The organism is Pantoea sp. NPDC088449 (assembly GCF_044753225.1).
Taxonomy (GTDB): domain Bacteria; phylum Pseudomonadota; class Gammaproteobacteria; order Enterobacterales; family Enterobacteriaceae; genus Pantoea; species Pantoea floridensis.
Genome location: NZ_JBIVMT010000001.1, coordinates 972,397 through 1,029,905 on the forward strand (window position 1 = coordinate 972,397; position 57,509 = coordinate 1,029,905).

Genomic DNA, 57,509 nt, shown 5'->3' on the forward strand with positions numbered 1-57,509 from the left:
GTTTACCCTGATGGCGCAGCTTAAAGCCAAAGGGATGAGCCTGATTTTTGTCACCCATTTTCTCGACCAGGTTTACCGCATAACCGATCGCATCACCGTGCTGCGCAACGGGCAGTTTATTGCCACCCGGGATACCGCCACGCTGCCGCAGATTGAACTGATCAAACTGATGCTGGGCCGCGAGCTGCTGGAAACCGCCTTACAGCGTCAGGGCAGTACGCTGCGCAGCAACCAGCCAATCGTTTCGTTTGAAGATTATGGCAAGAAGGGCACCATCGAACCGTTCAATTTACAGGTGCGGCCCGGCGAAGTGGTGGGTTTGGCCGGTTTGCTGGGTTCAGGTCGTACCGAAACGGCGGAAGTACTGTTTGGCATTCGCCGTGCCGATCGCGGCACCGCGACCATTAAAGGCAAGGTGCAAAACATTCGCACACCGGCGAAAGCATCACGCCTCGGCATGGGCTTCTGCCCGGAAGATCGTAAAACTGACGGCATTATCGGCGCTGCCTCGGTACGCGAAAACATCATTCTGGCGCTGCAGGCGCAGCGCGGCTGGCTACGGCCAATCAAACGCCGTGAGCAGCAGGAGATTGCTGAACGCTTTATTAAAAGTCTGGGTATTCGCACGCCGCATGCCGATCAGCCGGTTGAGCTGCTGTCCGGCGGCAATCAGCAGAAAGTGCTGCTGTCGCGCTGGCTGGTAACCAAACCCCAATTCCTGATCCTCGACGAGCCGACGCGCGGCATTGATGTGGGCGCGCACGCTGAGATCATTCGCTTAATTGAGACCTTATGCGCCGACGGACTGGCGCTACTGGTTATCTCCTCTGAACTCGAAGAGCTGGTGGGCTATGCCGATCGCGTATTGATCATGCGTGATTTGAAGCAGGTGGCTGAAATCCCGCTAGAGCAGCTGTCGGTGGCATCCATCGTCAATGCCATCGCCGATGGAGGAGCACAACATGCTTGAATCCCCTATGACACATGAAAAACCCGTACGGCGTAAGCCGAAGCTGCCGCCTGGGATGCCGCAGATTATTGCGTTAATTCTGGTGCTGCTGGTGGATAGCCTGGTGGCGAATAACTTTTTTGCCATCCATATACAGGACGGGCGCCTGTTCGGTAGTCCGATTGATATCCTCAATCGTGCTGCGCCGGTTGCGCTGTTGGCCATTGGCATGACGCTGGTGATTGCCACCGGCGGCATCGATTTGTCCGTGGGTGCGGTGATGGCGATAGCCGGGGCCACGGCGGCGACCTTAACCGTCGCGGGACACAGTCTGCCCTTTATTATTCTGGCCACGCTCGGCACGGGTCTGGCGTGTGGTTTGTGGAATGGCGTACTGGTGGCGCTCCTCAAAATTCAGCCGTTTGTTGCCACGCTGATTTTGATGGTGGCGGGGCGCGGTGTGGCGCAGCTGATTACCCAAGGTCAAATTGTCACCTTTAATAGCGATAGCCTGGCGTGGTTCGGCAGCGGTTCGCTGTGGCTACTGCCGGTGCCGGTGTGGATTACGCTGCTGGTGGCGTTGCTGGTATGGCTGCTGACGCGCAAAACCGCACTTGGGCTGTTTATCGAAGCGGTGGGCATCAATCTGCGCGCGGCACGTAATGCGGGCGTCAATGGCTGGCTGGTGGTGATGTCAACCTATGTTATCAGCGGCGTGTGTGCGGCAGTTGCGGGGATGATTGTCGCGGCGGATATTCGCGGTGCCGATGCTAATAACGCCGGTTTGTGGCTGGAGCTGGATGCGATTCTGGCGGTGGTAATTGGCGGCGCCTCGCTGATGGGTGGACGGTTTAATCTGGTGCTGTCGCTGATTGGTGCGCTGATTATTCAATCAATGAACACCGGCATTCTACTGTCCGGCTTCCAGCCTGAACTCAATCAGGTGGTGAAAGCGGTGGTGGTGATGTGCGTGCTGTTGCTGCAGTCGCCTCGCTTTATTGCCATGTTAAAACGGAGACGCCCGAAATGATTAAACGTCATCTGCCTTTAATGATCACGCTGCTGGTGTTTGTCGCGGGTTATCTATTCTGCCTCAGTCAATTCCCCGGTTTCGCCTCGACGCGCGTGATTTGCAACATCCTCACTGATAACGCCTTCCTCGGGATTATTGCCGTGGGGATGACCTTCGTGATTTTGTCCGGCGGCATTGATTTATCGGTGGGCGCGGTGATTGCCTTTAGCGGGGTGTTCCTGGCGCGGGTGATTGGCGATTACCATCTCGATCCGCTGCTGGCGTTTGCATTGGTATTGGCGATGGGCGCACTGTTTGGCGCGATGATGGGCTGGCTGATTGATGCGCTGAAAATCCCGGCCTTTATCATTACGCTGGCGGGGATGTTTTTCCTGCGCGGCTGTAGCTATCTGGTGTCGGAGAATTCGATTCCCATCGATCATCCGCTCTATACCACGCTGTCGAGTCTGGCATGGAAGATACCGGGCGGCGGCCGACTCAGTTTGCTGGCGGTGATTATGCTGATAGTGGTGATCGGCGGCATTATTCTGGCGCACCGCACGCGCTTTGGTAATCAGGTGTACGCAATTGGCGGCAGTCTGACCTCGGCGCAGCTGATGGGCGTTTCAACCCGCGCGACCACCATTAAGATTTATATGTTATCGACCACGCTGGCGACGCTGGCGGGCATTGTATTCTCTATCTATACCTCGGCGGGTTATGCGTTAGCGGGATTAGGCGTCGAGTTGGATGCCATTGCCTCGGTAGTGATTGGCGGCACCTTGCTGTCTGGCGGCGTGGGCACGGTGTTGGGCACGCTATTCGGCGTATTGATTCAGGGATTGATTCAGACCTGGATTAACTTCGACGGCACCCTGAGTTCGTGGTGGACCAAGATCGCCATCGGCATTCTACTGTTCGCTTTTATCGCGCTGCAACGTCTGCTGACCGTGATGTGGGATCGCCAGCAGAACGCGCCGGTTAAGCGTGTAATCTCTTAAGTACTAAACTCCATTGTTTCTGAAACATCGTAGGGTGGCTATTTATGGCCACCTGGTTTGCCTTGTGGCTGTGGGATTGGGTGCTCCGGCCAGGAAAGGCCAGCCCGATCGCAAAGAAACCCTGCATCCATGCAGATCGGCCTCGCCATCCCTGGCTCGGACGCTTTGCTCTTCGGGCTGGCCTTTGCCGGCCTTGTGGACTATTTCATTGCTGTTTACACCTGGTGCGCATAAATGCGCACCCTACAGAACTCCGGATCGACTTTTGTAGGGGCGCCATTCATGGCGACCAACACCGATAAAAAAGGCCGCGAATCATCGCGGCCTTGGTTAATCCATTTCACTTCAACGCGCTAAGCGGTAATACGCCTCGTTCCAGCGCAGCGCATCTTTAAAGGCCGGCAAACGCGTTTCTTCATCAATCACCACGACTTCAATGCCGTTCAGCTCGCCGTAAAGATACATATCATCCAAATCCAGCGCCTGGCTAAACACCGTGTGGTGCGCGCCGCCGGCCAGAATCCAGGCTTCGGAGGCGGTGGCCAGCGACGGCTGCGCACGCCACAGCGCACGCGCCACCGGCAGTTTTGGCAGCGGTTTTGGCTGTTCGATGGCATCCACCACATTCACCAGCAAACGGAAACGATCGCCGAGATCGATCACACTGGCATTCACCGCGCGTCCTGCCGGCGTAGAGAAAATCATGCGCGCCGGGTCGGCTTTAGCGCCAATACCGAGGAACTGCACATCAATCAGCGGCTTCTCCTCTGTGGCGATAGACGGGCACACTTCCAGCATGTGCGAGCCCAATACCAAATCGTTGCCCGGTGAGAAGTGATAGGTGTAATCCTCCATAAAGGAGGTCCCGCCCGCACGTGCGCCCGCTTGTACCTTGAGGATGCGCAGCAGCGCGGCAGTTTTCCAGTCGCCTTCACCGGCAAAACCATAGCCCTGGCCCATCAGGCGCTGCACCGCTAAACCCGGCAGCTGCGTCATGCCATGCAACGTCTGGAAGTTGGTGGTGAAGGCTTTGCAGCCTTCGGCTTCAAGGAAGCGCTTCAGTCCCAGTTCGATGCGCGCCGCATCCAGCACGTTTTGACGTTTATCCCCGTTGACCGCGGCCACCTCGCTAAAGCGATATTGGCTCTCATATTCGTCGATCAGCGTGTTGACGTCGCCATCGCTGACGCTGTTCACCACCTCGACCAAATCACCGACGCCCCAGCCGTTCACCGAGTAGCCGAACTGAATCTGCGCCGCCACTTTATCGCCTTCGGTCACCGCCACTTCACGCATGTTGTCACCGAAGCGGGCCACTTTCAGCTGCTGGCTGGCCTGTTTCGCCAGTGCAGCATTGATCCAGCGTCCAATGCGCTGCTGGCTGGTTTTATCCTGCCAGTGGCCGGTCACCACGCTGTGCTGCAAACCCATGCGCGCGCCGATAAAGCCGAATTCACGGCCGCCGTGTGCGGTTTGGTTGAGGTTCATAAAGTCCATATCCATGCTGTCCCACGGAATTTCTGCGTTGAACTGGGTATGGAATTGCAGCAGCGGCTTATTCAGGATGCTCAGGCCGCCAATCCACATTTTGGCCGGAGAAAAGGTGTGCAGCCAGGTAATGATGCCGACGCACTGATTGTCGTGATTAGCATCACGGCACAAGGCCAGCGCTTCGTCGGGTGATTTCACCAGCGGCTTCAGCACCAGCGGCACCGGTAAGGTTCCAGCCTGATTTAATCCTTCCATCACCTGGCGAGCGTGTTGCTCCACCTGACGCAAGGTTTCCGCGCCGTAAAGGTGCTGCGTGCCAATAACAAACCACACCTGTTGTGCGTTGTGCTGTTCCATTAAATCTCTCCTTTACTGAGCGGATGCGGTGCGTGCGGCATACTGCGGTTCAGCGGCCTGGCACCAGTGTTGATAACGTTGATAAAGGCGCTGATAAACCACAACGCGCTCGGCGTTGGGTTGTAGCGTCACGTCGATTGGACTTGCCATTACCTGTTGCGCAGCAGGTACATCGGCATATACGCCAGCAGCAACGGCGGCAAAAATGGCGGCACCCAGCGCGCAACATTCGTCAGAGGCGACGATATCCAGCGGCCGGTTCATTACGTCGCAGCAGGCCTGCATGATGGCGGGGGATTTGCGTGCAATGCCGCCGAGCGTCAGGATGCTCTGCACCGGAATCTGCTGCTGCTCGAAACACTCCATAATGGCGCGCGCGCCAAAAGCGGTGGCGGCGATAAGGCCACCAAACAGCGCAGGCGCATCGGTACCGAGATTGAGATCGGTGATCACACCTTTTAAGCGCTGATTGGCATCCGGCGTGCGACGACCGTTGAACCAGTCCAGCACCACTGGCAGGTGATTAAGCTGAGGATTAGCGGCCCAGGCTTCCGTGAGATTGTGGATCAGATCCTTTTGCAATGCGGCCAGCTGCGGCTGCATTTCCGGATGCTGCTGCGCGGCCTGTTGCAACGGCCAGCCCAGCAGGCGGTTGAACCAGGCATAAATATCACCAAATGCTGATTGACCGGCTTCACAGCCGATCGCGCCCGGCACCACGCTGCCATCTACCTGGCCGCAAATGCCTTTAATGGCGCGGTCGCCGACGGTGTCGCTGTCGGCAATCAAGATGTCGCAGGTTGAGGTACCAATCACCTTCACCAACGTATAAGGCTGTGCGCCAGCACCAACCGCACCCATATGGCAGTCAAAGGCGCCGCCCGACAACACCACCTGTTCGGATAAGCCGAGACGCTGCGCCCACTCGCGGCTCAGCGTGCCGACCGGGATATCGGCGGTCCAGGTTTCAGTGAAAAGCGGGGAGTCGAGCTTATTGTTCAGGATCGGATCGAGCGCGTTGAAGAAGTCAGCCGGCGGCAGGCCTTGCCATTCCGGATGCCATAGCGATTTGTGCCCGGCGGCGCAGCGTCCACGCCGCAGTTGTGCCGGTGCGGTGGTGCCGCTCAACAACGCGGGAACCCAATCACACAGTTCCACCCAAGACACTGCCGCATCTCGCACCGTAGCATCCGCGCGCGACACGTGCAGTATCTTGGCCCAGAACCACTCCGACGAATACACGCCGCCAATATAGCGGGTGTAATCGTTGAAACGACCGCTGCGACACAGCTGATTGATCTCTTCGGCTTCCTCAATCGCGGTGTGATCTTTCCACAGCACAAACATCGCATTTGGATTGCTGGCGAACTCAGGACGCAGCGCCAGCACGTTGCCATCGCGATCGATCGGTGCCGGTGTGGAGCCAGTGGAATCGACGCCGATGCCGACAACCGCAGCGCGCTGCTCCGGTGTTAACGCCTTCACCACCGCCACAATCGCCTGTTCCAGCGCATCAATGTAGTCCTGCGGATGATGGCGAAAGCGGTTGCTATGGGGATCGCAGAATTCCCCCCTGGCCCAGCGTGCGTAATTCACGACGGCTTTTTCCAGCTCTTTACCGCTGTGGCAATCCACGGCCAACGCGCGCACCGAGTCACTGCCAAAATCCAGCCCAATTGTTATGGTGCCAGCACCCATTGGGATTCTCCTGTGTGAGTTATCTGGCTCTATCCTGGAATGGGGGGCAATTAGCGGTTAGTCACCAGCGGCTGAGAATATGCACTTTTCTGTCATCGGTAAGGTTGTGTGATCCATAGCAAAAGTTAATGGCCGGTTAAATTCGCTGAATATATGGAGGATTTTGTCATCGTTTTGGGATGTGATACCGCTCTACATTTTTCCTTTCCATTCCCGCTACAACTAGCCCAGCGTTTGCGCAGCCTTTGCACAACCGTTGCGCTAACGCACTGATTTTCAGCCTTGCCCTACAAGTAAGTTTGATTGGTAGCGTTTACACCGATTGGTTAATAACAGCCAAAAACACCATTGTGCCGGAGAGCATCATGCATAAATTCACTAAAGCGCTGGCGGCGGTTGGTCTTGCCGCGGTTATGTCACAATCCGCTATTGCCGAGACCATGAAGCTCGGTTTTCTCGTTAAGCAACCGGAGGAACCCTGGTTCCAGACCGAATGGAAATTCGCTGATAAAGCGGGCAAGGATCTTGGCTTTGAAGTGATCAAAATTGCGGTGCCTGACGGCGAGAAAACCCTCAACGCCATCGATAGCCTCGCCGCCAGCGGCGCGAAAGGCTTCGTTATCTGTACGCCTGATCCTAAGCTGGGTTCGGCGATTGTCGCCAAAGCGCGCGGTTATGGTCTGAAAGTGATTGCCGTTGACGACCAGTTCGTCACCGCCAAAGGCAAACCAATGGATACCGTTCCGTTAGTGATGATGGCGGCGACCAAAATTGGTGAGCGCCAGGGACAAGAACTCTACAAAGAGATGCAGAAACGCGGTTGGGATGTGAAAGAGACCGGCGTGATGGCGATCACGGCTAATGAGCTCGACACCGCGCGTCGTCGTACCAGCGGTTCAATGGACGCCCTGAAGGCCGCCGGTTTCCCGGAAAAGCAGATCTATCAGGTGCCGACCAAATCCAACGATATCCCAGGCGCGTTTGACGCCGGTAACTCGCTGCTGGTGCAGCATCCGGAAGTGAAACACTGGCTGATTCTCGGCATGAACGACAACACCGTGCTGGGTGGCGTGCGTGCGACTGAAGGTCAGGGCTTTAAAGCGCCGGACGTCATCGGTATCGGCATCAACGGCGTGGATGCGGTGAGTGAGCTGTCAAAAGGGTCCGCCACCGGTTTCTACGGCTCGCTGCTGCCAAGCCCGGACGTGCACGGTTATAAGAGCAGCGAAATGCTCTACAACTGGGTCACCAAAGACCAGGAACCGCCGAAGTTCACCGAAGTCACCGATGTGGTGCTGATTACCCGCGATAACTTCAAAGCCGAACTGGATAAGAAAGGGCTGAAGTAAGCATCAGCGGTCGCCATTAATGGCGACCCTACGATGCGGTTTTGTAGGGTGCGCATTTATGCGCACCTCGGCCAATGACTGAGGAGTAACCATGAACTTAGATTCTGAATTTCTTTCGTTTCATGGCATTAGCAAGACCTTCCCGGGCGTGAAAGCGCTGCAGGACATCTCATTCAGCTGCCGCGCCGGTGAAGTGCACGCGCTGATGGGGGAAAACGGTGCCGGTAAATCGACACTGTTAAAGATCCTCAGCGGCAGCTATCAGCCGAGCGGCGGTGAAATTCGCATCAAAGGCCAGCCGAAGAGCTTCAACAATACGGTGGATGCGCTGGATGCCGGCGTTGCCATCATTTACCAGGAGCTGCATCTGGTGCCGGAAATGAGCGTGGCCGAGAACATCTATCTTGGCCAGCTGCCACACAAGCGTGGGCTGGTGAATCGTAAACTGCTGCGCTATGAAGCCGGGTTACAGCTGCAAAATCTGGGGATGAATATTGACCCGGATATGCCGCTGAAATACCTGTCGCTGGGTCAGTGGCAGATGGTGGAAATCGCTAAAGCACTGGCGCGTAATGCACGCATCATCGCTTTTGATGAACCCACCAGTTCGCTGTCAGCGCGCGAAATCGACCATCTGTTTCGCGTGATCCGCCAGCTGCGCGAGCAGGGCCGCACCGTGCTGTATGTCTCGCACCGCATGGAGGAGATTTTTGCCCTTAGCGATGCCATAACCGTGTTCAAAGATGGCCGCTACGTGCGCACATTCACCGACATGAAAAACACCCATCACGATGATCTGGTACAGGCGATGGTGGGACGCAATCTCGGGGATATTTATGGTTACGCGCCGCGTGAATTGGGGCCGGTGCGGCTGCAGCTGGACAATGTTGAGGCGAAAGGCGTGCGTATGCCGATTTCGCTGACGGTGCGTGCGGGTGAAATTGTCGGTCTGTTTGGTCTGGTCGGCGCGGGACGCAGCGAGCTAATGAAAGGGCTATTTGGTGCCACCAAACTGCGTGGCGGCACGGTGACGCTGGATGGCAAAAAGCTCAATATTCGCCAGCCGATAGATGCGATCCGCGCCGGCATTATGCTGTGCCCGGAAGACCGCAAATCGGAAGGCATCATTCCGGTGCATTCGGTGCGCGATAACATCAACATCAGCGCGCGTCGCCACAATCTCACCGCCGGCTGCCTGATTAAACCGGGCTGGGAAGCGAAAAACGCGGATATCCATATTCGTTCGCTCAACATCAAAACGCCCGGTCCGCAGCAGCTGATCATGAACCTCTCCGGCGGCAACCAGCAGAAGGCGATTCTGGGGCGTTGGCTGTCGGAAGAGATGAACGTGATTCTGCTGGATGAGCCGACGCGCGGCATTGATGTCGGTGCCAAACACGAAATCTACAACTTGATTTATCAGCTGGCGAAGAAGGGGATTGCGGTGCTGTTTGCCTCCAGCGATCTGCCCGAGGTGATGGGCCTGGCCGACCGCATTCTGGTGATGCGCGAAGGCGAAATTGCCGGTGAATTGCCACACGATACCGCCACAGAGCAGCTGACGCTGAGCCTGGCGATGCCGAAAACCCCTCAAGCGGCCGCCGTGGCCTGATGTAAAGGAGAGCAATAATGGCTTCATCTACCACTTCCAACACGCCACCGGTACAGCGCAATGGCTTGCAGCTGGGGCGAATTTGGGACAACTTCGGCATGCTGGTGGTGTTCGCGCTGCTGTTTATCGTCTGTGCCATTTTTGTGCCGAACTTTGGTTCAATCATCAACATGAAAGGGCTCGGCCTGGCGATGTCGATGTCCGGCATGGTGGCATGCGGCATGCTGTTTTGCCTGGCATCTGGTGACTTTGATCTGTCTGTGGCTTCAGTGATCGCCTGCGCCGGTGTGGTCACCGCCGTGGTGATCAACATGACCGAAAGCCTGTGGATTGGCGTGGCAGCCGGTTTATTGCTGGGCATGGCCACCGGTTTTATCAACGGTTTTGTTATCGCCCGACTGAAAATCAACGCCTTAATCACCACGTTGGCGACCATGCAGATTGTGCGCGGCCTGGCCTACATTTTCTCCGACGGTAAAGCGGTGGGAATCGAAGATGAGCGCTTCTTTACGCTGGGCTACGCCAACTGGCTCGGCGTGCCCGCGCCCATCTGGCTTACAATTGCGACCATGGTGCTGTTTGGCTTCCTGCTGAATAAAACAACGTTTGGTCGTAATACGCTGGCGATAGGTGGCAACGAGGAGGCTGCCCGTCTGGCGGGCGTGCCGGTGGTGCGTACGCGCATCATTATCTTTATCCTGTCCGGCCTGGTGTCGGCGGCGGCGGGGATCATTCTGGCTTCACGCATGACCAGCGGCCAGCCGATGACCTCACTCGGTTATGAGTTGATCGTCATCTCGGCCTGCGTGCTGGGCGGCGTCTCGCTGAAAGGCGGCATCGGCAAAATTTCTTACGTGGTGGCGGGGGTGCTGATTCTCGGTACGGTTGAGAATGCGATGAATTTATTGAATATCTCGCCATTCTCACAGTATGTGGTGCGCGGTTTGATACTGTTAGCGGCGGTGATTTTTGACCGTTACAAACAGAAAAACAAAACCGCCTGATAATCCCCGGCTGAGCGCCTCATCTAGGGCGCGCTCAGCGCATTTCACGCGAAAAGTGAGGGCACTATGTACCATCGTGAACCCCCGAGTGAGCAGCAGAATCCCTTATTGCCGGGTTATCCCTTTAACGCCTGGCTGGTGGCGGGATTGACGCCGATTAACGCCAACGACGCGCTGGATTTCTTTATTGACCGTCCGCACGGCATGAAAGGCTACATTCTGAACCTGACGATCAAGGGCCAGGGCCGCGTGTTCGATGGTGAATCGGCTTTCGATTGTGAACCCGGTGATTTGCTGCTGTTTCAACCGAAAACACCGCACTATTATGGCCGCGCGCCGGATAGCCCATGCTGGTTCCATCGCTGGGTCTATTTCCGTCCACGCGCTTACTGGACGGATTGGCTGCAGTGGCAGGATGAAAGTCAGGGCGTCGGGCGGTTACGTTTGTCGGAAGCTCAGCGCGCCGAGTTTGATCGCCTGTTTGCCAGTATCGAACAGACGCACAACTCCGGACGTCGTTTCGCCGAAGAGTTGGCGATGAATCTGCTGGAGCGTTTGCTGCTGCGTGCAGTGGAAGAGGATCCGCGCAGCCATCAGCAAATTCGCGATCCGCGCGTGATTGAAGCCTGTCAGTACGTCACCAATCATCTGGCGGGCGAGGTGAAGATTGAAGAGGTGGCGCGCCACGTCTGTTTATCGCCGTCACGTCTGGCACACCTGTTCCGTGAGCAGATGGGGATTAATCTGCTGCGCTGGCGTGAGGACCAGCGCGTGATCCGCGCCAAGCTGCTGCTGCAAACCACCCAGGAACCGATTGCCTCGGTGGGGCGTGAAGTGGGGTACGATGACCAACTCTATTTCTCGCGCGTGTTCCGCAAACGCGTGGGTGTTAGCCCCAGTGATTTCCGCCGCCGCAGTCAGGATGCGCAGGATGCTTTAGTGGCGCATGAGAGCTGGCAATCCGCACGGAGTGCTATTTCCTGAGTTTTCAGGTGATTCCGCCTTGTTCTTATAGACTGATTCGTCTTAAATCAGTCTGGTAACGAACAAGAGGAATGAGAATGAGCGATAAATTACGTGTCGGCCTGATTGGCTACGGTTTTGCCAGCAAAACCTTTCATGCACCCTTGATCGCCGGTACGCCGGATGTTGAGCTGGCGGCGATCTCAAGCAGCGATGCCAGCAAAGTGCATGCAGACTGGCCTTCAGTGCAGGTGGTATCCGATCCACAAGCGCTGCTGGATGACCCGACACTGCACCTGATTGTTATTCCCACCCCGAATGACACCCATTTCCCGTTAGCCAAAGCGGCGCTGAACGCCGGTAAACATGTGGTGGTCGATAAACCCTTTACCGTGACGTTGTCACAAGCTCGCGAACTGGATGCGCTGGCAAAGGCCAAAGGTCTGCTGCTATCAGTATTCCATAACCGCCGCTGGGACAGTGATTTCCTGACGCTGAAAAATCTGCTTAACGAGGGAACGCTGGGCGAAGTACGCTACTTTGAATCCCACTTTGACCGCTTCCGTCCGGAAGTGCGTCAGCGCTGGCGCGAAATGAAAGGTGCGGGCAGCGGTATCTGGTTCGATCTTGGACCGCACGTGCTGGATCAGGCTTTGCAGCTGTTCGGAACGCCGGTGGCTATCAATGTGGATATGGCGGAGCTGCGTCCAGGCGCACAAACCACCGATTACTTCCATGCAGTGCTGACCTATCCCTCCCGCCGCGTGGTGCTGCATGCCAGCATGCTGGTGGCGGCAGAATCTGCGCGCTTCGTGGTACACGGCACGCGCGGCAGCTACGTTAAATATGGTCTTGACCCGCAGGAAGATCGTCTGAAAGCAGGTGAACGGCCGCCGCAGGAAGATTGGGGCTATGACATGCGCAACGGCACGCTGACGCTGGCGGAAGGCGATGTGATGGTCGAAAAAGAGTTGCTAACGCTGCCAGGCAACTATCCGGCGTACTATGCAGGCATTCGCGATGCGATTGCGGGTATCGGTGCCAATCCGGTGCAGGCGGAAGAGGCGATTCAGGTGATGGAGTTGATCGAGCTGGGCTTGCAGTCTGCCGAGAAGCGCCAGACGATGTCGTTGCGGTAATCGCTTACTACCTTTCCGTTGGGAGCGCTGATACTCGCTTTACTCCCTCTCCCTTTGGGAGAGGGCCGGGGTGAGGGAAAGAAGACTCCGTGCGCTTTATCCCTCACCCTAACCCTCTCCCGCATGCGGGAGAGGGAATGTTTTAGCCCGCCACGCGCGCACGCAGCGCTGCTTTCTCTGCATCGTTCAGGAACGCGATGGTCACGCCATTGTCCTGCGCCTGACGTATCTCTTCAGCGGTTAATCCTGCCTGCGGCGCCGCCACTTCATATTCATGTGCCAACTCAACGCCCTGAACGGCCGGATCGTCAGTGTTAATGGTGGCGAGAATGCCGTGTTTCAGGAAGGTTTTCAGCGGATGGTTGTTCAACGACGACACCGTGCTGGTTTGAATATTCGACGTCAGGCAAGATTCAATCCCAATACGTTGCTCGGCGAGAAAATCCATCAACGCGCGATCTTCAATCGCTTTAACGCCGTGACCAATACGTTCTGCACCCAGTTCACGAATCGCCTGCCAGATACTCTCCGGGCCCGCCGCTTCACCGGCATGCACGGTAATGCGGAAACCGGCATCGCGTGCACGATTAAAGTGGCTTAAGAATTCGCTGCCCGGGAAGCCAAGCTCGTCGCCTGCCAAATCGACCGCAGTGATGCCATCGCGATGCGCCAGTAAACCTTCCAGCTCACGCAGGCAGGCTTCTTCGCCAAACGTACGGCTCATGATGCCCGTCAGGCGCACATCGACACCGTATTGCTCAATACCGGCACGCACGCCGTCAATTACCGCTTCAACCACGCCGGCAATCGGCAGGTTGTGCGTCATCGCCATATAGCCTGGAGAGAAGCGCAGTTCCGCATAATGAATACCGGCACGCGCCGCATCCTCGACGTTTTCCAGCGCAATGCGACGGCAGGCATCAAGATCGCCCAGCACTTTCACGCCCCAATCCAGTTTCTGCAGGAAGCTCACCAGGTCCGGCTCATTGGCGGTAACCTGCACGTGCGGACGCAATGCATCGAGTGAATCGGCGGGCAGCGCGAGATTATACTGGCGACCTAAATCGAGAATGGTTTGTGCGCGGATATTGCCATCAAGGTGGCGGTGAATGTCGGTGAGGGGGAGTTTAAGATCAATCATGGCGCACTCGCTTAAGTTTCATAAAGTGCAGAGGATTATAAAAACATCTTGCGCAACAGCGCCAGTGATTTGCGCAAACAGTAAAACGGATGCTGAATTAATCAGCATCCGTGGCATTTTAGAACGATGTTAACCCGGCGATCAGCCGATCCAACCCATCATCGAGTTTGCTGCGCGGGCAACCGGCGTTGAGACGCAGGTAACCGCGACTCGCCGTACCGTAAGTCGAACCAGGCATGATCGCTACTTTGTGTTGCTGTATCAGGCGCTGTTGCAGCGCCTGTTCATCAACGTCCAGCGGATTAAGATCGATCCACGCCAGGTAAGTGGCAGCGGGCGGCTGCCAGTTGAGCTGCGGAAACTCAGCATTCAGGCGCAGGGCGATATGTTGCATATTGCCGCGCAGGTAAGCGCGCAACGCATCCAGCCACGGTGCGCCATCACGATAGGCGGCGATGGTTGCCGCGATCGCCATCACCGCCGGCGAGGAGAGGCCGTCTTGTTGCTTCAACGCGCGAAACCATACCTGACGATCGTGCTCGTTGGGAATGATGCCCCACGCGCCGGTCAGCGCCGGAATATTGAAGCTCTTGGAAGCCGAGGTAAACAGCGCCCAATCGGAAGTTGCCACCTGGCTCCATGGCGTATGCGGCATATCACTTAGCACCATATCCATATGGATTTCATCGCTGATAACCTTGACGCCATGCCGTTCGCACAGCGCCGCCATCTGCTGCAACTCCTGCAATTGCCACACTTTTCCTGTTGGATTATGTGGACTGCAAAGCAGCATCACTTTGCAGCGCGGGCGTGCCAGCAGCGTTTCCAGCTGTGCCATGTCACAAACCCATTGGTTACCGTGATGCTGCAGCGGCAGTTCCAGCACGTGACGCTGATTGCCGTTGATGGTGTTGTAAAACGCATCGTAGGCGGGCGTGTGGATCAGCACTTCATCGTCGGTCTGCGTCCAGTGGCGCAGCAGCTGCGCCACCATATAAATCACTGACGGACCATAAACGAATGATTCTGCCGGGACTTCAGTATGAAAACGGCTGCGCATCCAGTGCTGAAGTGCGGAGAGAAAATCAGCGTGCTGCCAGCGGCTGTACCCGAACACGCCATGCTCGAGTCGCTGCTGGAGCGCCGCAACAATGCACGGGGCGGTGGCGAAATCCATATCGGAGATAGTGAAGGGCAGTAAGTCCGCCACGCCGAAGCGGTCGGCGACGAAATCCCACTGCGTACACCAGCTGCCGTGGCGATCGACCACGTGATTAAAATCGAAATCCTGCATCATTACACCGTTGCGCTCATCAGGTGCGCCATCTCGTCTTTCACCGACTGCACCTGCGGCCCCATCACCACTTGCAGGTTAGTTTGATTAACGTGCACCACGCCAATCGCGCCGTTAGCTTTCAACGCTGCGTCATCCACTTTGCTCATATCGACGACGGTCAAACGCAGGCGCGTCAGGCAGTTATCCAGCGAGGCGATGTTCTCCACGCCGCCCAACGCTGACAGAATCGCCGGCGTATTAAAGCCAGATTTACCTACGCTCGCACGGCTAACCTGCTGTGCAACGCTGTTAGTTTCAACTTCGCGGCCCGGCGTTTTGATGTTGAAGTGACTGATTGCAAAACGGAAGATGGCGTAATAACCCACAAACCACACCGCAGCAATCACTGGCACCCAATACCATTTAGTCGAGAGACCATGCAGCACACCAAAGACGAAGAAGTCGATCACGTTACCGTCGGTATTACCGATGGTGACGCCGAGTATCGCCATGACGGTAAAGCCTAAGCCAGTCAGCAGCGCGTGGATGAGATACAGCACTGGCGCGACAAACAGGAACAGGAATTCGAGGGGTTCCGTGGTACCGCCTACTACGCAAGCCACCACGCCGGAAATCAGCAGGCCTTTAATCTTGTGGCGATTTTCAGGGCGTGCGCAGTGATACATCGCCAAGGCTGCGCCCGGCAAGCCACCGAGGAAGGCCGGCATTTTACCCTGCGACAGGAAGCGTGTGGCGCTCTCGGCAAAGCCGTGCGTGTCCGCACAAGCAAGCTGCGCCTGGAAAATAGTTAATGCGCCGCTGACGCTTTTGCCGCACACATCCAGCGTGCCGCCAGCATCGGTAAAGCGAATGATCGCCACCAGAATATGTTGTAAGCCAAACGGCAGCAGCAGACGTTCACCGGTACCGAAGATCATCGGGCCAAATTCACCGGCGCTGTTGATCACCCAGCCAAGGCCGGTAATGGCGCGCGCAAAGAAAGGCCAAATCAGCGGCACCACTAAGCCCAGCACGCCCATGGCCATCGCCGTGACGATCGGGACAAAGCGCGTCCCGCCAAAGAACGCCAGCGCATCCGGCAGGCGAATGTTATGGAAACGTTCGTGCAGCCAGAACACCACGATGCCAACAATCACCGCACCGAGAATACCGGTATCTATCGATTGGATGCCAAGGATGTTTTGGACGTTATTGGCTTTCAGCACGGCCGCATCGGTGGTGGGCAGAATGCCATTGATGTTGAGCCAGAAATTGATGCTCAGGTTCAGCACCGCATATCCGACAAAGCCGGCAAATGCCGCGACGCCTTTGTTCTCACGCGCCATGCCCAGAGGAATCGCGATAGCAAACATCACTGGCAGGTAGCTGAAGGCAAAAGAACCGATCTTCGCCAGCCAGATAAACAGGTACTGCAGCAGCGGCTGATCGAGCAGTGGGATCAGCGTGAGTACGTCGTGGCTGCTGAGTGAACTGCCGATCCCTAACAGAATGCCGCAGAACGACAGCAGGGCGACGGGCAACATAAAGGTTTTACCCAGACTTTGGAAAAACTCCCAAAGCGACATTTTAGGACGGCTAGCGGGCATATTCTCTCCTGGCAATAAAAAGGAAGGTGTTCAATGTGGTCAAGGATGATAAAACGTTTTATCACTTATTTTTGTGGCTATAATCACAAAGAGTGACTAATTGCAGACTTTATTTTTGATGAAATCAGTGTAACGTTTTAGCCCTTTGTATCTGGACGTTGGTAACGGAACGCTATGTCCCAGCAGAAAACCACTATTCATGACGTGGCATTGGTCGCCGGGGTTTCGGTCTCAACCGTGTCATTGGTGCTCTCCGGAAAAGGGCGCATCTCACCCGCCACAGCCACACGCGTCAACCAGGCGATTGAACAGCTCGGCTACGTCCGCAATCGCTCGGCATCCATTTTGCGCGGTGGTGAAAGCGGCGTGATCGGCTTGATTGTGCGCGATCTCAGCCAACCGTTTTATGCGGCGATGACCGCTGGACTCAGCGAAGTGCTAGAGCAACAGGGCAAAGTGCTGGTGCTAACGCAAAGCGGTCAGCATGGGCAGCACCTTAAACGGTGCTTTGATACGCTGGTGGCGCAGGGTGCGGAGGGTATTGTGCTCGGCGGTGCGGTAGCACAGGCGGAAACGCTGGTACCGTTAGCGCAGGAGCAGAGCATTGCTTTAGTCTGCGCCGCGCGCGCCAGCAGTCTGGACAATGTCGATTCATTACGTCCCGACAACAGCCAGGCCGCGCGCATGGCCACCGAATATCTGATTCGACAGGGACATCAACGCATCGCCTGGATGGGCGGATTAGGTTCGTCATTGACGCGCGCTGAACGCATTGGTGGCTATTGTGCCACCTTGCTGCAGTACGGCTTACCTTTTCGATCTGACTGGATTATTGAGTGCGACGATCGTCAGCAAAGCGTCTCGGCGTTGACGCTTGAGTTATTACGGCAACATCCGGGCATCACGGCGATTCTGGCGCACAACGGCAGCACCGCGCTCGGCTGCTATTTTGGTGCACTGCGCTGTGGGCGAACGTTTGGCGAAGGGGCGGTAGACAGTTATTACACACAGCAGCTGGCGTTGGTTGGATTCAACGACGATCCGCAGCGCGAGCTGCACGATCCCACCATGACCTTTGTCAGCAGCGAAGCGCGGGACGTGGGAAGGCGAGCGGCCGAACGAATGATGCAGCGACTGGCACAGCCGGAAGCGGAAATACAAAGTTTGATCGTGCCGCCCCAGCTGGTGCGCGGGGAAGCGTAAGGGCGGCCGGTCGACCGCCCACGAATGATTACTCCGGCATACCTTCGCTGGTTGGCGCACCCAGCATATAGCGTGACAGGAACTGCTCAAGCGTCATCTTATCGCCATTCATCGTCACCTGACCGTTGCCGTACTGCAGGCTGGTAACGATGTTGTCATCCTGCTGCTGCGTCAGGCGGAACATCTGGCCCATCGCCGCTAAACCTTTCACCTGCTGGTCCGCCAATTTCTGCGCATCGTCGCCCTGATAGCCTTCCGCCAAACCAACGTGACGCATGGTTTCGGTCGCCATTGGCATATTAACCGTCAGCTTGCCGTCGAGGGTTTTCAGCACGCGATCCACTGCGGCCCCCAAACTTTGCGCTTCACCGGTCACGGTAGCCGGATCGTTAAAGCCCAGGTTCAGAGTGAAGCTGCTTTCGCCCTTGTCATTTTTCCAGCTCAGCGGCGCAATGCTTAACGTTGGCGAGCCTTTTAACAGCGTGGGCAGGTTGTTACGCAGGATAGTTTGCACGCTGGCCTGATAGCGAATCGGATCTTCCGCTACGCCCGGCTGGCTCAGCAGATCCTGCATCTGGGCATTGTAGGTGTCGGAGAAGGCTTTCACGGCCTGCGCATCGAATTGCGCGAACGTCATCGCCAGTTTGGCTTCACCAAACGGCTGCTTCTGCAGGGTGATTTTGTCAACGTTGACGTCCAGCTTGCCGCCAATCTTGCCGTCTTTATTATCAAAGGAAGAGGTGGTTTTCAGCTTCTCCAGCGAGAGACCTTCCTGGCCGTTGATGCTGGCATTCAGTTTATCGAGGGAAACCGATTGATCGCCTACGCGCACGCCTTCCGGGCTGAGATGGGTATCACCGCTCAGTTTCAGGCCATTCAGTGTGAATAGCACCGGCATGTCGACCTGATTTTTACTGGTTACCGCAATGCTGGAGAAATCGCCGTCAAGGCTGACTTTATCGCCTTTGCTGTCGGCGCTGATGTTGAGCGTGCCGCCGTTGGTCGCCAGACGATCGCCGGTTTGCGCATTATTGTAATCCACGGCTAACAGGTTGAGATCGGTGTCGGTGGCTCCGCTGTAACCCACGCGGGTATCCGCGTTAACCAGTGATTTACCGTTCGTCAGTTCAAATAACTTCTTCACCGCATCGGTGTTTTCCAGCTCGGTATGCACTGACGCCATGCTTGGGATCAGGCTGCCGCGCTTCAGCTGTGCGAACGGGAAAGGGCCGTGATCGATAGTCTCGTTTAGCACGATGCTTTGACCTGGCTTCAACAGCGGATTGTCATTGGTTTGTGAACTGGCCTGCACCACCAGTTTCGTTTTGCTGCTGAACACGCCGCGCTGATAATCCTGATAGCTCAGCGTTAAGCGGCTGTTAGGCGCATAGGCATTCAGCTGCGCGTTGGCATTCTGCAACATTTCATCCATGTGGCTTTCAAGCTGTTTACCGGTAAACCATGAAGCGCCAGTCCAAATCACGCCGAGCGCCACAATCACACCTACGGCAACCTGGGTCTTTTTCATCGCTGTGTCGTCCTTATCCTTGCGTCCGCACGCCGCTGGTCGGTGCGCGACGGGTGAAGAAAAACGCCCGCAGGCGTTTTAAATTAATAGTTTGAAAGAATAGCAGTTAATGCTGGAAGCGTCAGCCGGATCAGTTCAGCGTATTAAACACGCGCGCCAGACGTCCGGTGCCCGCGGCGCTCACCGGCGACTCTTCAGCGGTGATAAAGCAGGATTCACCGGGTTTTAGCACCAGCTGTTGACCGGACTTCTCAATCACCGCCTGGCCTTCAATGCAGAACAGCACCGCCGCGCTGTTTTGCGCCAGCGATTGGGGGGTGGCAGAAAGTGCATGAATGGCAAAGGCAAAATCGTCAACCGGGATCGGGAAGTTCAGCGTGTCGCCGTCACGCTGGGGTTGGGTCAGCAGCGTGGCGGCCGGTTTTGCCTGGAATTTCAGATTGGCCAGCAGCTCCGGGATATCGATGAACTTCGGCGTTAAACCGGCACGTAATACGTTATCAGAGTTCGCCATCACTTCCAGCGCCACGCCTTTCAGATAGGCGTGCGGCGTTTCAGCGAACAGGAACATCGCTTCGCCTGGTTGCAGCGTGATGACATTGAGCAACAGCGGGGAAAACAGCCCGCTATCGTCCGGATAATCGACGGCAATCGCTTTAATGGTTTGCCATGGTTCGCCTTCACGGGCATTCAGCGCGGATTTCAATACGCCAATCGCGCGCGATTTCGCCTCATCCTGCAAGGACAACAGCGTGGCGAACAGTTTGGCCAGATTGGCTTCGTTGGCATTTTCCAGGAAGTGCGCGATTTGCGGATGCGCGCCGGCTACCGGTTCAAGCAGCGAGACAATCTCATGCAGCTCGCGGAAGCCGTTCATCGCCTGGAAGGAGGTCAGCGCATACACCAGCTCCGGCTTATGATTGGCATCTTTATAATTGCGTTCGGCGGCGCTGAGCGGAATACCTGCCGCATTTTCACGCGCAAAACCTTCTTCAGCGGCGGCTTTGCTGGGATGGACCTGAATTGACAGCGGCTGATCGGCGCACAGCACTTTAAACAGGAAGGGCAGCTCGCCAAATCGTTCAGCGACCGCTTTGCCCAGCGTCGCTGGCTTATCGGCATCAATCACCTCACGCAGCGAACGCGCTTCACCATTGATCTCCACGGTTGACGGACTTTTCGGGTGCGCACCCATCCACAGTTCCGCCATCGGCAATCCCTGCGGATTCTCAATGCCGTAAAGTTCAGTCAGCGCAGTTTTGCTGCCCCAAGCGTAATTTTGCAGCGAATTGTTCAATTTTTGCATCGTTTACCCTTAATAACCGTAAGTAAATAGGCTTATTAAAGCAGAAAGTGCCATAGAAAATACACGAACATGTGCAATAAACGCGATAGGCTCGCATAATGTTAAATTCTTGTATGTGACAATCTTGCTCGTTCTGCAGCGCCGCGGGAAGGCGTTGGGAGCGGAAACCTCAAAATCTGAGCTAAGGAGACGTAGTCATGGCAGCCAATCGCATTGAAAAAGACTCAATGGGACCGATCGAAGTACCGGCAGATAAGTTGTGGGGCGCACAAACCCAGCGTTCGCTGGAACATTTCAAAATCTCAACCGAGAAAATGCCGGTGGCATTGGTGCACGCGCTGGCGCTGACCAAGCGTGCCGCCGCGCAGGTTAACCAAGATCTCGGCTTGCTACCGGCCGATCGTGCTCAGGCGATTCTCAAAGCCGCCGACGAAGTGCTGGCTGATAAGCACAGCGACGAATTCCCGCTGGCGATTTGGCAAACCGGCTCCGGCACGCAAACCAACATGAACATGAACGAAGTGCTGGCCAACCGCGCCAGTGAAATTCTCGGCGGCGAGCGTGGCATGTCGCGTCTGGTGCATCCGAATGATGACGTGAATAAAAGCCAAAGCTCCAATGATGTGTTCCCCACCGCCATGCACGTGGCCGCGGTCATTGCCGTGCGGGAGCAGCTGATTCCGCAGATTCACGTGTTGAAAAAGACGCTGAGTGAGAAATCAGACGCGTTCAAAGATATCGTTAAGATTGGTCGTACCCACCTGCAGGATGCGACACCGCTAACGCTCGGTCAGGAGATCTCCGGCTGGGTGGCGATGCTGGAGCACAATCTTAAGCACATCGAAAACAGCATTCCGCACGTGGCGGAGCTGGCGCTGGGCGGTACCGCCGTCGGCACTGGCCTGAACACCCATCCGGAGTACGCGGTGCGCGTGGCAAAAGCGCTGGCCGATCTGACCAAACAGCCGTTTGTGACCGCGCCAAACAAGTTTGAAGCGCTGGCAACCTGCGATGCGCTGGTGCATGCGCACGGCGCGCTGAAAGGCTTAGCGGCCTCACTGATGAAAATTGCCAATGACGTGCGCTGGCTGGCCTCTGGTCCACGTTGCGGCATCGGTGAACTGGCGATCCCGGAAAACGAGCCAGGCAGCTCGATCATGCCCGGAAAAGTGAACCCGACGCAGTGCGAAGCGCTCACCATGCTGTGTTGCCAGGTGATGGGTAACGATGTGGCGGTGAACATTGGCGGCGCATCCGGCAACTTTGAGTTGAATGTCTTCCGCCCGATGGTGATCCACAACTTCCTGCAATCAGTACGCCTGCTGGCCGACGGCATGGACAGCTTTAACCACCACTGCGCGGTGGGTATTGAGCCGGTACGTGAGCGCATCGATCAGCTGCTAAACGAATCGCTGATGCTGGTTACCGCGCTGAATACGCATATCGGCTACGATAAAGCGGCGGAAATCGCGAAGAAAGCCCACAAAGAAGGTCTGACGCTGAAAGGCTCGGCGCTGAAATTGGGTTATCTGACCGAAGAGCAGTTTGATGAGTGGGTGCGTCCGGAAGAGATGGTTGGCAGCATGAAGCAGTAATCTGCCGCTAACCGTAATGAAGGCCGTTCATCTGAACGGCCTTTTTTTATGCTACAGCTGCCCGCTGTACAACACCGGTCCGGTTGGCTGACCGGTAGGCGATCCGCCCTGCGGCTCCAGGCTGATGGCAATGATGCCCGTGCCCGTAAGTTCGCGATCGTTTAGCGCAATGGCGGTGGCAGTATTGCTGTTGAGCAAGCCCAGCGAAATCGGCGCTTTGCCGGTCGGAATCAGCCACAGTTCAAGGCTATTGCTGGAGGCGACCGCGATCGGATGCAGCGGCGTCAAACTCAGTTGCTTAAGTTTGTTATCAGCACTTACCACCCATTGTTCACGATGCTGTGTGTCGCTCAACACGGTTAATGGCGAGAGCGTTGCGGGCTGCAAAACAAGCTGAACGATCAATGCAATCGCCGCAATACTGGCGGCCACCATCCAACCAGCGTAGGAGCGTTTAGCCGGCACCACAGGTTTCTCAGGCAAGCTGAGCGTAATCTTTTTCCACACTTTTTCTGGCGGAGTGATGGGCGCGAGCTGACTATCGAGCCCTGCCAGCAAGGTCTGCCAGCGCGCCACGCTAGCCGCGAGTTCCGGCTCAGTGTGCAGCCTTCTCGCGAAGCGCAAACGCGCAAGGCCGCTTAATGTCCCCAGCGCATATTCCGCGGCTAACGCATCATCACGTTGTTGTCTATCGTTCATAGGCCCACACACTCCCGCAGATGCTCCAGCGCGCGGCGGATCCAGCTTTTTACCGAGCCAACCGGCTGCTGCAGCCAGGCGGCAATATCACTGTGTGACATCCCCTGATAATAGGCGAGCGTGATGCTTTGCTGCTGTTCGCTGCTCAGGTGGCTAATGCAGTGTCGCAGGCGATCGGCTTGCGCCGGATCGTGCCAGTTATTGCGATCCTGTTCTTCGGCGATCTGTAGCTCATCATTAAATACCTCGGTGGCCAGTGCCGCGCGCGCTTGTCCACTTCGCAAACCGTCAATACAACGATTGCGTACAATGTGCGTCATCCACGTCATTGGGGCGCTAAGGGCACTATCATAAGATGCTGCGCGGTTCCAAATGGTGAGATAACAGTCATGCAGCACCTCTTCAGCCCAACCTTGCTGGCGCAACATCCGTAAGGCGAGGGCGTAAAGGTGCGGTGAAGTGAGTCGATAAAGCTGCTCAAAAGCGCGGCGATCGCCCTTAGCGATCGCCGGCAATAATGTCTCTAGCCGTTCAGTCAGCTTTGCGTCCATATTTATCCCGGTTGGCTAAAACGCCCAATCCGAGTATAGGCAATTACTTAGGCATCAATACGGTATCAATCACATCGATTACGCCATTTTTCTGATTGACGTCATAAGTGCTGATATTTGCCACATTGCCCTGACCATCTTTCAGCTGAATGTTGTGCGGGCCATTGTTCATGATCCACAGCGGCTGGCCGTTTACGGTTTTCAGCTCAGCATGTCCGCCACCTTGCTTAATTTTCTTCTCCAGCGCTTGCATGTCGTATTTACCGGCCACCACATGATAAGTGAGGATCGCGGTCAGTTTGGCTTTGTTCTCCGGCTTGACCAAATTATCAACGGTGCCGGCAGGCAGTTTAGCGAAAGCCGCATTGGTTGGCGCAAAGACGGTAAACGGCCCTTTGCCTTCGAGGGTTTCTACCAGGCCAGCAGCTTTGACTGCCGCCACCAGGGTGGTGTGATCTTTGGAATTAAGCGCATTTTCGACGATGTTTTTTTGCGGGTACATCGCGGCTCCGCCCACCATCACCGAGCCATTGTCCATGGCGGCAAATGCGCCCGCGGTGAACAGTAATGTGCCGGATACGACTGCAATGCTCATTAGCTTTTTCATCATAAATCCTCTTAGAAGGGAGCGAAGAAGTTGCTCACATCTGGATATACGAGAGAATGTGGTGAATTGGATGCACGCATTTTGATCTTTTTTTAAGCCAACCTGTCGCTCCATAAATGCAGGCGCGGAATGATCAGGTGTAGCGGCTGAGCCAACGGTTTGTGGCGATACGCGACATTTTCCGCATCATAGTTCAGCAGTTCCCCCAAAATGGGCACCTGGGTTTTATCGCGACACAGCACCAGCAGGGGAGAGGGGCAGGCAAGCTGGACCTGCTTTTTAACGCTGCCGCGCCATACGCGAGCAATCGGCTGTACTTTTACCGGGCGTTTGATTTTCAGTTTGGCACCAACCGGTAACGCGAGAAGCGCCTCCAGTTCTTGCTGAACTTTCTCCGCCCATTGTTCCCGCGTCCACGGTGCCTGGGCACGATTGGCCCTCAGGCTGCGTTCCAGCTGTTCGACCACCGCATCCCGCGTGACATTTTTGATAATGTTTTTATTCGCCCAGCCGAAACGCAGGCTATCCGGCGAATTGAGTAGCGTCACGCTGCGGTAAGCGTTGAGAGTAATCAGGCCGCGCAGATGCTGGTGGACAAACTCAAAGCGCGCCTCGCTTGGTAAGCCGGATTCGACGGTAATTAACTGTTCCAGCCGCAGTTTGAGGGCATTGATTTCTGCCACCTGTTGGGTGATGCGATCGTGGATATCACCGTCGGCCTGAATACAGATCGCACCCGGCAAGCGCACGGCGGCTTTCGTACTGAGTTTTTCCGATTGATGCTGCATAAACAGGCGGCAGTAGTGGGCCAGCGCCATGTCGCGCGCGGTTTTACCTAAATGTTGCGTCACTGCAATGCGTTCAATTTCATCATTTTCGCGGCCTTTTTCAATTTCCGGCAGGCTAAACACGCGGGCGATCAGCAACGGTTGCTGCTCAACTTGCTGGCGTAAAGCATTTAAACCCCGTTCCAATGCGTTCACACATTCATGTAAATCGCTCACCAAATCATAGCGCGCCATAAAAACCTCGTTATAGTTACAACATACTATTAAGCATACTCGCTCTGGTGCCAATCTGCCAGAAGGGCGCACAATTTTGCTGAACAGGAAAGGTCGGGATTTTTCCGCCAGGATTAGCGTGTTATAACAATGCTTTGCCTGCTAACGGAAAACTGTCGTGACCTCTCAGCCAAAGCCCCCTGTTCCCGCTATCATTACGCTGGGATTAGTTCAAATTCTTTCCTGGGGCGGTTCTTTCTATTTAATGGCGGTAATGGCCAATCCTATCGTGGCGGAGACCGGCTGGTCGCAACAATGGGTTTATGGTGCGTTATCACTCGGCATGTTGGTTTCCGGTTTGCTGGCACCCTTAAGTGGCCGTCTGATTTCCCGTTCCTATGGACGTCTATTGCTCGCCGGGAGTGGGGCGGTGATGGCGCTGGGGCTGATCATTATGGGCCTAAGCCATAACCTGTTGCTGTTCCTTTTTGCCTGGCTGGTCATCGGTATCGGTATGGCGATGGGCCTTTATGATGCGCTGTTTGCCACTCTTGGAACGCTGTATGGCGGCCAGGCGCGCGGTGCTATCACGGGCATCACGCTGATTTCCGGTTTCTGCACCACCCTTGTGTGGCCAGGCATTGCACTGCTAATTCACTGGCTGGATTGGCGCGGCGCCTGTTTTACCCTTGCGGGAATGTTGTGCCTGCTGGTGTTGCCTGCGTATTTTTATGCGCTGCCCGCGCCAGAACCTAAAATTTCTACGGCAAAGCCCAAAACCTCAGCTGATGGCACCGAATTATCTTCAACGCTGTTCTGGCTGCTGTGCAGCATATTCACCCTCGCTTCAGTGATCATGACAGCCATCTCCGTGCAGCTGATCGCGTTGCTGCAAGCCAGCGGACACACGTTGACGTCGGCTTTAGCCATCAGCGCCATTCTGGGGCCGTGTCAGGTTGGCTCGCGTATTGTCGATATCGCGTTTAAGCGTGGTCATCCCATCTGGACCACTTTTTTCTCGGTAGGCTTAGTGGCGCTCGGCTTATTGCTGCTAGCGTGTTATCCGCAGTTTGCCGTGCTGAGTATGGTGTTATACGGCGCCGGCAACGGTTTACGTGCCATCGTGCGTGGAACCTTGCCGCTGGTAATGGTGAAACCCGAAGCTTACGCGATAGTGGTAGGGCGGATGGCCCGCCCGGCGTTGATCGGCCAGGCTTTAACCCCGCTGGTGGGTGGCTACGTCTTCCAGCATCTTGGTGCCAATGCCACGCTGTGGTTACTGTGCCTGCTGGCGCTGTGTAACGTGTTGTTGGTGGTGCTATTAAAGCAAAAACTCCCGCGCGCCAGCCTGGCAGTGCAGGAGAAAATATAAATCAAAATTTCGATCTGGCCGCTGCCAATGCTGTCGCACGGCGGCTCAGACGGAACGGGGTCAGCAGAGCCCCCCAAACCACCAGATTGCCGATAGTTATGAAGACCAGCTTTGCGATACCGGTGACGGTAAAAAAAGACAATCCGGTGATATTTTCGCCATATGCCATAAAACAAAGGCCAATAATCATCATTACAATGAAAAATGTCGCGCAGGAATAGAGCGTCCAGCAATTGCTCGCCGTCGCGAATTTCCACATGAGAAAGGCATTCACCAGCGCAACCAGCAGTGCGGCGTTGAACAGATCGCTGCCATGCGGCAGATGGCGTAAATATGTCATCTGCACGATCCCCAGCAAAATGAGCAGCGCAAGGACAACAACCGCAGCGGCTTTGGCAACAGATATTTTTGCTGTCATAGCGCATTCCTTTCTGACGTATCCTCTTCTTCCTGAATTTGAATAGAGACGATGTTCCAATAGCGATATTTCCAGCGCTGCCCTTCGACTATCACTGAAATAACCTGATTTTTGTCGTCCCACTCCAGTCCATCAATCAGATGAGTGAAACCTTCATGCGCAATGAGTCGTTGTCCACGCTGCAGGTGTTCGGCCTTAATGCTTTTTTCAATGGTTCTAAATTTACGCTTCATATCAGGAGTGATGGCCTCACCAATGACCGACGTTCTGGCTACCTGATTGTGCAGCGCCGCCGCCAATGTGGTTTGCCCCACCCATGCCGTGTGCGCTGTTAGTGTTCGCTGCGTTGCTTTCACCATTGCCCTGGCCACCATTGTGCGTATGTCCATGGTCGTGGCTTTGTTGTCCACCTTTCAATGACGGGCTGTTGATGATGGCATCAACATGTGGAACAGAAACCTGTACCGCGGGAGAGAGAGTCGAAGCCGCAACAGTGGTTATTTTCCCATCATTCGTTTGCACGTTAACCGGTGTGTTCGCTGGCAGGCTGCCCGCACTGACGTTGATAGAACCCGCTGCTAAAGGTGTGCCAGTAGGATCGTTTTTTACATACGCCTGGCTAATAGATTTACTTGCGGCATCTGATACAGCATTGCCCATGCGCTCTAAATGGCCCATCTGTTCAGCATATTGCTCAATATTTGACGCGCGATGATCGCCTGCGACAACATTAATTTGTTCATCGGCAAAAGTGCTAAATGAAGTGGCAACAGCGATAACGATAACAGCGAATTTCAATGAGTTTTTCATTCTGTATTTCCATGATTTTTATGCTGAAAGAACGGTGTGTTTAACGTTCGCCTAGCGGGGAAATTTATTTTTTCATCAGAACTTAATTTTCGCTGAAAAATGTCGCTAACGGCCTTCGTCTGACAGCATTAAATCGATTGGCGATTTGCTCGATATTGATCGTGATCAACATCACAAATAGCACTTTTGGTCAAAGAGCATAGGTGCTTAATTTACAAAGAAAAATAATTGGATTGTTTCTTCTATAGAAACACCTTGTCTTGAATGAAGTTTGGTAGAGGAGTTGAGAACGGATAACGCTGGACAGGATGAACTGATAGTGCGGTAAGTGAGATCAAGTTTGCATTTTATGCCTTTATCATCATCTGATAATTGAGGCGGAATAAGCGTCTGATATTGATTTATTTTATTGATAATAAAGGTTATTTAATGACGCTCCGGCATGCGTTATAACCACATGCCGTACTATTTGGCCCTTCTAAAAAGCAACAGTGTTTGTTATATTTATTGCTCATTGATTACTCACTGTCGCGGCATAAAAACAACAAGATAACCGCAACTCAGGATATAGAAATGCTTGATTACCGCTTCCCGACAGCTTTGCAGATGGTTTTGAGCGTAGCGATGGCGGAGCAATTGGGTAAACGCTCGACCAGTGCCATTTTGGCGTATGGTCTTGAAGCGAATCCCAGTTTCATTCGGAAACTGATGGTTCCGCTCACGCGAGATGGCATCATCGTCTCAACGCTTGGCCGCACCGGCTCCATTCATTTGGGCCGTCCGGCTGCTGAAATCACGCTGCGTGACATCTACACCTCTGTGATAGAGGACAAAAAGCTCTGGGCCTCACGTCCGGACGTCGCTCCACGTTGCCTGGTGAGCGCCAACTTGTGTTGGTACTTCAAATCGATTGCTGAAGAGGCTGAAGAAGCCTCGTTGAAAGTGCTGGAAACCCGCACCGTGGCGGATGCGCTGGCCGAGCTGAAGCATAACGACACCAGCAATTGTGAAGAGCTGCCCAACCTCGAACTCGCCGACCTGTGTAAGAAAGGTCGCTAAAACCGCACCAATCCCGTAGGGTCGCTATTCATGGCGACCTTTTTTTTCGCCGAACTCCAGCCATAAAAAATCCGGGCACCTTGGCCCGGATTGTTCATCTCACACTTAACGTTTACGCCGTCTGCACTTCCGCTTGTGGCTGCTTGCGCGTCACCAGCTTACGCAGCGTCACGTAGAACACCGGCGTCAGGAACAGACCAAACAGCGTGACGCCCAGCATCCCTGAGAACACCGTAATTCCGGTCACGCCGCGCACTTCCGCACCCGCGCCTTCGCCCAGAATCAGCGGAATAGTACCGGCGATAAAGGCGATTGAAGTCATGACGATGGGGCGCAAACGCAGACGACAGGCTTCCAGCGCCGCATCGACAATGCTCTTGCCCTGCATCTCCAATTCGCGCGCAAATTCGACGATAAGAATCGCGTTCTTACATGCCAGCCCCATCAATACCACCAAGCCAACCTGCACAAACACGTTGTTATCGCCGCCGGTCAGCCACACGCCGACCAGCGCGGAGAGCATGGTCACCGGCACGATCAGAATTACCGCGAGCGGCAGCGTCCAGCTTTCATACAGCGCCGCCAGCACGAGGAAGGCCAACAGTACCGCCACCGGGAACACAATCAGCGCGGTGTTGCCCTGCGTTGATTGCTGATAGCTCAGATCGGTCCACTCGATATTCATCCCGTTCGGCAGCACTTGCGTGGACATCTCTTCCAGCTTTTGCATCGCCTGCGCTGAAGAGAGTACGCGCGGATCGGCATCACCAATCAGGTCCGCCGCCGGATAGCCGTTGTAGCGGATCACCGGATCGGGGCCGTAAGTGGTGGTGATATTGACCATGCTGCCAATCGGCACCATCTCGCCACGATCGTTACGGGTACGCAGATTACCAATGTCCTGCACGCTATCACGGAAATCACCGTCCGCCTGCGCCATCACGCGCCAGGTACGTCCAAACTTATTGAAGTCGTTAACGTACGACGATCCCAAATAGGTTTGCAGCGTACTGAACAGCTCGGTCAACGACACGCCTTGCGCTTTGGCTTTGTCACGATCCACCTGCACATCCAATTGCGGCACGTTGGCCTGATAGGAGGAAATCGGGAACATCATGCCCGGCGTCTGCAGCACTGCGCCCGTCATGGTATTGATGGCGGTTTGCAGCGCCCCATAACCCAGTCCAGCACGATCCTGCACGTAGAGCGAATAGCCAGAACCTTGTCCCAGACCCAAAATCGGCGGTGGCATAATTGAGAAGCCAAAGCCTTGCTGAATTTTGGCTATCTTGGCGTTGATCTCCGCGTTAATTTCCGCCGCGCTACGCTTACGCTCGTTGAATGGCTTCAGGCCGAAGAACACCGTGCCGGTATTTGGCGTGTTGGTAAACTGCAACGCATTCAGACCGGGGAAAGCGACCGAATAGGCCACGCCTTCGGTATTCATGCCGATTTCGCTCATCTTGCGAATCACTTCATCGGTACGCGCCAGCGAAGAACCTTCCGGCATTTTCACGCCGCCAATCAAATACAACTTATCCTGCGTCGGAATAAAGCCGCCAGGCACGGTATGGAACATAAAGCCCGCACCGGCCAGCAGCAGCACGTAAACGCCAAACACCGCGCCGCGCCGACGCAGCGTTTTGCCCACCAGTGATTCATAGCCATCTGAACTGCGCTGGAAGAAGCGGTTGAACGGACGGAACAGCCAGCCGAGCAGGCGATCAATAATGCGCGTCGGCATATCTTTCGCGGCGTTATGCGGTTTCAGCAGCAGCGCCGCCAGCGCCGGAGAGAGCGTCAGCGAGTTAATCGCCGAGATCACCGTGGAAATGGCGATGGTCACAGCAAACTGCTTGTAGAACTGACCGGTCACGCCCGACAGGAAGGCCATCGGTACGAATACCGCACACAGCACCAGCGCGATGGCGATAATCGGTCCTGATACTTCGCGCATCGCCTGATGCGCCGCCGCGGTGGGTGACAAACCTTGTTCGATATTTCGTTCAACGTTCTCTACCACCACGATGGCGTCATCCACCACGATACCGATCGCCAACACCAGGCCAAACAAACTCAAGGTATTGAGCGAGAAGCCCAGCAGGTAGAGGATGCTGAAGGTGCCGACCACCGAAACCGGCACGGCCAGCAGGGGAATGATCGAGGCGCGCCAGGTTTGCAGGAACAGAATTACCACCAGCACCACCAGCACAATCGCTTCAAACAATGTCTGCACTACAGCGCGGATCGAATCACGCACGAATACGGTGGGATCGTAAGGCGCGGCCCACTGCACATCGTCCGGGAAGCGGGTGGCCAGCTCGGCCATTTTGTCGCGCACCGCGTTGGACAAGTCGATGGCGTTGGCACCCGGCGCCTGGAAAATACCAATGCCGACCGCATCTTTGTTATTCAGCTGCGAACGCAACGCATAGCTACCGGAACCCATCTCGATACGCGCCACGTCACGCAGGCGTACCAGCGTGCCGTCGTCGGCGGTTTTCAGAATGATATTGCCGAACTGCTCCTCGCTCTCAAGACGACCTTGGGTGTTGATCGACAGCAGGAAATCACTTTGCTTCTTCAGCGGCTCCGCACCAAGCTGACCGGCAGAGACCTGCACGTTCTGCTCCTGCATCGCGCTAACCACGTCGGAAGCGGTTAAGCCTCGCGCCGCCACTTTGTTGGGATCGAGCCATACGCGCATCGCGTATTCACCGGCACCGAAGATCTGAATCTGACCAACGCCCGGCAGGCGCGCCAGCTCATCCTTCACTTTCAGGGTGGCGTAGTTACGCAGATAGAGCGAATCGTACTTGCCGTGCGGCGAGAACATGTGCACCACCAGCGTCAGCGTCGGCGACATCTTCTGCGTGGTGAGGCCAAGTTGGCGCACCTCTTCCGGCAGACGCGCTTCGGCCTGCGCTACGCGGTTCTGCACCTGCACCTGCGCCTGATCCGGATCGGTGCCTGGACGGAAGGTCACGGTCGTGACCAGCACGCCATCGGAACCGGCCACCGACTTCATGTACATCATGTTTTCCACCCCGTTGATGGCCTCTTCCAACGGCGTCGCCACGGAATCTGCAATCACTTTGGGGTTAGCGCCCGGGTACTCGGCGCGCACCTGCACGCTGGGTGGCACCACGTTGGGATATTCACTGATCGGCAGCAGCGGAATGGCGATCAGTCCGGTGGTAAAGATCAAGATCGACAGCACCGCGGCGAAGATCGGTCGGTCGATAAAAAAGCGGGAGAAATCCATAAAAGGCAGTCTCGAAGGTTATTGAGCGGAGCGCATCGCCACCGGTTGGGCGGTCACCGGCATGCCAGGCATAAAGACTTTCTGCAAGCCGTTAACGATCACCTTGTCGCCGGGCTTGAGGCCCTGCTGCACAATGCGCAGACCATTGGCTAAATCACCGGCCTGAATATCGCGGCGCTGGGCTTTGCCCTGCGCATCGACCACATAAACGTACTTACGATCCTGATCGGTCAGCACGGCTTTATCGTCAATCAACAGCGCGGTGAAATCAGCGCTGCCCGGCAAGCGCACGCGCGCAAACAGGCCCGGCGTGAACTGACGCTGCTGGTTGTCCAGCGAGGCGCGCATGCGGATGGTACCGGTGCTGGCGGTGAGCTGGTTATCGAGGAAATCCACGGTACCGCGATGCGGATAACCCTCTTCACCGGTCAGCGCCACCTCAACCGGCAGCGATCCGCGATTTTCGCCTTTACGCGCCATCGCCTGATAGTGCAGATAGGTGGCTTCATCGACATCAAAGTAGACATACATGCGATCCTGCGACACCAGCGTGGTCAGCACGCTGGCGCTGTCGCCCGCGGTGACGAGGTTACCGGTGGTGATCATCGCGCGGCTGGCGCGGCCCTCAATCGGTGCGGTTACGCGGGTGAAATCAAGGTTCAACTGCGCCATATCGACTGCGGCTTGTGCCGACAGCACGTTGGCCTGCGCCTGATTCGCCGCAGAACGACGCTGTTCCCACTCTTCGCGTGACACCACATTGGTGCCGATCAGCTTATCGGTACGTGCCGATTCACTGCGTGCCAGCGCCGCCTGGCTACGCGCATTTGCCAGCTCGGCCTGCGCCTGCTCCAGCGTAGCGCGATAGGTGCGATCGTCGATGGTAAACAGGACCTGGCCTTTCTTCACTTCATCGCCTTCGCGATAATTAACCTGATCGATATAGCCGGAAACGCGCGGACGCAGCTGCACGCTCTGCACCGCTTCGAAACGGCCGTTGAAGCTATCCCATTGGCTGACTTTTTGCTCAACCACCTGCGCGACACTCACTTCGGGCGGCGGCGGCGGGGCGTTTTGCGCCACTCCGCGATCGCAACCGGCCAGCAGGCTTCCCAGCAACATCACTCCTGACAGGCTTACTGCCCGACGAACCCCATTTGTTTGCAGATGCATTGTTGTTATTCCGCGTTGGTGAAAAAGAAAGGAGACGTACGAAAAATCTGCAACTTTAAAGATTGCATTAAAACGCGACGAGTGTAGGCTTGTGCAAACTGCATCTGCAAGAATATCTGATACACTTTATGTGCGGTTTTGATCATTGAGTTGCAAAGCGATCAAAGCCCCTACGCGCAGTGCGGCATTTAATGCAATAATAAAACTTGCATTAAATGCCATCATCAGTCACCCTTAAAGTGTAATTGCAACTGATACTGATACTGTTCGCAAAGGCGACGGGAGAGAATGGGATGATGAGCGACGCATTTATTCACGATCTGATCGACTGGATTGATAACAACATTGAAGCACGTCTGGATCTGGACACCGTAGCGGGGCGCGCGGGCTATTCGAAGTGGCACCTGCAGCGTATGTTCAAAGAGCACACCGGCTATCCGCTGGGTGAATACATCCGTAACAAAAAACTGAAAAAATCGGCAGATAGGCTAACCACCAGCAATGAGCCGATTCTCAACGTGGCAATCTCACTCGGTTTCGACTCGCAGCAGTCGTTTAACCGCAGCTTCAAGCGCCAATATGGCGTAGCGCCGGGAGCATGGCGCCGTCACGCTGCGCCATCCGCCAGCGCGATGCAGTAATACCCCCGCCAGGGCCAGCGATGCTGGCCCGCGTTTTTCTCCGTTTTAAATCTGCTATTATCTGCGTCCTGTCATTCAGGATGTCACCATGTCAAAGAAACTCTGGATTGCCTTAATTCTGATCCTGGCCGCGCTGTGGCTTGGGCTAAAACCGCATTTGTCCGACAAATGGGCGAACAGTCACCCCGACATTTCTCAGCTCACCGATGCCAACACCGTGGCGCGTTGGGTGCAGCAGCACCATCGATTACCCGATCTTTACCTCACCAAAAATGAGGCGCGTCGTCAGGGTTGGAACCCGGGCAAGGGCGATTTGTGTGAGGTGTTGCCGGGCCGCGCTATTGGTGGCGATCGCTTTAGCAACCGTGAAAAAAGGTTGCCGATGCAGGCGGGCAGGCAATGGTATGAAGCCGATGTGAATTACGATTGCGGCCACCGCGATGCCGATCGTCTGCTTTACTCATCGGATGGGCTGATCTTCCTCACCACCGATCACTATCGCAGCTTCAAACCGGTGCCTTAAACATGTTGACGCTCCATTTTGATTTTCAAACCTTGCCGGATCGCCAGGCGTTTTACCGCGCGCTGGTGCAGCAAAGTGCGGCTGCAGATGATTTTGGCAACAACCTTGATGCGCTGTGGGATTGGCTGACCGGCGGCATGGCGCTGCCTGCAACGCTCGTTTTGCAACATGCGGAGGATGCCAGCGTAAGTGCAGAGTTCGCGCCCGTACTGGCATTGTTGGAAGAGGCGCAGCAGCAATTGGCCGGCGAGCTGCGCCTGGTACGAAAAGGGTAAATCAGGCGTGCAGCGGCAGCAGCAAAATTGCTAACATCTGACGCGCATTGGCCGGCAGATCGCCGCCGCCGGTGTAGCCATTGTTCTCGACGATCACCGAGTTTAACCCCACCAGCCAGTCATAGATGTAGTATGCCGTATGATTGGCGGGAGCGGCCGAAAGACGCGTTAAACGCTGCCCCGGCGAGAAACTGACGCTTGGCGCAGGCGGACGAGCAAAAATCGTCTGACCACGATTGACGCGGCTTTCCGGACGTTCACTTTCCGGACGCTGTAAAAAGCCTAGCCACGCCACAAAGTCACCCAGTACCGTCATCGCGCGGGACACCTGTCGATCGGTGCGCGCTTCATGTGCGCTGGCTTGCGCATCCGGTTCGTTAAGCGTGCTTTGCAGTTTGCTCAGTACCTTGAGGCGGAAGCTGGCGGTGATCAGCTCTTCCACCAGCAGCTCCAGCGTGGGCTTATCGACATTCAGCAGCGCCAGCAGGCTGCGGCTCTCCGGCAGCTGACGCAAATGCTCCAGCCACAGCGCAAACACCTGCTGCGGGAATTGCTGATCGCGCTGGCCACCGGAACTGCGCGGCTCAGCCGCCGTCACCGGTTCGTCTTTAAACAGATCAAACTCGAAACCGATGCCGAAATAGCTCTGCTCGGCGGCGGCGGTTTTGGCGCTGTGTTGGCTATGATTGCTGCTGCTTTGGCTCAGCCACAGTTGACGCACCGCTTCACGCGAAGGCTGCAAACGCTCCAGCAGTTCACCGTGCAAACCGGTGCGATGTTGCAAACATTTCAGCAACGTATCGGAGATCGCCTGTTTGCGCGCTGCCTGCTCTGGCGTCGCGCTGGATTCCGTCCACGGCTGCAGGCGTTCCACCAGTTTTTGCTGCAGCGCGCTGAGCTGGAGCGCGAGGCGATCGCGTCGTGCTTCCGGCTGCATTTCATCCTGCAGCCAGCTGCCCATGCGATCGACCCCGGCGCGATCGAGTGCCAGCATCGATCCCCAGCTTTGCCCCGGCTGGCCAATTTGCCGTTGTACCGCTTCGTCAACGTTAATCTGCTGCTGCTGATAACGCGCGTCATGCGGGGTAATCGCCCAAATCAGGCGCGGCTTCTCACCGCTGGCGGCTACGGTTTGATGCATGTGCCATTCACGCAGCGCGCTGGCAGCAACATCGGTGTCCTGACGCTGGCTGGCGGCGGTGCAGATCAGCATCAGGTCAATGCCTTGACGCGCGGCGTACAAACCGGGCAACAGCGCACGTTTTTGCTCCAGCAGGGTGGCGCGCAGGGGATCGCGTTGGCGTAACTGCGCCAGTTCGTCCTGCTGTGTGCGATCGGCAGGCGTGCCCGGCGCAGGCAGCTCCAGCATATCGGCGTCATCATACAATGCCTGGCGCGGCGTCGAGCTGAGCGGCAGGGCGATTTCCAGCGTCAGCAGCGCCAGTAAACCCAGCGGGACATACTGTGCTTTACCTACGCGATTGGCGACGATCGGGCAAACTTCGATCATCTCCTGCCAGTCGGCGTCGTTGCCGATCAGTTTTTCTGCAGGCAGCGCGGCCTCGTCTACCAGCAGGCTGAGCGGCGCTAACACGCGCGGCGCGTGACGCAGCTGATGGCGCAAATGCATCAGGCTACGCAGGCTTTCATTCAGCGCGTTTTGGCCCGGCCACAGCAGCGCAAACAGCTGTACGCGATCGTCAACGCTCAGCCACGGCGCCAGCGCAATCGCCTGCGGCCAGAAGTGACGATCCAATACTTCTGCATGACGATGGTGGCGACGGCTCCACCCCCACAGCGTGATCAGCGCATCGCTGTCCAGGCCGGGCTGTACGTCGTCCTGACGATGACGCTGCAAGCGCTGCAGTGCGGCGTCAATCTGCGGCGTATCGGGCTGCTCTTCGGTTTTGGCGCAGGCCAGCATCAAACGAATCAGCTCCACTTCGCTCAGCAGCGTCATCTCCAGCGGCCAGGCGTTGGATTGGGTTTCACGTTGGTGGCTGAAGCGGGTAGCGATGGCAAAATCGACGTTGCCGGGATTAATGTTCTGGAAATAATTGAGGGTCTTGTCGCCAAGACGCGCAATCAGTTGACCTTGCGCGTCCCCAACCATTTCACTCAGCAGCCAGGCTTTGCCCGCCTGAGATTGGCCAAACAGCGCCAGCGTCACCGGGCGCGCCAGCTGACGCGCCAGCGCATGACTTTCGACGCGTGCGCGACGCAGCTGCAGCGTCAGCGTTTCGGCTTCCAATGCCAGCCGCGGCGCGTGTGCCTGATGGGTTTCCACCCAGTTCAGCGCGCCATCCAGCGTTTCCTGCATCAGGCTCAGACGTTTCGCTGGCGTAACCGGCGAGGCTTTTTTGGCAGTTCTCATCGTTTGCAGACGCTCCCGCTGTCGATCCAATATTGCGCATTCGCGTTGCCGGTGGCAGAAAGCGTGTTCAGTTTGAGGCTCAGTTGTTCCAGCGGCACGCGCGTGCCGTCATCCATACGGGCATCGCTCAATACTAAGCGCTCCGGGCCAAAATTATCCGGTCCTGGCTGCACCGCCAGTTTAATGCGCAGCACGCTCTCTCCGGCAACCTGACGCGCCAGCGTCGGATCGACAATGCTTAAACTATAGAGCGGTGACGCCGGCCAGCGATCGTTCTCCAGCTGACGGAAGCCGAGGCAGACATTGCCGCGGATGCGGAAGCTGCTTTTGCGATCCAGCGCGAAGTCGCTGCGGTCGAGATCGATCTCGCTGTAGCACAGGTTATCGTCGCTCAGCGCGCTCGTTTCATCCAGTACGCCAAGATAGCGGATGGTGGAGTAAGGTTCGAAGTCACCCGCGCGGAACCAGAAACTGCTCAGGCGCAGATCGAGCGCCAGCAGGCACAGCATCGCGCCCACCGCCGCGGTTGATTTCGGGTTATCAATGCGGCCCTGTTTGTTAAACGGATACCAATCGCTGGTGTGATAGCCCTCCAGCGACAAAATACGGCTGCCCGGCAGCGGCTGCAGATGGCGCACCAGCGCCTGAATGCCGGGGAAGCGCGACGGACGACCGGTGAGTAACAGCACATCGCACTGATAAAGCGACACCACTTCACACATGGCGCGCAGCGCTGGGATGATGGCCATACGATGTTGCAGGAATTCGCCGTGCAGCTGCGCCATGCTGACCACCAGCGGCACGTCGAGCAGATCGAAACGGCTGTCGCCACCGAGCGTGCGCTGAATTTCGCCATTCACAAACGCCAGCACCGCGCTTGCCGGTTTTTGCGGTACCAGCTCGCCAAACAGCGCATTGATTTCGCTGTGGCTGTCGAGCGGATCCCAGTTTTCATAACGCTCAAGCACCGCCTGCGCCAGCGGAATAAACAGCTGCAGCGTCACCTGCTGACGCAGCGTGGCCTGACCATCCATGCGGCTGTCGTGGCCGAACAATTTGTTCATCAGCGGTTCGGCCAGCGTTAAGCCGGCTTTCTGCAAACTCTGCTGCAACGCCGGCAGAATCCACAGTTGAATCACATCCAGCAGAATGTCATCGCCCGCGACTTTAAAACCTTCGCGGAACAATAAGCGCGGGGTAATTTTGACGTTGTTGCCCTGGCCATCGTCGAGGCGATATTGGGTAATCGCCAGGTCAGTGGTGCCGCCGCCAATATCGATGGAGGCGATGCGCAGGCTTTTGCCCGGCAGTTCATCGGCTTCACGCGGACGATCCGGGCGCGCCATGCTACTGAAGAAATCTTCGGCGCGACCGGCAAAGTTGACCTGGGTTTCGTTGAACAACCATACCATTTGACCGCAGGTGGCTTCATCCCACTCCATTTGCACATCGGGCACCGGGCGCAGGCTTTTCGTCTGGCTGGCGGCGGAGAAATCGTCTTCAGCCGGATGCCAGCCTTCCGCTTTCCACACCAGCGCGATGGCTTCCTGCATGCGACGACGGAAAATTTCCCGCTCGGGTTTCGGCATGGCGGAAGGCAGCGTCAGAATCACATGACGCAGCTGGCGTGGCGCCTGGCTTTGTGGCATCCGCTGACGCTGCGCTACGCTGTTCATCTGCATCATCGCCTGCGCCAGCAGTTCGCACAGCATAAAGGTCATCAGCGAGCTACGGCTGTAGCTGGCGGAGAACACCGGCAAGCGGTCATCTTCTGCCAGCGCGTGCAGCGGTTGACCTTCATCATTGATCAAGAGAGTGAACGGCAGTGCGGTGGCCTGTGGTTCATCGCTGCTGCCGTTGGCGTTGAATCGCCAGCCCGGCAGATAACGTGCTTCATCCCACAAATAGCGGCGTGGGCTGGATAAACCGGTACTGCCTTCGGTGCCCGCGCGCAGCAGCGCCAGGCGGCTGGCTTCTCGTCCCACGCGCGTCAGCGATGGCCACATAAAGGCGTTTTCACGCCCGCTTTCCAGCGAGAAGTTAGATTTGCCGAACTTCGTTTCGGCAAACTCCAGGCGGCTTTCGAACAGTTCGTTATAGACCTGATGCGGTTCGGAAAGATCGCGCAGCTGCAGTTCATAGGTTTGGCGCAGGCCGTTGCTCTCTTCGGCGTGGTCTTCCACCAGAATGCCGCAGGTGTGCGAGTTGCCCACATCCAGAATGATATCGACATTCACCGCCGGCGTTTGGTGTGACGCGGCATGCAGGGTGATCTCCGCCAAATCTAGCTGTTCACCGAGCAGTTCCAACAGGTTGAGGTAGTGCGCCTGATACTCGAATTCACGCAGTGCCTGATTCACTTCCTGCTCACGACGTGACTCTTGCGCATGTACTTGCTGAGTAAAGGTTTCACGCAGCCAGCCATCCACCCAGGTATGATCGAGGAATTCGCCCAGCTCATAGTTATGCCACGCAAGGGCGAAACTGACGCCGTTCTGCGCATCGGCTTTACTTAAACCGTGCTGCTCGCCACCATCCTGTTCCGGTACGATACGTGTATCGAACGCAAGGGTGATGCGATGGGTGTTGCCTGCGCCGTCGGGCTGGCTGAGCGGCGCCAGATGCAGCCGCGCCCAGTTATCCGGTCCACCAATAAAACGGCGTCCGCTGTTGCAGCGTAGCACCGGCAGCGGCAGCCATTGATGGGCCAGCAGCGCCAGCGAATCGGCCAGTGCGATATCCGATTCCGGACGCACCACTTCTGCCGGTCCGCCATCTTCCGGATAGAGCAGAAACTTACCGCTGTTACCGTCAACGTTCAGGCGCAGCAGCGGGCCGTTGGCCGTTTGACGCACAAACTGACGGCGTGCCTGTAGCGCAGGCAAACGCAAACCGAAATCAAGAAACTGCACACCGCTATCTTCAATCAGCGTGATTTTCTGTTTGTCATCGATGAGGGGAGCCAACATGTTTACTTACTCTCACGCTTAATCGTCAACGGGAACACCTGGTCTGCGCCATATTGCGCAGTACAGCTGGCAATGCCATCACCGGCTTTACACACCAGTTCCGGCATGCGGTAGCGCGATTTATCGCTGCAGCTGGCAGTATAGCGGCTGCGCACTTCCATGGTGCCGGCGGTCGTCATCGCAGCGGTGACATCGGCTTTGCAGCGGATGTTGTCGCCCTGGGTAATGGTGGCGGTGCCTTTACCATTTTTGATCTGATATCGCAGGCTGGGCGGCTTACCGGTGGGCAGATTGGTCTGACGCAAGGTGACGCGCCAGCTACCATTAATGAATTTCACTGAGCCGAGACGCGCATCTTCTGTGGTCATCACCAGATCGTCCGCTTTTGCCGGTTCGGTGTGCTCAGCCACCACTTCCGGCGGGGCTTCAGGTTTCACGGGGGCAACCTCCGGCGCAGCGACGATCACGGTCGCGTGAGTTTGTGGCAGCGTGGCGGGCAATTTTACCGCTTTTAACACAATCGCAGGCGGCGTACTGACGACGGCGGGCGCGTCGGCCACCGCAGGCGTCTGGGGTTCAGGTGCACTGTGCAGCCAGAAGGCGACGCCAGCGGCAACCGCCGCCGCAATCGGCAGCAGCAGCGCCAATGGACGCAGGCCGCGACGGGTAGGCGGGGTAGGTTGCGCTGCGGGTTGCGGTTCTGGCGGCAGAACGTCCTCTGCGGGTGCGATTTCTTCTGGCTCCGGCTCAACAACCGGCTCGGCCGCCACGGCAGGCACTTCGATCAGCGGCGCAATAACCGGCGCAACCACTAATGGCGTAACCGCCGGTGGTTCTGGCAACAGCGGCGGCAGCTCATCTTCAAGCGTATCGCGCAGACAAGCCAGCGCGTCATCACGCGAACGCGCCTGAGGATCAACAAAACCCCAGAAGGTAATCACTGGCTTGCCATCCACCAGATAAACGTACTGCTGATCGGGGAACTGCAGGGTTTTGCTTAGCAACGCACCGAAAAGACGCAGGGCAGGATTATCTGCATCACCCGCACGCAGGCTCAGCGCCTGAAGATCCTGCTGGTTTAACGTCAGCAGTTCCAGCGCCTCACGGCGCTCGCGATCGCTGGCACCAAGCCAGGACTTTACTTTGCCGTTAAAAGGGGCGTACCAATCGAGGCGATCACCGCGCTCATTGGCCTGCGGAATGGCCAGGCAGTTGGCCAGCGTAGTTTGGCGGCGCAGACGCAAGGTTTCACGGATTTGCAGCGCGGAGGTCCAGACGGGCTGGCCGTTTTCACCCAGTGCCAGTACCGTATCCAGATTGCCGCTGCGCAGAAAAGTTTTTGCCACTCGTTGGGCCCTTATCGGTGGTTGTCTGAGGCAGAACAGTGTGTGTTTTTGGCGATGGTAGTGATCTTAAGCCAAATGCAGGAAAATCAAACGGCTGATAAAGGGGGAAAAACAGGGCGTTTTTCCCGCGTGTAAACCTAAGTTGTTGAAGTTTTAAGCGCGAGAACGCGGCGTGAGAACAAAATAAGTGAGTACGCCGCCGAGCAAGCCCCAAAATGCCGAGCCGATGCCGAGCAGGGAAATGCCGCTGGCGGTGATGAGAAACGCGATAATCGCGCTGTCCCGCTGCTGCGGTTCGGCCAGTGCGCGCTGCAAACTGCCGGCAAGCGTCGCTAATAACGCCAAACCTGCCAGCGTGGCAATCAACACCGGCGGCAGTGCGCTCAACATCACGGCAATTAAGCCGCCTGTAAAGCCGGTGAGCAGATAAAAAACACCTGCCAGTGCCGCAGCCATCCAGCGCCGTGCCGGATTCGGATCGACATCCTCACCCATGCAAATCGCGGCGGTAATGGCGGCGATACACACTGAAAACCCGCCAAAAGGTGAGAGAACTAAAGCAATAAAGCCAGTCCAGCCCGTTAGCGCCGACACCGGTGGTTGGTAACCGTGCGCCTGCAAGGTCGCGATCCCTGGCGCGTTCTGCGATGCCATCGTCACCAGGAAATAGGGCAAACCCACGCCAATCAGCGATGCCAGCGTAAACTGCGGCATGATAAACGCAGGCCAACTGATGGCCAACGCATGCGGCGGGAAATGGATGGTTTGTTGCCCCAGCGCCACCAGTACCCCTGCGACAAGTGCCAGCAGGATGGCGTAACGCGGCAGCCAGCGTCGACTTATCAGCCAGACCAAACACATGCTGCCACACAGGGCGAAATGGCTCTGCAATCCGCTAAACGTGCCGATACCAAAACGCAGCAAAATGCCGGCTAACATGGCGGCCGCCAGCGATTGCGGAATGTGGTTCATCAGTTTGGCAAACAGGCCGGTAATGCCAGAAAGTACAATCAACAGATTGGTCGCGACAAATACGCCGACCACTTCATTCAGCGTTAATCCTTGCACGCTCGTGGCGAGCAGCGCCGCGCCGGGCGTGGACCATGCTGCAAGAATCGGCATGCGTGTCCAAACGGATAAACCCAATGAAGCCAGCCCCATACCGATGCCGAGCAGCGAAAACCAGCCCCCAATCTGTTCTGGCGCAGCGCCCGCCGCCTGTGCGGCCTGAAAAATCAGCGCGGCCGTACTGCTGTAACCCACCAGCACGGCGATAAAGCCAGAAATCAGCATCGGAAAAGAGAAAGCGCTGCGCGGGGTAGCAGTAATCATCAGGTTACATCCTCTTGTGCGTTATAACGCACATTGTTGCATGGGACGCTATAGCGCACAAGTGCTACACTGCGCGCCAGCAAGAGGGGAGAACACATGGAAAATCTGCATCAACATCTGAGTCTGGCGCTGAAACAGCTGCGTCAGGCGAATGGCTGGAGCCTGACGCTGGCAGCGGAACGCACAGGCGTAAGCAAGGCGATGCTTGGCCAGATTGAGCGCGGCGAATCAAGCCCTACGATAGCGACGCTCTGGAAGATCGCGACCGGCTTTAATGTGCCGTTTTCTTTCTTTGTGCAGGGCAGCGATCAGCCGCCGGGCAGCGCTGCGACTTTCCGCCAGCCAAACGCGCAGATGCAGGTCAAACCGCTGCTGCCGTACGACGCGAGGCTACGTTTTGATCTGTTGGAAGTGATGCTGGCGGCTGGCGCGCAGAGCGATTCATCAGCGCACGAAAGTGGCGTGATTGAGCAAGTGGTGGTGCTGGAAGGTGAGTTGCTGTTGGGATTGGACGGCACATGGCGCCGCTTACAGTGCGGCGAGGCCAGTCAGTTCGCCGCCGATAAACCACACAGCTATCGCAATCCGCTCAGCACGCCGCTGCGTTTTCACAGCCTAATCCACTATTTGCAGCGGCCATAGGGGCGCCATTTATCGCGGCTAACACCCGCTGCGCATAAATGCCGCACCCCACGCAACCCGCCGACAGCGCGCGCAATTACAAATTGATACGAAGGTAAACTACACAGTTTGCCTTCCTATTTATATACTCGCGCTTCATTAGTAAGGAGAAGGTGCCATGAGCGATCTTAATAGCGCGGCCGCGCTACTGCGCAGCATCAATGGCAAACTGGCGCGCCGCCTGCGTGAATCGGCCCCACCGGGCGATCTCACCTGGCCGCAGGTTTCGGTGCTCGGTTATCTGGTGCGCGACGGTGCGATGACGGTGACGGAATTGGCGGCTCGGGAAGCGGTACGAACCCAATCAATGGGCGCGACCGTTGCCAGCTTACAGGCGCTGGGTATGGTGCAGGGTGCTGTCGATCCGCTGGATGGCCGCAAAACCCGCTATCAGCCCACCGACGCCTGTTTAGCGCTTATCGCCGCCAACCGCGCGCAGCGTGATGATTGGCTCGTAGAGAGCATCGCTACACAGCTAACGCCACTCGAGCAGCAAACGCTGCTGGCCGCCATTCCTTTACTTCAACGACTTGCCGACTATTAATCCTGAGAGGACTCAACATGGCTTTAACTACCCTTGATGACAATACCGCGCTGATTGTGATTGACCTGCAGAACGGCATCGTCGCGCTGCCCGTGGCACCGTTAGAAGCCAACGAGGTGATTGAGCGCTCAGCGCGTTTAGCCGATGCCTTCCGGGGGCAAAAACGTCCGGTGGTGCTGGTTAACGTAGCGGGAGGCGCGCCAGGCCGTAATGAACAACCTCGCCACGGCGGCGATCTGCCAGCCGATTGGGCAACATTAGTGCCGGATTTGGCGCAGCAGCGCGGCGATATCGCCATCACCAAAAAGACCTGGGGCGCGTTCCACAACACCGACCTGCATGAGCAGCTGCAGCAACGTGGCGTTACCCAGGTGGTCATCTGCGGTATCGCTACCGCTATTGGCGTAGAGTCCACTGCGCGTCAGGCTTATGAGCTCGGTTACAACGTCACGTTGGCAACCGATGCCATGACCTGCCTGAATGCCGAAACGCACAAAAACAGCGTTGAACGTATCTTCCCGCGCCTGGGTGAAACCGGCACAACGGAAGACGTGCTGGCGTTGTTGAAGTAATAGACAGTTTCGGTCGCCATGAATGGCGACCCTACGTGTATATAGCTGGGTTTTTGTAGGGTGCGCATTCATGCGCACCTGGATATCAATCTTGGCAACGCGTTTATTTACTGAAACGCATAACTCACCGTTAAACCGACGCTGTAGTTGCGGCCCGGTGCCGGTTCGTAATAGCGGCCGTTGCTTTCATTGACGATCACCGAGCCGATGTAGTTACGGTCAAACAGATTATCGACGCGGCCAAACAGATCCAACGTCCAGTTTTGCACCAGCCATTTATAACCGCTATTTACCCCCACTACGGTGTAAGACGGCGCTTTCACATCGTTCTCATCATCAGCGGCGATATCGCTCAGGTAACGCACATCTGTTCCAGCATACCAGCCTTGTTCTGGCGCATAGGCCAATCCGGCATACGCCATATTGCGCGCAATGCCTGGAATGCGGTTGCCATTGCAGCTTTCAGTGCCGCAGACGTTAGAGCGATAGCGGGCATCCAGCAAGGTCCATGCGGCTTTAAAACGCCAGCTTTCACCGAATTGCTGATCCAGCCCCAGCTCTAAACCACGGCGACGGGTTTCACCGGCGTTTTTGTAGCTGGTGCGGCCCTCAAAGCTGCTATCGGAAACGATCTCGTTTTTGGTATCCGTCTGGAATACCGCCGCGGTTAACAGACCATTGCCAATACGTTTTTTGCTGCCAAGCTCAACCGTCTCGCTGGTGGCCGGTTGCAGATCTAAATTGAGGCCGGCCTGATTGGCGGCACGATAGGACAACTCATTCAACGTAGGCGTTTCGAAACCGCGTCCGGCAGAAACGTAGGCGTTCCAGCTGTTATCAATCGCGTAGTTCAGCGCCGCCGCCGGCAGCCAGCGATGGTAGCGACGGTTGCCGCTGTCGTCCGGATCGGTAGCGGTCACGTAATAGTCGTTGGAGTCAAAATTCACCGTACTGAAACGCACACCAGCATCCAGCGACAGTTTATCCGTTAGCTGCCACGCGGTTTGCAGATAGGGATCGAGATTCCACATCAGGTTGCGCTCATTACGACGCAGATCGCCCTGTACACCAAGCTCGTTGGCGGTGAAGTTTTGATAGCCCTTACGCTTTTCGGTCATGGTTTCATAGTCTACACCGCCGGTGAACGTCACCGGGATGGTGAACAGCGCGTCGCGGTGCGTCCAGCGCGTATCAATGCCCTGATAATGACGCGCCAGCGAAATCACGCCGCCCGCATTGCCTGCGCTTTGCTGAGCACTTTTAGGAATCGATTGGTACTGTGTGGTTTCACGCTCGCCTGCATACATCATGACGCTTAGATCATCGTTTTCACTCATCTGGCGCTGATAGTGCAGGCCTGCTTGCGTCTGATCGACGGTTTTACGTGCGTTGTACAAGGTCACATTGCTGGCCACCTGGCGCGGATTATCTTTCCACTGATCGGCGGTTAAGCCGCCCGGATCCTGCGCATCCACGTGTACGCTGTTAAACAACAGCGTCAGGGTGCTGACATCGTCAATGCGCACGCCGAGTTTGGCGTTGCCCAGGTTTTTTTGTGCCGAGCTGTGATCGCGATAGCCGTGCGTGGTAAAGCGTGAGGCGGAAACGGTGTAATTGACGTCGCCGGCGTGCGTGCCGTCGCCGGTTGCGCCGCTGGCTTTCACACTGTTGCGCCAGCTGCCGTAGCTGCCATACCAGCTGCTGGCTTCCAGCGTAGTGGGCTGCTGACCGGTTTGGGTTTCGACGTTAATCACACCGCCGGAAGAGTTGCCGTAAAGCGCCGAGAACGGGCCGCGCAGCACGTCAATATGATCAATCGATCCGATATCAATATTGGAGGTTTGGCCCTGGCCGTCTGGCATGGTGGCTGGGATCCCGTCAACATACATGCGGATGCCGCGCAGGCCGAAAGTGGAACGCGAACCAAAGCCGCGCACCGAAATCTGTAGGTCCTGGGCGTAATTTTGTCTGTTTTGTATCTGCAAACCGGGCACGCTGGCGAGATTTTCAGACAAATTCACGCGCGGTGCCGCGTGGCGCATATCGTCGCCGGAAACCACGCTAACCGCTGCTGGCGTATCCAGCTCAGAGAGTCCGGAAGCCGCTGGTGCGGCACTCACCACCATGGTATTGCTGCCTGCATCCGCCGCGATGACAGCAAGCGGGAACATTGCGGGCACCATCAGCAACGAAGCCTGTCGCAGTAAAGCTATTTTCATTATGAAAGACCGTAAAAAAGGGCGTGGAATGTACCGAATGGAACATTTATGGCGCGTATGTTAATCGTTTTTTCATTTGTTTGAAAAGCGTTAATAGTATGACGGATTATTACTCTTAGCAGTGTTGAATATGTTTTTTCATCGCATCTCTCGCCTGGCTGCGTGAGGAAAATTCTGTCAGTCTGGCGGTTTTGTCTGTAGGCACAAAAGAGAGGGATAGATGAGTCAGCAACCTGTGGTAGCGGTACTGGGATTGGGCGCAATGGGTCATGCATTTGCCGCCAACCTGTTGAAAAAAGGCTTTACGGTACGCGGCTGGAACCGCACGCGCGCCAGGGGCGAAGATCTGCTGGACGCTGGCATCACCTTAGCCGATAGCGCCGCACAAGCGGTTGAGGGCGCGGATGTGGTGATCGCCATGCTGGCTGATGGGACCATTACGCAACAGGCGTTGAACGATGCCCGCAGCAACCTTAAGCAGGGCGCAACCCTTTGCCAGATGGGCACCATCGGCGTGGAAGCCACCGATCAACTGATCACCGAATTCAAAAGCGCGCGTCCGGACGTGGTGTTTATCGATGCGCCGGTTTCCGGTACCAAAGCGCCGGCAGAAAATGCGCAAATTCTGGTGATGGCGAGCGGCGATCAAAGCAAAGCGCAGGCCGCCGAGCAGGTGTTTGCTGCCATCGGTAAAGGTACGCAGTGGCTGGGCGCAGCGGGTGCCAGCTCGCGCATGAAGCTGGTGGTGAATAGCTGGCTGATTGGTCTGATGCAGAGCCTGGCGGAAAGTACCCGTTTGGCGGAAGAATTCGGTTTCAGCACCGACGATCTGTGGAAAGTGCTGGATGGCGGCCCACTCGCCGCGCCGTATGCCAAAATGAAACTCGGTATGATCGCCAGCGGTGATTTCACCCCACAGATGCATCTGGTGTGGGCACTGAAAGACGCCAAACTGGCGCTGGACGCGGCGGGCGACAGCAAACTGCCGGCGCTGGAAAACATCGTTGACGTCTGGCAGCAAGCGGTGGACGCCGGTTATGGCGAGCAGGATCTGGCGGCGGTTTATCAATATCTGAAACGCTAGCATGAGTGCGCGGCTCAATTTCGACTTCACGCATCGCCCGCTGGTGCCGTATGCGCATGATTACGCACATGGCGACGCCGAGCCGTGGCATCACCACGCTTGCGCGCAGCTGATTCACACGCTGAGCGGGGTGGTAAAAGTTGAAACCCAGCACGGCAGCTGGATTGTGCCGCCGAGTCGCGGCGTCTGGTTACCGGCGGGCACGCGCCACGCGCTGCAGATTGTTGGCGCGGTGGCAGCGCGCACGTTGTTTGTTGATCCGCTGGCGCGCGCCGATCTGCCCGCCAGCTGTCAGGTGGTGCAGATTTCGCCACTGCTGCGCGAGTTGATCGTCAGCGCGCTGGCGTTGCCGGAGCAGTACGGTTCCGGCAGTCGCGCTGAGCGCATTTATGAGCTGATTCTGGATGAAATCCGCGTGATGGATGTGCTGCCGTTTGGCCTGCCGCTGCCGGAAAGCAGGCGGCTGCTGAGTTTGTGTCAGCACATTCAGCACGCGCCGGGGGAAAACTGGACGCTGGCACGCGCCGCCGCTGAACTCTGCGTGGCCGAACGCACGCTGGCGCGCCATTTCAGTCGCGAAACCGGTTTGCAGTTCAGCGACTGGGTACGACGCGCGCGCCTGAGCGTAGCGTTAACCCGTTTAGCTCAGGGAGAAAGCGTGCTCACGGTGGCGCTTGAGCTCGGTTACGACAGTCCAAGCGCCTTCAGCGCCATGTTCCGCCGGGTGCTCGGCGTTACACCAGCGAACTACTTTCCTGCGGCAGAAAAGCGTGCGCCGCGTTGAGCAGCGCCTGCAACGACGCGCGCGCCACATCATTGTCAATTCCCACGCCCCACGCCCGTTCACCGCGGGCGTTAATACAGCTGATGTAGCTCACCGAACGGCTATCGCTGCGTTTACCCAGCGTATGTTCGTGATAATCCTCAATGGTGATGGCTAAGTCATAGCGCTGATGCAGCGCGGAAACGGCAGCGGATAGCAAACCATTGCCTTTACCTTCCAGCGTTACCTGCTGCGCACCTTGCTGCAATCGCGCTTTGAAACGCGTTTCGCCTTTGTCGTCGCTGTGGCTTTCCGCTTCCAGCAAACGCCGTGCGGGCTGCGTTAAACCATAATGCTGGCAGAATAGCTGCCACAGGGCGTGATGCGTCATCTCCTGGCCATGGCCGTCGGTTTGCTGCTGCACTAATCGGCTGAAATCCTGCTGTAAAGCGCGCGGCAGCTGCAGGCCGTGGTTCTGCTCCAATAGCCATGCCGCACCGCCTTTGCCCGATTGACTGTTCACGCGGATCACCGCTTCATAGCTACAGCCGATATCCAGCGGGTCGAGCGGCAGATACGGTATTTGCCACATTGTTTCTTCCCGTTCAGCGCGTTCGGCAAAGCCTTTACGAATCGCATCCTGATGCGAACCGGAAAACGCGGTAAACACCAGTTCACCGGCGTAAGGATGGCGCGGGTGCACCGGCAGCTGATTGCAGCGCGTCACCACTTCCAGCACCTGCTGGATATCGCTGAAATCGAGCTGCGGCGCAACGCCCTGGGTGTAGAGATTGAGCGCCAGCGTAACGATATCAACGTTGCCGGTGCGCTCGCCGTTACCAAACAAACAGCCTTCTACGCGGTCGGCTCCCGCCAGCAAAGCCAGCTCGGCACAGGCGATGCCGGTGCCGCGATCGTTATGCGGGTGCACGCTGATCGACACCTGCGATCGCTGGCTGAAGTGGCGACAGAAATACTCAATCTGATCGGCATACACGTTGGGCGTATTCACCTCCACGGTCGCGGGCAGGTTGATGATCATCGGGCGCGTGGGACCCGGTTGCCAAATCGCGGCAACCGCTTCGCAAATTTCCAGCGCAAATTCGGGTTCGGTAAAGCAGAACGTTTCTGGTGAATACTCGAAAGTCCACGCAGTAGCGGTTTGTGCTTCACAGCGGGCGCGAATCTGCCGTGCACCGGCGCACGCCAGCGCAATGATTTCACTTTTGCTTTGACGGAACACGCGCTCGCGGAACAGCGGCGCAGTCGCGTTGTACATATGGATGATGGCGTTTGGTGCACCGCGTAGCGCCTCAAAAGTCCGATCGATCAGGTCGCTACGCGCCTGCGTCAGTACCTGAATTGCTACGTCGTTGGGAATGTGATTGTGCTCGATCAACAGGCGCACAAAATCAAAATCGGTCTGCGAGGCTGCCGGAAACGCCACTTCTATTTCCTTGAAGCCACAGCGCAGTAACAGTTGCCAGAACTCCAGCTTGCGCGCGCCGTCCATTGGCGTGGCGAGCGCCTGATTGCCGTCGCGCAGATCGGTGGAGAGCCAGCGCGGGGCGTGCGTCAACTGACGCGATGGCCACTGGCGGTAGGGTAAATCGATAACCGGAAACGCGCGGTATTTGCTAGCAGGTTGAGTGAGCATAACAGTCTCCTTGTGGTGTTGTGATGAGTCTCGCCTGGCAGCACGCTGCTCGGCTCGCGCATTGCTGACAACCACCCGCGCGTAACTGACAACCTCTGCGTCACGTAACCCTTTGTGCGCCCACATTTGGCGAAACCGCAGCGCGCGCGTAGCATGGTGGCATGTTGTTTCACCAAAGATCGCCTCATGTTACTCACTACCTTCGACGGTCATAATGACCTGCTGCTTAACCTGTGGCTGCATCATCGTGATGCGCCCGCCCAGGCATTCTTTCACGGCATTGAAAAAGGCCACCTCGATTTTCCGCGTATGCAGCAGGGCGGCTTTGCCGGTGGCCTGTTCGCCCTGTTTGTGCCGCCGCCGCGCTATGTGCAAGAGGTGGCACCGCTGCGGGCGGCGGAGAATCTGTCGCCGCTGGCGATCCTCTGGCAGCAGCTCGATATTCTCAAAGCGCTGGCTGCGCAATCTGACGGGCGGGCGCGCTTATGCCTCAACGCCGCCGATATGGCCGCCTGCCGCGCTGAAGGAGTGCTGGCGCTGGTGGCGCATATCGAAGGCGCGGACGGTTTTGATGTCGATGGCGCAGCGCTCGATGCGTTCTATCAGGCTGGCGTTCGCAGCATCGGGCCATTCTGGAATTTGCCTAATTGCTTTGGTGAGGGGGTTAGCGGCTCTTTTCCGCATTCGCCGGATACCGGGCCAGGATTGACGATGGCTGGTGAGCAGCTGATTGCGGCGGCCAATCGTCATCGCATGCTGATCGATATGTCACACATGAACGAAAAAGCCTTTTGGGACACGGCGCGCCTCTCATCGGCGCCGCTGGTGGCGACGCACTCTAATGCGCATGCGCTGTGCGCGCAGCCGCGCAATCTCACTGACGACCAACTGCGCGCAATTCGTGACAGCGGCGGCGTGGTAGGTGTGAATTTTGGTAACGCTTTCTTACGCAGCGATGGCAAACGCGATAGCGATACGCCGTTGATCGAAATTGTTAAACATGTTGAGCATTTGATCGCGATAATGGGCAGCGATCATGTAGCGCTGGGTTCCGATTTTGATGGCATCAGCGTGCCTGATGCGCTGAAAGATGTTTCCGGATTACCGCGCTTGTATGCGTTATTGCGCTCACTGGGCTACGATCAAACGGCTCTTGAGCAGCTCGCCTGGGGCAACTGGCAGCGCGTGTTGCAACAGATTTGGCGGGATTAGCACAATTCCCTTACCGAATCAGGGTTGATCTGCTCGCTACATTGGCGCAACATCTGCGCGCGTCATGATTGCAATGTGATCTACGTCACAGCTGCAATGATCTCCAGCAGAGCGTGCTCTGCATTTTTGAATGAATAAGAGGAAGAATATTATGTGGAAAAAACCTGCGTTTATTGACCTGCGTCTGGGCCTGGAAGTGACTCTGTACATCTCCAACCGCTAAGACTTCTGCCCGCCGCTCGTGCGGGCATTTTGTTTTCTCTCTCTGGTCAAATTTCATGTTTATTAAAGTCCTCGGTTCAGCGGCTGGTGGCGGCTTCCCGCAGTGGAACTGTAACTGCGCCAACTGCAGCGGCCTGCGTAACGGCACTATTCAGGCGCAGGCGCGCACGCAATCGTCGATCATCGTCAGTGATAACGGTGAAGATTGGGTGCTGTGCAACGCGTCGCCGGACATCAGCCAGCAGATTGCCCACACCCCAGAATTGATAAAAAAGGGCGTGCTGCGCGGTACGGCCATTGGCAGCATCATTCTCACCGACAGCCAAATCGATCACACCACCGGTTTACTGAGCCTGCGTGAAGGTTGTCCGCACCAGGTGTGGTGTACGCCGGAAGTGCATGCCGATCTCACCAGCGGCTTTCCGATTTTCACTATGTTGCAGCACTGGAACGGCGGCTTGCAGCATCATGCCTTAACACCGCTGGAGCCATTTCGCGTCGATGTGTGCCCGAGCCTGCAGTTCACCGCGATTCCGATTCTCAGCAACGCGCCGCCGTATTCGCCATATCGCGATCGTCCGCTGCCGGGCCACAACGTGGCGCTGTTTATTGAAAACACCGCCAATGGCCAAACGCTGCTGTACGCACCGGGACTCGGCGAGCCCGATGCGGTGATCATGCCCTGGCTGGAAAAAGCCGATTGCCTGCTGATTGATGGCACGGTATGGCAGGACGACGAGCTGCTCGCCACCGGCGTCGGCAAAAATACCGGCAAGGCGATGGGGCACCTGGCGCTGGCCGAAGAACAAGGTTTAATGGCGCTGCTGGCCTCGCTGCCGGCCAAACGCAAAATTTTGATTCACATTAACAACACCAATCCCATCCTTAACGAGCAATCGCCGCAGCGCGACTATTTAGCGCAGCAGGGCATCGAAGTGAGTTGGGATGGCATGGCGATTCATCTGCAGGAGTTTGCATCGTGATCATTACCGAAGCACTATCGCCCGCCGCATTTGAGCAGGCGCTGCGCGATAAAGGCGCGTTCTACCACATTCATCATCCGTATCACATCGCGATGCACAATGGTAATGCCACGCGCGAGCAGATTCAGGGCTGGGTGGCGAACCGCTTCTATTATCAGACCAATATTCCGCTGAAAGACGCGGCGATCATGGCCAACTGCCCGGATCCCGCCACGCGGCGCAAATGGGTGCAGCGTATACTCGACCACGACGGCAGCAACGGCCACGAAGGCGGCATTGAAGCCTGGCTACAGCTTGGTGAAGCGGTCGGGCTGGACCGCGATGTTTTACTTTCAGAGAAGCTGGTGCTGCCGGGCGTGCGCTTTGCGGTAGATGCCTACGTTAACTTTGCGCGCCGTGCCAACTGGCAGGAAGCCGCGTGCAGCTCGCTGACCGAGCTGTTCGCGCCGCAGATTCACCAATCGCGCCTTGATAGCTGGCCGCAGCACTATCCGTGGATCAAAGAGGAAGGCTACTTCTATTTCCGCAGTCGCCTGAGCCAGGCGAATCGTGATGTGGAACACGGTCTGGCGTTGGCGCTCGAGGTGTTTACCACGGCCGAGCAGCAGAACCGCATGCTCGAAATCCTCCAGTTTAAGCTCGATATTCTCTGGACCATGCTGGATGCCATGACCATGGCGTATGCGCTGCAGCGTCCGCCTTATCACACGGTCACCGATCGGGTGTCCTGGCACAGCACAAGGTTGGTATAACGATATGAAAGATAATCTGATTCCGGCTTTTCGTCGTGGCTACCGCATGCAGTGGGAAGCGGCGCAGGAGAGCCATGTCGTGCTCTATCCGGAAGGCATGGCCAAGCTGAACGAAACCGCCACGATGATCCTTGAACTGGTCGATGGTAAACAAGATGTGGCGGCCATTGTTGCCACGCTGGATGCGCGCTTCCCGGAAGCGGGCGGCGTAGGCGATGACGTGAAAGAGTTCCTGCAATCTGCCATCGAACAAAAATGGATACTGTGTCGTGAACCCGAGTAAAACCGTGACGCCGCCGCTGTGGCTGCTGGCAGAATTGACCTATCGCTGCCCGCTGCAGTGTCCGTATTGCTCCAATCCGCTGGATTTTTCCCAGCAGGAGAAAGAGCTGACCACTGAACAGTGGATTGAGGTGTTCCGCCAGGCGCGTGCCATGGGCAGCGTGCAGCTCGGTTTTTCCGGCGGCGAACCGTTAACGCGTAAAGATTTGCCGGAGCTGATCCGCGCCGCGCGCGATCTCGGTTTCTACACCAACCTGATCACCTCCGGCATTGGCCTGACGGCAAAAAAACTCGACGCCTTTGCTGACGCGGGCCTCGATCACATTCAGATCAGTTTCCAGGCCAGCGATGAAACGCTGAACGCTGCGCTAGCCGGGTCGAAGAAAGCCTTCCAGCAGAAGCTGGAGATGGCAAAAGCGGTGAAAGCGCATGGCTATCCGATGGTGCTGAACTTTGTGCTGCATCGCCACAATATCGATCAAATCGACAAGATCATCGATCTCTGTATCGAACTGGAAGCCGATGACGTCGAGCTGGCGACCTGTCAATTCTACGGTTGGGCGCAGCTTAACCGTGAAGGATTGTTGCCGACGCGCGAACAGATCGCCCATGCCGAAGCGGTGGTGGCCGATTATCGTCAGCGCATGAGCGCCAGTGGCAATCTGACCAATCTGTTGTTCGTCACGCCGGATTACTATGAAGAGCGGCCGAAACCGTGCATGGGCGGTTGGGGATCGATCTTCCTTAGCGTCACGCCCGACGGCACCGCGTTGCCGTGCCACAGCGCACGCCAGCTGCCGGTTGAGTTCCCATCGGTGCTGGAACGCACGCTGGATGACATCTGGTACAACTCGTTTGGCTTTAACCGCTATCGTGGTTTTGACTGGATGCCGGAACCCTGCCGCTCCTGCGATGAGAAAGAGAAGGACTTTGGCGGCTGTCGCTGCCAGGCGTTTATGCTGACCGGCGATGCGGACAATACCGATCCGGTGTGCAGTAAGTCACCGCATCACGGCAAAATCCTCGAGGCGCGGCGTCAGGCCAACTGCAGTGATATCAAAATCCAGCAGCTGCAGTTCCGTAATCGTAGCAACTCCGAACTGATCTTTAAGCAGCGCGTCACCTGATGAACGCGCGCCAGATCACGCTCGCCAACGGCCTGCGCTGTTATCTCCACCATCAGCCCGGCGCACGCGATGCGGCGGTGCTAATGCGCGTGCAGGCGGGCAGCCTGGATGAGCCGGATCGCTGGCCGGGTTTGGCGCATTTGCTCGAACATCTGCTGTTTTGCGGCAGTGAAAACTTCAGCGGCGACGATCGCCTGATGCCGTGGGTGCAGCAGCAGGGCGGCCAGGTCAATGCCACTACGCAGCTGAGCCGCAGCGCCTTTTTTTGCCAGCTGCCGGCAGCGGCGTTATCTGCGGGCGTGCAGCGGCTGTGCGATATGCTCGCGGCACCGCTGCTGAGTGCGCAGGCCATCCAGCAGGAAGCGGCGGTGATTGATGCCGAGTATCAGCTGCTGCAACGCCATGCCGACACGCTGTGTGAAGCGGCGATCCTGGATGCGCTGCAAGGCCGTTTTCAACGCTTTCGCGTAGGCAATCGCGTGGTATTTGGTGACGATGTCACGCAGTTGCGGGCGGCGTTACAGACATTTCATCAGCGTTGGTATCACGCTGATAACATGCAACTTTGGTTGCAAGGTCCGCAATCGCTCGATGAACTGGCGCAGCTGGCGTCGCTGTTTGGCAGCGGATTATTAACGGGTGGTGCAACTCCAGCGGCAATCGAACCTTTACTGCTGCCAGGCGATGGTTTGCTGCAGCTGGTGGGTGAAGAGAGTTTCTGGCTGGCGCTGCTGATTGACGGCGATGAGCCCACTATTCGTGACAACGTCACCTTGCTGAATGCCTTTTGGCAAGATGAAGCACCCGGCGGCTTAATGGCGCAACTGCGGCATGAAGGGCTCTGTGAGTCCTTTAACGCCCAGTGGCTATGGCAGGATACGCAACACGCTTTGCTGGCGCTGCGCTTTGGTGCGCCGCAGCTTACTCCCGCGCAGGCGCAACGTATTGAACACTACTTCTGGCAGCATCTCACCGCGTTAAGAGAGGCACCTGCGCGGCAGCATCAGCACTATGCGCGGCTGGCACAGCAGGATTTTGCCGCTTCGTCAGCGCTGGAGCAGCTGCGCGGCCGGGCGCTCGGTTTTGCGCCTGGCTTAACGGTTCCAGATAATCTGGCTGACTTTGCCTCTGCGTTACCTCACCGCCCACGCAGGCGTTTGCTCACGCAGCAACAGCTGAAGGGTATGCCGCAGCTGAAACAAGGCTTTACGCTGCCACTGGCTGAATGGTTGCCCGAACAGTGGCTCGCCACCGAACCTGCAACGTTTCACTTTTATCCGGCGTCAGCAGAGATAACGTTGCCTCGCTTACCGCCTGTGGCGCAGCCGCTGCCGGTGATTGCGCCCGTGCAATCGGTTGAGACGCTGCTGCTGCGCCCGGCGTTTTATCAGCTGTTGCGCGACGAAGAAGCACAGGCGCGGCAACGCTTATTGCGTCCGGTGCTAGCTGAGTTGCGCCACGCCGGTGGCAACGGCAGCTGGCAGCAAAAACAGGGTAGCTGGCAGCTGGTGCTTAATTTGCCTGCTTGCGCCGATCGCGCTTTGCTAAGCGTGTATCAGGCTTTACAGGCGCTTAATGCACCGGTGCAGGATCGGGTCATCAAGACAACGCACTCTATCGTTATTCGTCAGCTGCTGGCCGCTTTGCCCAGCAAACTGCTCCCGCCGCAGGCAACACCACCATGGTTGGTCGCGTGGTGCGGCGCAGAGGGTGCGTTAAGCCAGCGCGTGGCCCATCTGCTCAGCGAATTCTCCCCCGCGCTGGCACGCTATGCGCCACCTGCCATGCTGCATCGCGGCGTGATGCCGGTTGCCTGTGACGGGAGCGATCAGGCGCTGTTATTGTTTATGCCGCTGCCGCAGCAGGATGATGCCAGCCTCGCGGCGTTACGCGCGCTGGCGCTGATGCTGGAAACGCGCTTTTTCCAGCGTCTGCGGGTAGAGCAGCAAATCGGCTATGTGGTGTCGGCGCGCTATCAGCGAGTTGCGGATGTTGATGGTTTGCTGCTGGCGCTGCAGTCGCCGAATATCCCATGGCGCACGCTGCTTGGCCACAGCAAACGTTTTATGCGAGACATGCTTGCCGAAATTGCCGCTATTCCTGCGGCACATCTCGCGGCCTGGCAGGCGAACTTAGCGATGCAGTGCGTAAACCAGGACAACAGCGAGCGTGCGGAAGAAGCGCTGCGCCAGCAGCTTGGCTTACCCATTCTTAACCGCACCGCCATCCAGGCACTGACGCTGCCGCAGCTACAGCACCTTCACTATCGCCTGCTGCGTGAAAGGCATCGCTGGTTGATTTTGGTTAATCAAAGTTGAAAGGCGATGTGTTTGCCGTTGGGCAACGTAACGTCAATACGCAGTTCACCACCTAAAGCGTCAACATAACGTTTTAATGTGGAGAGTCGCGGGTCGTTGCCGGGATTTTCCATTTTTGCCAGCGTGGGTTGCGAGACGCCAATCACACGTGCCAATTCAGTTTGCGAGAGATTAAGCTCTTCACGCAGCTGGCTCAAAGCAATCTCCTGGCGCAATTTCTCGACTTTTTTAGCGATCCGCTGCTGGCTTTCAGGTGATTGTTTTTCCAATAACTCTTTCAAAGTAGACATCTTATCCCTCCATCTGCGCCACATGCTTACGGTATTCTGTTTCAGCAAGGCGAATCATCGTTCGGTAAAACTGTTTTTGGTTGCAGCCGGTTTTATTCCCTGCGCATAGCACAATAGCGCGTCGCACCGGATCAAAAGCGAAAAATGCCCTGATGGG

The 57,509-nt window shown here is 56.7% G+C and carries 51 protein-coding genes (2 of these 51 only partly in view); 27 read left to right on the forward strand and 24 right to left on the reverse strand.

Annotation, left to right across the window (positions count from 1 at the left end; genetic code table 11):
• The 3 genes in view from ACIP6T_RS04690 to yjfF are tightly spaced (each overlapping or abutting the next) and all read left to right on the forward strand, a layout consistent with a single transcriptional unit that may run on beyond the window.
• Positions 1–970, forward strand: partial view of a sugar ABC transporter ATP-binding protein gene (locus tag ACIP6T_RS04690; protein WP_345826793.1) — the 3' portion only. It extends 551 nt beyond the left edge of the window; the window shows 970 of its 1,521 coding nt (coding positions 552–1,521); its start codon lies beyond the left edge, outside the window; the stop codon is at positions 968–970.
• Positions 963–1,979, forward strand: a complete 1,017-nt coding sequence (gene ytfT, locus ACIP6T_RS04695) for a galactofuranose ABC transporter, ATP-binding protein YtfT (protein ID WP_097094062.1) — start codon at positions 963–965, stop codon at positions 1,977–1,979. Before ACIP6T_RS04690 ends, ytfT begins: the two co-directional genes overlap by 8 nt.
• Positions 1,976–2,962 carry a galactofuranose ABC transporter, permease protein YjfF gene (gene yjfF / locus ACIP6T_RS04700; protein ID WP_400455622.1) on the forward strand — a complete coding sequence of 329 codons (987 nt, stop codon included), beginning with the start codon at positions 1,976–1,978 and terminating at the stop codon, positions 2,960–2,962. The genes ytfT and yjfF overlap by 4 nt, the downstream gene beginning before the upstream one ends.
• Positions 2,963–3,307: 345 nt before the next feature.
• Here yjfF and araA read toward each other — a convergent pair whose 3' ends face one another.
• A complete protein-coding gene (gene araA / locus ACIP6T_RS04705) occupies positions 3,308–4,810 on the reverse strand; it encodes an L-arabinose isomerase (RefSeq protein ID WP_400455625.1) in 1,503 nt (500 codons plus the stop codon).
• A 12-nt stretch (positions 4,811–4,822) separates the two neighbouring features.
• The gene (locus tag ACIP6T_RS04710; protein ID WP_400455628.1) at positions 4,823–6,508 is read right to left on the reverse strand and encodes a ribulokinase; all 1,686 of its coding nucleotides are present in this window, start codon (positions 6,506–6,508) and stop codon (positions 4,823–4,825) included.
• Positions 6,509–6,873: 365 nt separating this feature from the next.
• Here ACIP6T_RS04710 and ACIP6T_RS04715 point away from each other — a divergent pair, with 365 nt between their 5' ends.
• The 5 genes from ACIP6T_RS04715 to ACIP6T_RS04735 all read left to right on the forward strand — a co-directional run bounded on the left by ACIP6T_RS04715 (position 6,874) and on the right by ACIP6T_RS04735 (position 12,575).
• Positions 6,874–7,857, forward strand: coding sequence for an arabinose ABC transporter substrate-binding protein (locus ACIP6T_RS04715; protein WP_097094058.1), 984 nt, complete (start codon positions 6,874–6,876; stop codon positions 7,855–7,857).
• Between the two features lie 91 nt (positions 7,858–7,948).
• Complete coding sequence (gene araG, locus ACIP6T_RS04720; protein WP_097094057.1) at positions 7,949–9,469, forward strand: L-arabinose ABC transporter ATP-binding protein AraG; 1,521 nt, start codon at positions 7,949–7,951, stop codon at positions 9,467–9,469.
• Between the two features lie 17 nt (positions 9,470–9,486).
• Entirely contained in the window at positions 9,487–10,473 is a 987-nt protein-coding gene (araH, locus tag ACIP6T_RS04725) for an L-arabinose ABC transporter permease AraH (RefSeq protein ID WP_400455630.1), read from the forward strand.
• Positions 10,474–10,539: 66 nt separating this feature from the next.
• Complete coding sequence (gene araC / locus ACIP6T_RS04730; protein WP_345826789.1) at positions 10,540–11,457, forward strand: arabinose operon transcriptional regulator AraC; 918 nt, start codon at positions 10,540–10,542, stop codon at positions 11,455–11,457.
• A 77-nt stretch (positions 11,458–11,534) separates the two neighbouring features.
• Entirely contained in the window at positions 11,535–12,575 is a 1,041-nt protein-coding gene (locus ACIP6T_RS04735) for an oxidoreductase (RefSeq protein WP_400455632.1), read from the forward strand.
• Positions 12,576–12,717: 142 nt separating this feature from the next.
• Here the strand turns inward: ACIP6T_RS04735 and add are convergent, their stop codons facing one another.
• The 3 genes from add to malX form a co-directional block, all read right to left on the reverse strand.
• Entirely contained in the window at positions 12,718–13,716 is a 999-nt protein-coding gene (add, locus tag ACIP6T_RS04740; protein WP_400455634.1) for an adenosine deaminase, read from the reverse strand.
• 118 nt (positions 13,717–13,834) lie between these two features.
• On the reverse strand, positions 13,835–15,013 hold the full coding sequence (locus tag ACIP6T_RS04745; protein ID WP_400455635.1) for a MalY/PatB family protein: 1,179 nt from the start codon (positions 15,011–15,013) through the stop codon (positions 13,835–13,837).
• The gene (malX, locus tag ACIP6T_RS04750) at positions 15,013–16,599 is read right to left on the reverse strand and encodes a maltose/glucose-specific PTS transporter subunit IIBC (RefSeq protein WP_097094051.1); all 1,587 of its coding nucleotides are present in this window, start codon (positions 16,597–16,599) and stop codon (positions 15,013–15,015) included. The genes ACIP6T_RS04745 and malX overlap by 1 nt, the downstream gene beginning before the upstream one ends.
• A gap of 174 nt (positions 16,600–16,773) precedes the next feature.
• Here malX and malI point away from each other — a divergent pair, with 174 nt between their 5' ends.
• On the forward strand, positions 16,774–17,802 hold the full coding sequence (gene malI, locus ACIP6T_RS04755) for a Mal regulon transcriptional regulator MalI (protein ID WP_097094050.1): 1,029 nt from the start codon (positions 16,774–16,776) through the stop codon (positions 17,800–17,802).
• A 28-nt stretch (positions 17,803–17,830) separates the two neighbouring features.
• Here malI and ACIP6T_RS04760 read toward each other — a convergent pair whose 3' ends face one another.
• Positions 17,831–19,330 carry a YdgA family protein gene (locus ACIP6T_RS04760; protein WP_400455639.1) on the reverse strand — a complete coding sequence of 500 codons (1,500 nt, stop codon included), beginning with the start codon at positions 19,328–19,330 and terminating at the stop codon, positions 17,831–17,833.
• Between the two features lie 130 nt (positions 19,331–19,460).
• The gene (gene manA, locus ACIP6T_RS04765; RefSeq protein WP_400455642.1) at positions 19,461–20,636 is read right to left on the reverse strand and encodes a mannose-6-phosphate isomerase; all 1,176 of its coding nucleotides are present in this window, start codon (positions 20,634–20,636) and stop codon (positions 19,461–19,463) included.
• Between the two features lie 197 nt (positions 20,637–20,833).
• Between manA and fumC the strand changes: the two genes are divergently transcribed.
• Entirely contained in the window at positions 20,834–22,231 is a 1,398-nt protein-coding gene (fumC, locus tag ACIP6T_RS04770) for a class II fumarate hydratase (protein ID WP_061720144.1), read from the forward strand.
• 51 nt (positions 22,232–22,282) lie between these two features.
• Here fumC and ACIP6T_RS04775 read toward each other — a convergent pair whose 3' ends face one another.
• The 4 genes from ACIP6T_RS04775 to tus all read right to left on the reverse strand — a co-directional run bounded on the left by ACIP6T_RS04775 (position 22,283) and on the right by tus (position 25,110).
• The gene (locus ACIP6T_RS04775; RefSeq protein WP_400455645.1) at positions 22,283–22,930 is read right to left on the reverse strand and encodes an anti-sigma factor domain-containing protein; all 648 of its coding nucleotides are present in this window, start codon (positions 22,928–22,930) and stop codon (positions 22,283–22,285) included.
• Positions 22,927–23,481, reverse strand: a complete 555-nt coding sequence (locus tag ACIP6T_RS04780; protein ID WP_400455647.1) for a sigma-70 family RNA polymerase sigma factor — start codon at positions 23,479–23,481, stop codon at positions 22,927–22,929. The genes ACIP6T_RS04775 and ACIP6T_RS04780 overlap by 4 nt, the downstream gene beginning before the upstream one ends.
• 43 nt (positions 23,482–23,524) lie before the next feature.
• Positions 23,525–24,088, reverse strand: coding sequence for a fasciclin domain-containing protein (locus ACIP6T_RS04785; RefSeq protein WP_097094044.1), 564 nt, complete (start codon positions 24,086–24,088; stop codon positions 23,525–23,527).
• Positions 24,089–24,180: 92 nt separating this feature from the next.
• Positions 24,181–25,110, reverse strand: coding sequence for a DNA replication terminus site-binding protein (gene tus, locus ACIP6T_RS04790; protein ID WP_400455649.1), 930 nt, complete (start codon positions 25,108–25,110; stop codon positions 24,181–24,183).
• A gap of 157 nt (positions 25,111–25,267) precedes the next feature.
• On the opposite strand from tus, the gene ACIP6T_RS04795 reads away from it, so the two are divergent.
• Complete coding sequence (locus ACIP6T_RS04795) at positions 25,268–26,461, forward strand: MFS transporter (protein ID WP_345826780.1); 1,194 nt, start codon at positions 25,268–25,270, stop codon at positions 26,459–26,461.
• A gap of 1 nt (position 26,462) precedes the next feature.
• On the opposite strand, the gene ACIP6T_RS04800 is transcribed toward ACIP6T_RS04795, so the two are convergent.
• Genes ACIP6T_RS04800 through ACIP6T_RS04810 form a run of 3 tightly spaced genes read right to left on the reverse strand, consistent with a single transcriptional unit; the run spans position 26,463 to position 27,689 of the window.
• The gene (locus tag ACIP6T_RS04800) at positions 26,463–26,879 is read right to left on the reverse strand and encodes a hypothetical protein (protein ID WP_400455651.1); all 417 of its coding nucleotides are present in this window, start codon (positions 26,877–26,879) and stop codon (positions 26,463–26,465) included.
• Entirely contained in the window at positions 26,876–27,178 is a 303-nt protein-coding gene (locus ACIP6T_RS04805) for a hypothetical protein (protein WP_400455653.1), read from the reverse strand. The genes ACIP6T_RS04800 and ACIP6T_RS04805 overlap by 4 nt, the downstream gene beginning before the upstream one ends.
• Positions 27,129–27,689 carry a hypothetical protein gene (locus ACIP6T_RS04810; RefSeq protein ID WP_400455655.1) on the reverse strand — a complete coding sequence of 187 codons (561 nt, stop codon included), beginning with the start codon at positions 27,687–27,689 and terminating at the stop codon, positions 27,129–27,131. The genes ACIP6T_RS04805 and ACIP6T_RS04810 overlap by 50 nt, the downstream gene beginning before the upstream one ends.
• A gap of 573 nt (positions 27,690–28,262) precedes the next feature.
• Here ACIP6T_RS04810 and ACIP6T_RS04815 point away from each other — a divergent pair.
• A complete protein-coding gene (locus tag ACIP6T_RS04815) occupies positions 28,263–28,748 on the forward strand; it encodes an RrF2 family transcriptional regulator (RefSeq protein WP_400455658.1) in 486 nt (161 codons plus the stop codon).
• A gap of 112 nt (positions 28,749–28,860) precedes the next feature.
• Here the strand turns inward: ACIP6T_RS04815 and oqxB are convergent, their stop codons facing one another.
• Positions 28,861–32,013 (reverse strand): multidrug efflux RND transporter permease subunit OqxB, encoded by a 3,153-nt coding sequence (oqxB, locus tag ACIP6T_RS04820; protein ID WP_097094038.1) that lies wholly within the window; start codon positions 32,011–32,013, stop codon positions 28,861–28,863.
• 18 nt (positions 32,014–32,031) lie between these two features.
• Positions 32,032–33,186 (reverse strand): efflux RND transporter periplasmic adaptor subunit, encoded by a 1,155-nt coding sequence (locus ACIP6T_RS04825; protein ID WP_097094037.1) that lies wholly within the window; start codon positions 33,184–33,186, stop codon positions 32,032–32,034.
• Between the two features lie 293 nt (positions 33,187–33,479).
• Here ACIP6T_RS04825 and ACIP6T_RS04830 point away from each other — a divergent pair, with 293 nt between their 5' ends.
• The 3 genes from ACIP6T_RS04830 (at position 33,480) to ACIP6T_RS04840 (ending at position 34,625) form a co-directional block, all read left to right on the forward strand.
• Complete coding sequence (locus ACIP6T_RS04830) at positions 33,480–33,827, forward strand: helix-turn-helix domain-containing protein (protein ID WP_097094036.1); 348 nt, start codon at positions 33,480–33,482, stop codon at positions 33,825–33,827.
• Between the two features lie 88 nt (positions 33,828–33,915).
• Positions 33,916–34,350 carry a ribonuclease domain-containing protein gene (locus ACIP6T_RS04835; RefSeq protein ID WP_097094035.1) on the forward strand — a complete coding sequence of 145 codons (435 nt, stop codon included), beginning with the start codon at positions 33,916–33,918 and terminating at the stop codon, positions 34,348–34,350.
• A gap of 2 nt (positions 34,351–34,352) precedes the next feature.
• Complete coding sequence (locus ACIP6T_RS04840) at positions 34,353–34,625, forward strand: barstar family protein (RefSeq protein WP_400455661.1); 273 nt, start codon at positions 34,353–34,355, stop codon at positions 34,623–34,625.
• Position 34,626: 1 nt separating this feature from the next.
• Here the strand turns inward: ACIP6T_RS04840 and ACIP6T_RS04845 are convergent, their stop codons facing one another.
• The 4 genes from ACIP6T_RS04845 to ACIP6T_RS04860 form a co-directional block, all read right to left on the reverse strand.
• The gene (locus ACIP6T_RS04845) at positions 34,627–36,999 is read right to left on the reverse strand and encodes a virulence factor SrfC family protein (protein WP_400455663.1); all 2,373 of its coding nucleotides are present in this window, start codon (positions 36,997–36,999) and stop codon (positions 34,627–34,629) included.
• The gene (locus ACIP6T_RS04850) at positions 36,996–39,968 is read right to left on the reverse strand and encodes a virulence factor SrfB (protein ID WP_400455666.1); all 2,973 of its coding nucleotides are present in this window, start codon (positions 39,966–39,968) and stop codon (positions 36,996–36,998) included. The genes ACIP6T_RS04845 and ACIP6T_RS04850 overlap by 4 nt, the downstream gene beginning before the upstream one ends.
• A 2-nt stretch (positions 39,969–39,970) precedes the next feature.
• Complete coding sequence (locus ACIP6T_RS04855) at positions 39,971–41,314, reverse strand: SrfA family protein (protein WP_400455668.1); 1,344 nt, start codon at positions 41,312–41,314, stop codon at positions 39,971–39,973.
• A 153-nt stretch (positions 41,315–41,467) separates the two neighbouring features.
• On the reverse strand, positions 41,468–42,646 hold the full coding sequence (locus tag ACIP6T_RS04860; RefSeq protein WP_099686946.1) for a benzoate/H(+) symporter BenE family transporter: 1,179 nt from the start codon (positions 42,644–42,646) through the stop codon (positions 41,468–41,470).
• Positions 42,647–42,742: 96 nt separating this feature from the next.
• Between ACIP6T_RS04860 and ACIP6T_RS04865 the strand changes: the two genes are divergently transcribed.
• The 3 genes from ACIP6T_RS04865 (at position 42,743) to ACIP6T_RS04875 (ending at position 44,443) form a co-directional block, all read left to right on the forward strand.
• Entirely contained in the window at positions 42,743–43,288 is a 546-nt protein-coding gene (locus ACIP6T_RS04865; RefSeq protein WP_097097444.1) for a helix-turn-helix domain-containing protein, read from the forward strand.
• A 157-nt stretch (positions 43,289–43,445) separates the two neighbouring features.
• Positions 43,446–43,871 carry a MarR family winged helix-turn-helix transcriptional regulator gene (locus ACIP6T_RS04870; protein WP_400455671.1) on the forward strand — a complete coding sequence of 142 codons (426 nt, stop codon included), beginning with the start codon at positions 43,446–43,448 and terminating at the stop codon, positions 43,869–43,871.
• A 17-nt stretch (positions 43,872–43,888) separates the two neighbouring features.
• Positions 43,889–44,443, forward strand: a complete 555-nt coding sequence (locus ACIP6T_RS04875) for an isochorismatase family protein (protein ID WP_097097442.1) — start codon at positions 43,889–43,891, stop codon at positions 44,441–44,443.
• Between the two features lie 107 nt (positions 44,444–44,550).
• Here ACIP6T_RS04875 and pqqU read toward each other — a convergent pair whose 3' ends face one another.
• Positions 44,551–46,662: a TonB-dependent receptor PqqU gene (gene pqqU / locus ACIP6T_RS04880; protein WP_345826771.1), complete on the reverse strand. Its 2,112-nt coding sequence runs from the start codon at positions 46,660–46,662 to the stop codon at positions 44,551–44,553.
• 220 nt (positions 46,663–46,882) lie between these two features.
• Here pqqU and ACIP6T_RS04885 point away from each other — a divergent pair, with 220 nt between their 5' ends.
• Both ACIP6T_RS04885 and ACIP6T_RS04890 read left to right on the forward strand, forming a co-directional pair.
• Positions 46,883–47,746 (forward strand): NAD(P)-dependent oxidoreductase, encoded by an 864-nt coding sequence (locus ACIP6T_RS04885; protein ID WP_400455674.1) that lies wholly within the window; start codon positions 46,883–46,885, stop codon positions 47,744–47,746.
• 1 nt (position 47,747) lies between these two features.
• On the forward strand, positions 47,748–48,530 hold the full coding sequence (locus ACIP6T_RS04890; RefSeq protein ID WP_400455676.1) for an AraC family transcriptional regulator: 783 nt from the start codon (positions 47,748–47,750) through the stop codon (positions 48,528–48,530).
• Here ACIP6T_RS04890 and leuA read toward each other — a convergent pair.
• Entirely contained in the window at positions 48,481–50,166 is a 1,686-nt protein-coding gene (leuA, locus tag ACIP6T_RS04895) for a 2-isopropylmalate synthase (protein WP_400455678.1), read from the reverse strand. The genes ACIP6T_RS04890 and leuA overlap by 50 nt on opposite strands.
• A 186-nt stretch (positions 50,167–50,352) precedes the next feature.
• Between leuA and ACIP6T_RS04900 the strand changes: the two genes are divergently transcribed.
• The 7 genes from ACIP6T_RS04900 (at position 50,353) to pqqF (ending at position 57,062) form a co-directional block, all read left to right on the forward strand.
• The gene (locus tag ACIP6T_RS04900) at positions 50,353–51,378 is read left to right on the forward strand and encodes a dipeptidase (protein WP_345826768.1); all 1,026 of its coding nucleotides are present in this window, start codon (positions 50,353–50,355) and stop codon (positions 51,376–51,378) included.
• A gap of 151 nt (positions 51,379–51,529) precedes the next feature.
• Positions 51,530–51,601 carry a pyrroloquinoline quinone precursor peptide PqqA gene (pqqA, locus tag ACIP6T_RS04905; RefSeq protein WP_002905689.1) on the forward strand — a complete coding sequence of 24 codons (72 nt, stop codon included), beginning with the start codon at positions 51,530–51,532 and terminating at the stop codon, positions 51,599–51,601.
• 55 nt (positions 51,602–51,656) lie between these two features.
• A complete protein-coding gene (pqqB, locus tag ACIP6T_RS04910; RefSeq protein ID WP_097097437.1) occupies positions 51,657–52,583 on the forward strand; it encodes a pyrroloquinoline quinone biosynthesis protein PqqB in 927 nt (308 codons plus the stop codon).
• A complete protein-coding gene (gene pqqC, locus ACIP6T_RS04915; protein WP_097097436.1) occupies positions 52,580–53,335 on the forward strand; it encodes a pyrroloquinoline-quinone synthase PqqC in 756 nt (251 codons plus the stop codon). Before pqqB ends, pqqC begins: the two co-directional genes overlap by 4 nt.
• Positions 53,336–53,339: 4 nt before the next feature.
• Positions 53,340–53,618: a pyrroloquinoline quinone biosynthesis peptide chaperone PqqD gene (pqqD, locus tag ACIP6T_RS04920; protein ID WP_097097435.1), complete on the forward strand. Its 279-nt coding sequence runs from the start codon at positions 53,340–53,342 to the stop codon at positions 53,616–53,618.
• Positions 53,605–54,744: a pyrroloquinoline quinone biosynthesis protein PqqE gene (gene pqqE, locus ACIP6T_RS04925; RefSeq protein ID WP_097097434.1), complete on the forward strand. Its 1,140-nt coding sequence runs from the start codon at positions 53,605–53,607 to the stop codon at positions 54,742–54,744. The genes pqqD and pqqE overlap by 14 nt, the downstream gene beginning before the upstream one ends.
• Positions 54,744–57,062: a pyrroloquinoline quinone biosynthesis protein PqqF gene (pqqF, locus tag ACIP6T_RS04930; RefSeq protein WP_400455681.1), complete on the forward strand. Its 2,319-nt coding sequence runs from the start codon at positions 54,744–54,746 to the stop codon at positions 57,060–57,062. The genes pqqE and pqqF overlap by 1 nt, the downstream gene beginning before the upstream one ends.
• Here pqqF and ACIP6T_RS04935 read toward each other — a convergent pair.
• Both ACIP6T_RS04935 and ACIP6T_RS04940 read right to left on the reverse strand, forming a co-directional pair.
• Positions 57,053–57,352, reverse strand: a complete 300-nt coding sequence (locus tag ACIP6T_RS04935; RefSeq protein WP_007891812.1) for a helix-turn-helix domain-containing protein — start codon at positions 57,350–57,352, stop codon at positions 57,053–57,055. The genes pqqF and ACIP6T_RS04935 overlap by 10 nt on opposite strands.
• A gap of 1 nt (position 57,353) precedes the next feature.
• A protein-coding gene (locus tag ACIP6T_RS04940; RefSeq protein WP_007891814.1) for a type II toxin-antitoxin system RelE/ParE family toxin crosses the window boundary here: on the reverse strand, positions 57,354–57,509 show its 3' portion. It continues 195 nt past the right edge of the window; only the last 156 of its 351 coding nucleotides appear in the window; its start codon lies off the right edge, out of view — the gene reads right to left on this strand; the stop codon is at positions 57,354–57,356.

Excerpts from the sequence above, each read along its gene's own strand:
- ytfT (WP_097094062.1), top strand. The coding sequence starts at position 963 with ATGCTTGAATCCCCTATGACACATGAAAAACCCGTACGGCGTAAGCCG.
- yjfF (WP_400455622.1), top strand. The coding sequence starts at position 1,976 with ATGATTAAACGTCATCTGCCTTTAATGATCACGCTGCTGGTGTTTGTC.
- araA (WP_400455625.1), bottom strand. The coding sequence starts at position 4,810 with ATGGAACAGCACAACGCACAACAGGTGTGGTTTGTTATTGGCACGCAG.
- ACIP6T_RS04710 (WP_400455628.1), bottom strand. The coding sequence starts at position 6,508 with ATGGGTGCTGGCACCATAACAATTGGGCTGGATTTTGGCAGTGACTCG.
- ACIP6T_RS04715 (WP_097094058.1), top strand. The coding sequence starts at position 6,874 with ATGCATAAATTCACTAAAGCGCTGGCGGCGGTTGGTCTTGCCGCGGTT.
- araG (WP_097094057.1), top strand. The coding sequence starts at position 7,949 with ATGAACTTAGATTCTGAATTTCTTTCGTTTCATGGCATTAGCAAGACC.
- araH (WP_400455630.1), top strand. The coding sequence starts at position 9,487 with ATGGCTTCATCTACCACTTCCAACACGCCACCGGTACAGCGCAATGGC.
- araC (WP_345826789.1), top strand. The coding sequence starts at position 10,540 with ATGTACCATCGTGAACCCCCGAGTGAGCAGCAGAATCCCTTATTGCCG.
- ACIP6T_RS04735 (WP_400455632.1), top strand. The coding sequence starts at position 11,535 with ATGAGCGATAAATTACGTGTCGGCCTGATTGGCTACGGTTTTGCCAGC.
- add (WP_400455634.1), bottom strand. The coding sequence starts at position 13,716 with ATGATTGATCTTAAACTCCCCCTCACCGACATTCACCGCCACCTTGAT.
- ACIP6T_RS04745 (WP_400455635.1), bottom strand. The coding sequence starts at position 15,013 with ATGATGCAGGATTTCGATTTTAATCACGTGGTCGATCGCCACGGCAGC.
- malX (WP_097094051.1), bottom strand. The coding sequence starts at position 16,599 with ATGCCCGCTAGCCGTCCTAAAATGTCGCTTTGGGAGTTTTTCCAAAGT.
- malI (WP_097094050.1), top strand. The coding sequence starts at position 16,774 with ATGTCCCAGCAGAAAACCACTATTCATGACGTGGCATTGGTCGCCGGG.
- ACIP6T_RS04760 (WP_400455639.1), bottom strand. The coding sequence starts at position 19,330 with ATGAAAAAGACCCAGGTTGCCGTAGGTGTGATTGTGGCGCTCGGCGTG.
- manA (WP_400455642.1), bottom strand. The coding sequence starts at position 20,636 with ATGCAAAAATTGAACAATTCGCTGCAAAATTACGCTTGGGGCAGCAAA.
- fumC (WP_061720144.1), top strand. The coding sequence starts at position 20,834 with ATGGCAGCCAATCGCATTGAAAAAGACTCAATGGGACCGATCGAAGTA.
- ACIP6T_RS04775 (WP_400455645.1), bottom strand. The coding sequence starts at position 22,930 with ATGAACGATAGACAACAACGTGATGATGCGTTAGCCGCGGAATATGCG.
- ACIP6T_RS04780 (WP_400455647.1), bottom strand. The coding sequence starts at position 23,481 with ATGGACGCAAAGCTGACTGAACGGCTAGAGACATTATTGCCGGCGATC.
- ACIP6T_RS04785 (WP_097094044.1), bottom strand. The coding sequence starts at position 24,088 with ATGAAAAAGCTAATGAGCATTGCAGTCGTATCCGGCACATTACTGTTC.
- tus (WP_400455649.1), bottom strand. The coding sequence starts at position 25,110 with ATGGCGCGCTATGATTTGGTGAGCGATTTACATGAATGTGTGAACGCA.
- ACIP6T_RS04800 (WP_400455651.1), bottom strand. The coding sequence starts at position 26,879 with ATGACAGCAAAAATATCTGTTGCCAAAGCCGCTGCGGTTGTTGTCCTT.
- ACIP6T_RS04810 (WP_400455655.1), bottom strand. The coding sequence starts at position 27,689 with ATGAAAAACTCATTGAAATTCGCTGTTATCGTTATCGCTGTTGCCACT.
- ACIP6T_RS04815 (WP_400455658.1), top strand. The coding sequence starts at position 28,263 with ATGCTTGATTACCGCTTCCCGACAGCTTTGCAGATGGTTTTGAGCGTA.
- oqxB (WP_097094038.1), bottom strand. The coding sequence starts at position 32,013 with ATGGATTTCTCCCGCTTTTTTATCGACCGACCGATCTTCGCCGCGGTG.
- ACIP6T_RS04825 (WP_097094037.1), bottom strand. The coding sequence starts at position 33,186 with ATGCATCTGCAAACAAATGGGGTTCGTCGGGCAGTAAGCCTGTCAGGA.
- ACIP6T_RS04830 (WP_097094036.1), top strand. The coding sequence starts at position 33,480 with ATGATGAGCGACGCATTTATTCACGATCTGATCGACTGGATTGATAAC.
- ACIP6T_RS04835 (WP_097094035.1), top strand. The coding sequence starts at position 33,916 with ATGTCAAAGAAACTCTGGATTGCCTTAATTCTGATCCTGGCCGCGCTG.
- ACIP6T_RS04840 (WP_400455661.1), top strand. The coding sequence starts at position 34,353 with ATGTTGACGCTCCATTTTGATTTTCAAACCTTGCCGGATCGCCAGGCG.
- ACIP6T_RS04845 (WP_400455663.1), bottom strand. The coding sequence starts at position 36,999 with ATGAGAACTGCCAAAAAAGCCTCGCCGGTTACGCCAGCGAAACGTCTG.
- ACIP6T_RS04850 (WP_400455666.1), bottom strand. The coding sequence starts at position 39,968 with ATGTTGGCTCCCCTCATCGATGACAAACAGAAAATCACGCTGATTGAA.
- ACIP6T_RS04860 (WP_099686946.1), bottom strand. The coding sequence starts at position 42,646 with ATGATTACTGCTACCCCGCGCAGCGCTTTCTCTTTTCCGATGCTGATT.
- ACIP6T_RS04865 (WP_097097444.1), top strand. The coding sequence starts at position 42,743 with ATGGAAAATCTGCATCAACATCTGAGTCTGGCGCTGAAACAGCTGCGT.
- ACIP6T_RS04870 (WP_400455671.1), top strand. The coding sequence starts at position 43,446 with ATGAGCGATCTTAATAGCGCGGCCGCGCTACTGCGCAGCATCAATGGC.
- ACIP6T_RS04875 (WP_097097442.1), top strand. The coding sequence starts at position 43,889 with ATGGCTTTAACTACCCTTGATGACAATACCGCGCTGATTGTGATTGAC.
- pqqU (WP_345826771.1), bottom strand. The coding sequence starts at position 46,662 with ATGAAAATAGCTTTACTGCGACAGGCTTCGTTGCTGATGGTGCCCGCA.
- ACIP6T_RS04885 (WP_400455674.1), top strand. The coding sequence starts at position 46,883 with ATGAGTCAGCAACCTGTGGTAGCGGTACTGGGATTGGGCGCAATGGGT.
- ACIP6T_RS04890 (WP_400455676.1), top strand. The coding sequence starts at position 47,748 with ATGAGTGCGCGGCTCAATTTCGACTTCACGCATCGCCCGCTGGTGCCG.
- leuA (WP_400455678.1), bottom strand. The coding sequence starts at position 50,166 with ATGCTCACTCAACCTGCTAGCAAATACCGCGCGTTTCCGGTTATCGAT.
- ACIP6T_RS04900 (WP_345826768.1), top strand. The coding sequence starts at position 50,353 with ATGTTACTCACTACCTTCGACGGTCATAATGACCTGCTGCTTAACCTG.
- pqqB (WP_097097437.1), top strand. The coding sequence starts at position 51,657 with ATGTTTATTAAAGTCCTCGGTTCAGCGGCTGGTGGCGGCTTCCCGCAG.
- pqqD (WP_097097435.1), top strand. The coding sequence starts at position 53,340 with ATGAAAGATAATCTGATTCCGGCTTTTCGTCGTGGCTACCGCATGCAG.
- pqqF (WP_400455681.1), top strand. The coding sequence starts at position 54,744 with ATGAACGCGCGCCAGATCACGCTCGCCAACGGCCTGCGCTGTTATCTC.
- ACIP6T_RS04935 (WP_007891812.1), bottom strand. The coding sequence starts at position 57,352 with ATGTCTACTTTGAAAGAGTTATTGGAAAAACAATCACCTGAAAGCCAG.